Source organism: Thiomicrorhabdus cannonii (assembly GCF_013391695.1).
Lineage (GTDB): Bacteria > Pseudomonadota > Gammaproteobacteria > Thiomicrospirales > Thiomicrospiraceae > Thiomicrorhabdus > Thiomicrorhabdus cannonii.
On record NZ_JACBGH010000004.1, the window covers coordinates 56823 to 114493 of the forward strand.

Annotated in this window: 49 protein-coding genes (2 of these 49 cut by a window edge); 31 read left to right on the top strand and 18 right to left on the bottom strand. The window is 54.6% G+C overall.

What is annotated here, in order from left to right; genetic code table 11:
• Positions 1-952: the 5' portion of a 5-(carboxyamino)imidazole ribonucleotide synthase gene (locus tag HZ297_RS06045; protein WP_178862106.1), read on the bottom strand. Its footprint begins 161 nt before the window's first position; only the first 952 of its 1113 coding nucleotides appear in the window; its start codon is at positions 950-952; its stop codon lies beyond the left edge, outside the window.
• 149 nt (positions 953-1101) lie between these two features.
• The gene (gene purE / locus HZ297_RS06050) at positions 1102-1611 is read right to left on the bottom strand and encodes a 5-(carboxyamino)imidazole ribonucleotide mutase (RefSeq protein WP_178862107.1); all 510 of its coding nucleotides are present in this window, start codon (positions 1609-1611) and stop codon (positions 1102-1104) included.
• Between the two features lie 268 nt (positions 1612-1879).
• Between purE and HZ297_RS06055 the strand changes: the two genes are divergently transcribed.
• Both HZ297_RS06055 and HZ297_RS06060 read left to right on the top strand, forming a co-directional pair.
• The gene (locus tag HZ297_RS06055) at positions 1880-2824 is read left to right on the top strand and encodes a phosphate/phosphite/phosphonate ABC transporter substrate-binding protein (RefSeq protein WP_178862108.1); all 945 of its coding nucleotides are present in this window, start codon (positions 1880-1882) and stop codon (positions 2822-2824) included.
• A gap of 71 nt (positions 2825-2895) precedes the next feature.
• Positions 2896-5226 carry an EAL domain-containing protein gene (locus tag HZ297_RS06060; RefSeq protein ID WP_178862109.1) on the top strand — a complete coding sequence of 777 codons (2331 nt, stop codon included), beginning with the start codon at positions 2896-2898 and terminating at the stop codon, positions 5224-5226.
• 9 nt (positions 5227-5235) lie between these two features.
• Here HZ297_RS06060 and HZ297_RS06065 read toward each other — a convergent pair whose 3' ends face one another.
• Positions 5236-7041: a GGDEF domain-containing protein gene (locus HZ297_RS06065; protein WP_246261685.1), complete on the bottom strand. Its 1806-nt coding sequence runs from the start codon at positions 7039-7041 to the stop codon at positions 5236-5238.
• A 303-nt stretch (positions 7042-7344) separates the two neighbouring features.
• Here HZ297_RS06065 and metK point away from each other — a divergent pair, with 303 nt between their 5' ends.
• From metK to gshB, 6 genes are all read left to right on the top strand, one after another.
• Positions 7345-8505: a methionine adenosyltransferase gene (gene metK / locus HZ297_RS06070; RefSeq protein ID WP_178862110.1), complete on the top strand. Its 1161-nt coding sequence runs from the start codon at positions 7345-7347 to the stop codon at positions 8503-8505.
• Positions 8506-8699: 194 nt separating this feature from the next.
• Complete coding sequence (metF, locus tag HZ297_RS06075) at positions 8700-9557, top strand: methylenetetrahydrofolate reductase [NAD(P)H] (RefSeq protein WP_178862111.1); 858 nt, start codon at positions 8700-8702, stop codon at positions 9555-9557.
• Positions 9558-9584: 27 nt separating this feature from the next.
• The gene (locus tag HZ297_RS06080) at positions 9585-10325 is read left to right on the top strand and encodes a 16S rRNA (uracil(1498)-N(3))-methyltransferase (RefSeq protein ID WP_178862112.1); all 741 of its coding nucleotides are present in this window, start codon (positions 9585-9587) and stop codon (positions 10323-10325) included.
• A gap of 129 nt (positions 10326-10454) precedes the next feature.
• The gene (locus HZ297_RS06085) at positions 10455-12827 is read left to right on the top strand and encodes a transporter substrate-binding domain-containing diguanylate cyclase (RefSeq protein WP_178862113.1); all 2373 of its coding nucleotides are present in this window, start codon (positions 10455-10457) and stop codon (positions 12825-12827) included.
• Between the two features lie 131 nt (positions 12828-12958).
• Positions 12959-14263 carry a glutamate--cysteine ligase gene (gene gshA, locus HZ297_RS06090; protein ID WP_178862114.1) on the top strand — a complete coding sequence of 435 codons (1305 nt, stop codon included), beginning with the start codon at positions 12959-12961 and terminating at the stop codon, positions 14261-14263.
• A 65-nt stretch (positions 14264-14328) separates the two neighbouring features.
• On the top strand, positions 14329-15285 hold the full coding sequence (gshB, locus tag HZ297_RS06095) for a glutathione synthase (RefSeq protein WP_178862115.1): 957 nt from the start codon (positions 14329-14331) through the stop codon (positions 15283-15285).
• 60 nt (positions 15286-15345) lie between these two features.
• Here the strand turns inward: gshB and HZ297_RS06100 are convergent, their stop codons facing one another.
• Positions 15346-17967, bottom strand: a complete 2622-nt coding sequence (locus tag HZ297_RS06100; RefSeq protein WP_178862116.1) for a methyl-accepting chemotaxis protein — start codon at positions 17965-17967, stop codon at positions 15346-15348.
• Between the two features lie 288 nt (positions 17968-18255).
• Here HZ297_RS06100 and HZ297_RS06105 point away from each other — a divergent pair, with 288 nt between their 5' ends.
• Genes HZ297_RS06105 through HZ297_RS06135 form a run of 7 tightly spaced genes read left to right on the top strand, consistent with a single transcriptional unit; the run spans position 18256 to position 23880 of the window.
• Positions 18256-19299 carry an FAD:protein FMN transferase gene (locus HZ297_RS06105; protein ID WP_246261687.1) on the top strand — a complete coding sequence of 348 codons (1044 nt, stop codon included), beginning with the start codon at positions 18256-18258 and terminating at the stop codon, positions 19297-19299.
• A 9-nt stretch (positions 19300-19308) separates the two neighbouring features.
• Positions 19309-19875, top strand: coding sequence for a YqgE/AlgH family protein (locus HZ297_RS06110; protein ID WP_178862117.1), 567 nt, complete (start codon positions 19309-19311; stop codon positions 19873-19875).
• Entirely contained in the window at positions 19868-20314 is a 447-nt protein-coding gene (ruvX, locus tag HZ297_RS06115) for a Holliday junction resolvase RuvX (protein ID WP_178862118.1), read from the top strand. Before HZ297_RS06110 ends, ruvX begins: the two co-directional genes overlap by 8 nt.
• Complete coding sequence (gene pyrR, locus HZ297_RS06120) at positions 20311-20823, top strand: bifunctional pyr operon transcriptional regulator/uracil phosphoribosyltransferase PyrR (protein ID WP_178862119.1); 513 nt, start codon at positions 20311-20313, stop codon at positions 20821-20823. The genes ruvX and pyrR overlap by 4 nt, the downstream gene beginning before the upstream one ends.
• Positions 20820-21854, top strand: coding sequence for an aspartate carbamoyltransferase catalytic subunit (locus HZ297_RS06125; RefSeq protein WP_178862120.1), 1035 nt, complete (start codon positions 20820-20822; stop codon positions 21852-21854). Before pyrR ends, HZ297_RS06125 begins: the two co-directional genes overlap by 4 nt.
• Complete coding sequence (locus HZ297_RS06130) at positions 21851-23137, top strand: dihydroorotase (protein ID WP_178862121.1); 1287 nt, start codon at positions 21851-21853, stop codon at positions 23135-23137. Before HZ297_RS06125 ends, HZ297_RS06130 begins: the two co-directional genes overlap by 4 nt.
• A 32-nt stretch (positions 23138-23169) precedes the next feature.
• Positions 23170-23880: a hypothetical protein gene (locus tag HZ297_RS06135; protein WP_178862122.1), complete on the top strand. Its 711-nt coding sequence runs from the start codon at positions 23170-23172 to the stop codon at positions 23878-23880.
• A gap of 53 nt (positions 23881-23933) precedes the next feature.
• Here HZ297_RS06135 and HZ297_RS06140 read toward each other — a convergent pair whose 3' ends face one another.
• Positions 23934-24962, bottom strand: a complete 1029-nt coding sequence (locus HZ297_RS06140; RefSeq protein WP_178862123.1) for a YeiH family protein — start codon at positions 24960-24962, stop codon at positions 23934-23936.
• A 114-nt stretch (positions 24963-25076) separates the two neighbouring features.
• Here HZ297_RS06140 and HZ297_RS06145 point away from each other — a divergent pair, with 114 nt between their 5' ends.
• Positions 25077-25946 carry a LysR family transcriptional regulator gene (locus HZ297_RS06145; RefSeq protein WP_178862124.1) on the top strand — a complete coding sequence of 290 codons (870 nt, stop codon included), beginning with the start codon at positions 25077-25079 and terminating at the stop codon, positions 25944-25946.
• Between the two features lie 62 nt (positions 25947-26008).
• Here the strand turns inward: HZ297_RS06145 and HZ297_RS06150 are convergent, their stop codons facing one another.
• Complete coding sequence (locus HZ297_RS06150) at positions 26009-26245, bottom strand: hypothetical protein (protein WP_178862125.1); 237 nt, start codon at positions 26243-26245, stop codon at positions 26009-26011.
• 24 nt (positions 26246-26269) lie between these two features.
• A complete protein-coding gene (gene ppk2, locus HZ297_RS06155) occupies positions 26270-27064 on the bottom strand; it encodes a polyphosphate kinase 2 (protein ID WP_178862126.1) in 795 nt (264 codons plus the stop codon).
• Between the two features lie 222 nt (positions 27065-27286).
• Between ppk2 and HZ297_RS06160 the strand changes: the two genes are divergently transcribed.
• The 11 genes from HZ297_RS06160 (at position 27287) to HZ297_RS06210 (ending at position 38564) form a co-directional block, all read left to right on the top strand.
• Complete coding sequence (locus tag HZ297_RS06160) at positions 27287-28012, top strand: YggS family pyridoxal phosphate-dependent enzyme (protein WP_178862127.1); 726 nt, start codon at positions 27287-27289, stop codon at positions 28010-28012.
• Positions 28013-28138: 126 nt separating this feature from the next.
• On the top strand, positions 28139-30445 hold the full coding sequence (locus tag HZ297_RS06165; RefSeq protein WP_178862128.1) for a bifunctional diguanylate cyclase/phosphodiesterase: 2307 nt from the start codon (positions 28139-28141) through the stop codon (positions 30443-30445).
• A 312-nt stretch (positions 30446-30757) separates the two neighbouring features.
• Positions 30758-31585: a pyrroline-5-carboxylate reductase gene (gene proC, locus HZ297_RS06170; RefSeq protein ID WP_178862129.1), complete on the top strand. Its 828-nt coding sequence runs from the start codon at positions 30758-30760 to the stop codon at positions 31583-31585.
• The gene (locus HZ297_RS06175) at positions 31585-32163 is read left to right on the top strand and encodes a YggT family protein (RefSeq protein ID WP_246261689.1); all 579 of its coding nucleotides are present in this window, start codon (positions 31585-31587) and stop codon (positions 32161-32163) included. The genes proC and HZ297_RS06175 overlap by 1 nt, the downstream gene beginning before the upstream one ends.
• 28 nt (positions 32164-32191) lie before the next feature.
• A complete protein-coding gene (metX, locus tag HZ297_RS06180; protein ID WP_178862130.1) occupies positions 32192-33337 on the top strand; it encodes a homoserine O-succinyltransferase MetX in 1146 nt (381 codons plus the stop codon).
• Positions 33334-33963, top strand: a complete 630-nt coding sequence (metW, locus tag HZ297_RS06185; RefSeq protein ID WP_178862131.1) for a methionine biosynthesis protein MetW — start codon at positions 33334-33336, stop codon at positions 33961-33963. Before metX ends, metW begins: the two co-directional genes overlap by 4 nt.
• Positions 33964-34239: 276 nt before the next feature.
• On the top strand, positions 34240-34479 hold the full coding sequence (locus HZ297_RS06190) for a FeoA family protein (protein WP_178862132.1): 240 nt from the start codon (positions 34240-34242) through the stop codon (positions 34477-34479).
• The gene (gene feoB, locus HZ297_RS06195; RefSeq protein WP_178862133.1) at positions 34476-36809 is read left to right on the top strand and encodes a Fe(2+) transporter permease subunit FeoB; all 2334 of its coding nucleotides are present in this window, start codon (positions 34476-34478) and stop codon (positions 36807-36809) included. Before HZ297_RS06190 ends, feoB begins: the two co-directional genes overlap by 4 nt.
• A 12-nt stretch (positions 36810-36821) precedes the next feature.
• Positions 36822-37088 carry a FeoC-like transcriptional regulator gene (locus HZ297_RS06200; RefSeq protein WP_178862134.1) on the top strand — a complete coding sequence of 89 codons (267 nt, stop codon included), beginning with the start codon at positions 36822-36824 and terminating at the stop codon, positions 37086-37088.
• 51 nt (positions 37089-37139) lie between these two features.
• The gene (locus HZ297_RS06205; protein ID WP_178862135.1) at positions 37140-38081 is read left to right on the top strand and encodes a PilZ domain-containing protein; all 942 of its coding nucleotides are present in this window, start codon (positions 37140-37142) and stop codon (positions 38079-38081) included.
• A gap of 42 nt (positions 38082-38123) precedes the next feature.
• A complete protein-coding gene (locus tag HZ297_RS06210) occupies positions 38124-38564 on the top strand; it encodes a hypothetical protein (RefSeq protein ID WP_178862136.1) in 441 nt (146 codons plus the stop codon).
• Here the strand turns inward: HZ297_RS06210 and HZ297_RS06215 are convergent.
• Both HZ297_RS06215 and HZ297_RS06220 read right to left on the bottom strand, forming a co-directional pair.
• Positions 38561-39082, bottom strand: a complete 522-nt coding sequence (locus HZ297_RS06215) for a HugZ family pyridoxamine 5'-phosphate oxidase (protein WP_178862137.1) — start codon at positions 39080-39082, stop codon at positions 38561-38563. The genes HZ297_RS06210 and HZ297_RS06215 overlap by 4 nt on opposite strands.
• Complete coding sequence (locus tag HZ297_RS06220) at positions 39075-39758, bottom strand: alpha/beta hydrolase (protein WP_178862138.1); 684 nt, start codon at positions 39756-39758, stop codon at positions 39075-39077. Before HZ297_RS06220 ends, HZ297_RS06215 begins: the two co-directional genes overlap by 8 nt.
• A gap of 84 nt (positions 39759-39842) precedes the next feature.
• Here HZ297_RS06220 and lptM point away from each other — a divergent pair, with 84 nt between their 5' ends.
• Positions 39843-40043: an LPS translocon maturation chaperone LptM gene (gene lptM / locus HZ297_RS06225; RefSeq protein WP_178862139.1), complete on the top strand. Its 201-nt coding sequence runs from the start codon at positions 39843-39845 to the stop codon at positions 40041-40043.
• Positions 40044-40055: 12 nt separating this feature from the next.
• Complete coding sequence (lysA, locus tag HZ297_RS06230; protein ID WP_178862140.1) at positions 40056-41324, top strand: diaminopimelate decarboxylase; 1269 nt, start codon at positions 40056-40058, stop codon at positions 41322-41324.
• 342 nt (positions 41325-41666) lie between these two features.
• Here lysA and HZ297_RS06235 read toward each other — a convergent pair whose 3' ends face one another.
• The 7 genes from HZ297_RS06235 to HZ297_RS12235 all read right to left on the bottom strand — a co-directional run bounded on the left by HZ297_RS06235 (position 41667) and on the right by HZ297_RS12235 (position 50671).
• Positions 41667-42866 carry a hypothetical protein gene (locus tag HZ297_RS06235; RefSeq protein WP_246261691.1) on the bottom strand — a complete coding sequence of 400 codons (1200 nt, stop codon included), beginning with the start codon at positions 42864-42866 and terminating at the stop codon, positions 41667-41669.
• Positions 42856-43923, bottom strand: coding sequence for an HD domain-containing phosphohydrolase (locus HZ297_RS06240; protein WP_178862141.1), 1068 nt, complete (start codon positions 43921-43923; stop codon positions 42856-42858). Before HZ297_RS06240 ends, HZ297_RS06235 begins: the two co-directional genes overlap by 11 nt.
• A gap of 8 nt (positions 43924-43931) precedes the next feature.
• Complete coding sequence (locus tag HZ297_RS06245; protein ID WP_178862142.1) at positions 43932-46217, bottom strand: PAS domain-containing hybrid sensor histidine kinase/response regulator; 2286 nt, start codon at positions 46215-46217, stop codon at positions 43932-43934.
• A 6-nt stretch (positions 46218-46223) separates the two neighbouring features.
• Complete coding sequence (locus HZ297_RS06250) at positions 46224-47417, bottom strand: class I SAM-dependent rRNA methyltransferase (protein WP_178862143.1); 1194 nt, start codon at positions 47415-47417, stop codon at positions 46224-46226.
• A gap of 101 nt (positions 47418-47518) precedes the next feature.
• Positions 47519-47908 (bottom strand): glycine cleavage system protein GcvH, encoded by a 390-nt coding sequence (gcvH, locus tag HZ297_RS06255; RefSeq protein ID WP_178862144.1) that lies wholly within the window; start codon positions 47906-47908, stop codon positions 47519-47521.
• A gap of 102 nt (positions 47909-48010) precedes the next feature.
• Positions 48011-49861: a diguanylate cyclase gene (locus tag HZ297_RS06260; protein WP_178862145.1), complete on the bottom strand. Its 1851-nt coding sequence runs from the start codon at positions 49859-49861 to the stop codon at positions 48011-48013.
• 105 nt (positions 49862-49966) lie between these two features.
• Positions 49967-50671, bottom strand: coding sequence for a LexA family protein (locus tag HZ297_RS12235; protein WP_178862146.1), 705 nt, complete (start codon positions 50669-50671; stop codon positions 49967-49969).
• A gap of 100 nt (positions 50672-50771) precedes the next feature.
• On the opposite strand from HZ297_RS12235, the gene HZ297_RS06270 reads away from it, so the two are divergent.
• Together HZ297_RS06270 and hemH are read left to right on the top strand one after the other, a co-directional pair.
• Positions 50772-52118, top strand: a complete 1347-nt coding sequence (locus tag HZ297_RS06270) for a Y-family DNA polymerase (protein ID WP_178862147.1) — start codon at positions 50772-50774, stop codon at positions 52116-52118.
• A 122-nt stretch (positions 52119-52240) separates the two neighbouring features.
• The gene (gene hemH, locus HZ297_RS06275; RefSeq protein WP_178862148.1) at positions 52241-53359 is read left to right on the top strand and encodes a ferrochelatase; all 1119 of its coding nucleotides are present in this window, start codon (positions 52241-52243) and stop codon (positions 53357-53359) included.
• Between the two features lie 35 nt (positions 53360-53394).
• Here the strand turns inward: hemH and HZ297_RS06280 are convergent, their stop codons facing one another.
• Both HZ297_RS06280 and folM read right to left on the bottom strand, forming a co-directional pair.
• A complete protein-coding gene (locus tag HZ297_RS06280) occupies positions 53395-56955 on the bottom strand; it encodes a bifunctional diguanylate cyclase/phosphodiesterase (protein WP_178862149.1) in 3561 nt (1186 codons plus the stop codon).
• Positions 56956-57146: 191 nt separating this feature from the next.
• A protein-coding gene (gene folM / locus HZ297_RS06285; RefSeq protein WP_178862150.1) for a dihydromonapterin reductase crosses the window boundary here: on the bottom strand, positions 57147-57671 show its 3' portion. The gene runs 186 nt beyond the window's last position; 525 of the gene's 711 nt are visible here — the last part of the coding sequence; the start codon falls outside the window, past its right edge; the stop codon is at positions 57147-57149.

The window sequence follows — 57671 nt, forward strand, 5'->3', positions numbered from 1 at the left end:
GCCCGGTTTCGCCGATGATATTAATCATCGCCGCCAACGGCTGGCGTGGCGTGGTCGCACCGAGCGGCAAGCCGGTGATGGCGCGCACATGGTTTTCAAACTGGCTGGTCAGCGCCCCTTCGATCGTCCAGTGGCCGGAGTTGTGAACACGCGGCGCCATCTCGTTGGCCACCAGCCCGTCCAAGGTTTCAAACAATTCCAGCGTCAAAACCCCCACATGATCCAACTCGTCCAGCAAGGCCTGCATATAGGCTTCGGCCTGCTGCTGAATCTCCGGCTCGATTTCGCGTGCCGGGGCGATGGTATAACGCAAAATGCCTTCGTGATGGACGTTCTGCACCAATGGATAATAGACGTGCTCGTTATTGGCATTACGCACGGCGACAATCGACAGTTCGCGCTTGAAGTCGATAAACCCTTCCAGAATCAGTTCGCGGTTGCCGATTTCCGACCAGGCCTGCTCAATCTGCTCTTCGCTTCTAAGAACAAACTGCCCCTTGCCGTCATAGCCTTCGGTGGTGGTTTTGAGCACCGCCGGCAGACCGATTTCGGTGACCGCAACCCGCAGGCTATCCAACGAATCGACCAACTGATAAGGCGCACAAGGAATCCCCAGCTTGTCGAAAGTGCCTTTCTCACGGCCGCGGTGCTGGGAGACAAACAGCGATTTTTCGCCCGGATAAACCGGCGTGCCCTGCGCCACGATGCGACGCACCATCTCCACATCGGTGTTTTCGCTTTCGTAGGTGATAACATCGGCAAAGGTCACCAGTTTTTCCAGCGAATCGACATCGTCGCTCTGCTTGTACATGTGCCCGAGCATCGCCGACGGCTCTTCGTCACTCGAGCCGTAAAAGCCGAATTTCTGCCCCAACGGATAACCGGCCAACGCCAGCATACGCCCTAATTGACCTGCACCAAGAACACCAATACGTTTTGTAAACGGGGTCATGCCAACCATTCTCCAAAATAAAAAAACCGTAGCGCACTATTCTAACAAAAGCCTTGGAGTGTCGTCAGGCTTGTTAAAGGCACGCTACGGTCTATCATGCAACCGCGGCCACTCTTTGCGAGCGCCGTCCTAAATCACCGCTGCAATATTTAGTCGCGCGGGTCGGGGTTATCCAGCACCACTTGGGTCTGTTCGGTGCGGAATGCCTTGACCGCTTCACGCACCGCGGCATCCTGATTACCCACAATCATGGCCGCCAAAATACCGGCGTTTTTAGCCCCCGCCTCGCCAATCGCCAAAGTGCCGACCGGAATGCCGCCCGGCATCTGCACAATCGACAGCAAGGAGTCCTGACCGCGCAACGCGCGCGACTGCACCGGCACGCCCAGCACAGGCACCACAGTTTTCGCCGCGACCATACCGGGCAGATGCGCCGCGCCGCCGGCACCGGCAATAATCACCTGCAATCCGCGCGCTTCGGCCTGTTCGGCATATTCAAACATCAGATCGGGCGTGCGGTGCGCGGAAACCACTTTGGCTTCGTAAGGCACATTGAATTTTTCGAGCATTTCTACGGCGTGCTGCATGGTCGGCCAATCGGACTTGGACCCCATAATCACTCCCACCAACACCTTGTCTGACTGAACTGCTTGCGTCATTTTTCCGGTCTCTGATTTTTGAAAAGTGGTCAATTCTACACGCTTTTAAAATTTAATCAACCAACACATATTAATCAACGACTTAACGGCAAAAAGCCCTTCACATCCGCTCTAAAAACGCCGATTAGCGTGGCATAAAACCAAATCCGAAGCACTGAAAAAATTAGATGGCGACGCCTTAAAAACCTTCTGTTAAAATGGCTTTTGTCATACACCTTATGCAGGTTAGGTTTTGTTAGAAACACTTGAACATGGGATCCTACAGATAATGCGTACCCTCTTTGCCATGATCACTCTGTTTCTGCTGTTAGCGCTGAACGGCTGCGATTCACGCAACACAAACAGTTACGACCCGGTGTTTCACGGCAATCCCCATTCCGTTCAGGAATATGTTTTTGCGATCCATCCCCTGCATAATCCCACACGCCTTTACGAAAACTTCAATCCGCTGATGGAATATCTGAATCAGCATATTCCCCATGTCAGGTTCAAAGTCGAAGCCTCGCGCGACTACCAGAGCTTTGACGAAAAACTGAAAAACCGCAGCGTTCCGTTTGCCTTGCCCAACCCCTACCAGACCCTGATCGCCATCGACAACCGTTACCGTGTTATCGCCAAAATCGCCGACGACAACGACTTCAAAGGCATTATTCTGGTCAGAAAAGACAGCCAGATCCGCCAAGTCGCCGACCTGAAAGGCAAAGCCGTCAGCTATCCGGCTCCCAGCGCGCTGGCCGCCACCATGCTGCCGCAGGCCTATCTTCACAGCCACGGTCTGGACGTTAACCATGACATTGACAACCGCTACGTCGGCTCGCAGGAATCGGCCATCATGAATGTCTATCTCGGCAATACTGCGGCCGGCGCCACCTGGCCCTCCCCCTGGAGAGCACTTGGCAAAGAGCGCCCGGAGGTGCAGCAGGCACTCAAAGTCATGTGGGAAACCGAAACCCTCCCCAACAACAGCGTGGTGGTACGCGATGACGTTCCTGAAGCACTGGCTCGACAAGTGCAAACACTCCTCACCCATCTGCACGAATCGGACGAAGGCCGGGACGTTATCCAGAAAATGGGCCTGTCAGCCTTCTCCAGCGCCGACAACCGGACTTACGACAAGGTCAAGGAGTTCATTACCGCTTTTTCCCAAACGGTTCGTCCTTTAGAATCCGTTAGCAATGACAACAACCCCATCCAGCAGACGCCGACTAAATGAATCGTTTTTTCTCGCACCTTTCCATTAGATCGAAACTTATTTATGCCATTGCCGGCGTACATGCCGTGCTCATGAGCATCTTCATTCTGGATCTGACTCACCGCCAGCAAAGCTTTTTGATAAAGGAGTCTTATGATTCCACCCAAGGCATAGCCAAAACCCTCGCCACCAACAGCACTCCCTGGGTACTCTCCAATGATTTGGTCGGCCTGGAAGAGATCATTACGGCGCAGTCCCAACAGACCAACTTTATCTTTGCGATGATCACCGACGCTGACGGCAAGGTACTGTCCTATCATCACAAAGACCGGCCGGCAGACCGCCATGTCGGCGAATATATCGATTTCGGCGACAAGCCGTCCGGCCAAGCGCAACCCCTTGTCTTTTTTGACAATGTCGATGTGATTGATATTGCGGCACCGATTCTCATCGAGCAACAGGTCATCGGCTGGGCACGCGTGCAAATGAGCCGACACAACATCAGCAACAGTATTGAACTGGTCACCGCAGAAGGTGTTCTTTACACCTTGATGGCCATTTTGGTCGGCACGCTGTTTGCCTGGATAATGGGGACCAACCTAACCAAAGACATCTATAAGCTGATTGGCGCCACGCAAAAAGTCCAGCAGGGCGAACGCAATATCGCATTGGGTCTGAAACGCAAGGACGAGCTGAAAACACTTTCCGAAAACTTCCAGGCCATGCTCACCACCATCCAAGACAACGAACACGCCCTGTTCACCGAAAAGGAGCGTGCCGAAATCACCCTCAAATCGATCGGTGACGGCGTCATCACCACCGACCATCAAGGCCGCATCACCTACCTCAACCCGGTGGCCGAACACCTGACCGGCTGGAGCAGCCAATCCGCCGAGGGCCAGCCGGTCGAAGAGGTCTTCGCCATCTATAACGAAGAAACCCTTGAGCCGGTGGAAAACCCTGCACTGAAAAGCATGCAGTTGCAAAAAATTATCGCCTTGAGCAATCACACTATCCTCATCAACCGTGCCGGCGAGAAAATTTCCATTGAAGACTCCGGTGCGCCGATTATCGACAAGAGCGGGCAAACCATCGGTTCCGTGCTGGTATTCCATGACGCCACCGATGCCCGCGAGCTCAAACGCCGCCTGACCTGGCAGGCGCTGCATGACCCCCTTACCGGCCTGAAGAATCGCCAGGCATTTGAAAACCAGCTGGAAATTCTGATTAGCGACGCACAGCAGGACAGCAGCACGGAACACAGTCTTATCTACATCGACCTCGACCAATTCAAGATCGTTAACGACACCGTGGGCCATCAGGCCGGTGATGAACTGCTAAAACAGGTGGCCCTTGTGCTCAAGCAGCAAACCCGTGACAGCGACCTGCTGGCACGCATCGGCGGCGACGAGTTTGCGCTGCTGCTGGAGAACTGCTCGACCGAACACGCCGCCACCATTGCCGAGAAGCTGCGCAGCAGTCTGGCGGGGTATCAGTTCATCTGGGAGAACCGCGGTTTTGACATCGGTGCCAGCATCGGCATCACCGCCATCCATGCGGCCAGCAATAAAGCCGGCATTATGAGCCAGGCTGACGTGGCCTGTTATTTAGCCAAAGACCAGGGCCGAAACCGTGTGCACATATACCGTGAAGACGACCTGGTACTGGCGCAGCAGTTCAATCAACTCAACTGGGTCAGCCATATTAAAGAAGCCATTAAACAGGAACGTTTTGTCCTGTTTGCACAGGAAATCGTGCCGCTGCAGCACGCGAGCACGCAAAAACGGGTGGAAATCCTCACGCGCCTGATGAACGAGGAAGGGCGCATTATCACGCCGGACCAGTTCCTGCCGGCTGCGGAACGCTTCAACCTGATGGCCGAGCTCGACATCTACGTGACCAAGCAGGCGATTAACTGGCTGCAAAGTCATGCCGATGCGATTGAATTAATCAACATCAACATTTCGGGTCAGTCACTCGGCAACCCGCAGTTCAATGCCATGCTTTTACAGGTGCTAGAGAACAACCAGACGCTTAATCACAAAGTCTGTTTTGAAATCACCGAAACCGCCGCCATCACCCACATGTCGGCCAGCATCAGCTTCTTGAACAGCATTAAAAACTTCGGCTGCAAACTCGCGCTGGACGATTTCGGGTCGGGCTTCTCGTCGTTTAGCTGGTTGAAAAGCCTGCCGGTCGACTTTGTGAAAATCGACGGCAACTTCGTTCTCGATGTATTGACCGACAGCGTTGATGCCGCGATGGTCAAGGCTATTCACCAGATTACCGTGGAAATGCACATTCACTCGATAGCCGAATTTGTTGAAAACGAGGCGGTCAGCGACTGGCTGAGAACCGTGGGGATTGAGTACGCCCAAGGCTATCACTTCCACAAACCGTCACCGATCGACACCTTCTTTTAGAATGACCCATTAATTCAAATGCAGATTGGCGCTGTCTACCAGGGCGTAACTGTTGCCGCCCTGCATTTTGGCCTGCTTCTTGGCCTTCGTGGCATAGGAGGTCAGCATCTGTTGATGGCTGAACACCCCGGGCCTGACCAGCAAAACGCCAAGTGACAGACTCATCATCGGGAAGAACTGCTCCTCGCCATTACGCCCTTTGCCCGAAATCCCGCCGCGCTGACGGTCTTCCGGCTCATAAAACCCCATAATCACCTCGCGGAACTCCTGCAGGATCGCCTCACAGATTTCCTCGTACTTTTTAACGCGCGGCGAAATAATCACAAAATCATCCCCGCCGATATGCCCGATAAAATCTTTGGAGGGCCGGGTATGGTGATGCAGAATTTTCGCCATCATGCGAATAATCTCATCGCCCTTTTCAAAACTGTAAAAATCGTTAAAGGGCTTGAAGTGGTCCATATCGATATAGATGACCATAAACTCGCTGTTGCGGCCCATAAACTCGCGGATCGTCTTCTGAATCGGCACATTGCCGGGCAATCCCGATAACGGGTTGGCGTATTGCGCGCTCTTCACCTTCAAATCGGTGATGACACGCAGCAGATCAATAAAATTGCCGCAGCCGCGGTAACGGCCGTTATCGGTCAAGATAAACACCTCGCCACGGCGGCTGTCCTTCTGCTCGGTCACCAGTCGGCTCAACTCCACCAGAGAGGTTTTAACATCGACAATCAGCGGCGTTTTATCCATCACCTTATGCAACGGTTTGCGCTGATGCAGTTCACGCCCGAAACGGTGCGCCAGCATATCCATCAAATCGCGCCGCCACACCATGCCCTGCACCTGTTCGTCATTCACCACCGGCAGATAGTCCCACTGGGTTTCCTTGAGCAAAAACTCGGTCACCTCGCTCACCGAGGTATCGGGTAACACACTGGGAATCTCATGCACCAGACAGGCCGCCGTTTCCTCGGTATGACGCACCGGTTCCAGACGATTCGACCAGGTGTAATTCAGTTCGCAACTCGGCCTGACCTGCGGGCGTTTGAACAGGTAGCCCTGCACATAATCCACCCCCAGATTTTCCAATACCTTAAGGGTGTCGGCATCCTCCACCCCCTCGGCAATGATTTTGGTATTCAAGCCTTTCGCGAGGGCGCAGATGGTTTCGATAAAGCGTTGCTTATCCTTGTCCACCGCCAGATCCCCGACAAAATGTTTGTCGATTTTGACAAAATCGGGTTTCACCTCCGACCAGATGCGCAAGCCATTATAACCGCCGCCCAGATCGTCGATGGCCACCTTGAACCCCATCTCGCGGTAATGATTGATGGATTTCACAAACAGTTCAAAATCCTCGACCGGCTGCAGTTCGGTGATCTCAATCACCACTTGGGACACATCCAACCCCAAGCGATGCAAGCAGTCCAGCGTCATGCTGCGCTGATAGGAGGCCTGCATCAGCGAATTCACCGTAACATTCACGAACAGATATTCGCGGTTGCCGAAATCGTGATAAGCCTCTATGGCCGTCTGTCGCGCCAGCAAATCCATCTCGAACAGACAGTCATGCTCTTCGGCCACATGAAACAGATGCAAAGGACGATACAAGGGCGAATTTTCCGGCCCGCGGATCAGCGCCTCAAAGGCAAACACCTGGCGCGTCTGCAAATCCACAATCGGCTGATAAACCGGCGTAAGGTTCTTCAAGGTAAAAATCGACAGCAACTCCCGCCCCAAAAGGGTTTGCGCCAGCCTGTCATGCAGCCGCTCGTACAAAGGTAAATCATCGTGCTGATGGCAATCGACCATGGAAAACACCGCCTATCGGTAAAGCTCAAGAGCAGTATAGGCTACGAAAAACAGGTTGCCGACGCGTGACGCCTAAATGAATTTTTTATGACGCCGCGGGCAAGGCGGCTAGCGGCCCGTCTGACCATAACATTGACTTATCAACCCAAAAAAACGATAATTCACGCTTACAAAATGAAGCGCCGATTTGATTTTCAGCTTGCGGGCGCATTAAAAGTACGGCTAAAGCGAGGAGTCCTTTTATTCCCGCCGATTATTCCGTACCTCGCATTAACCTAATTAAGATTCTTTCGAGGACCCACTATGACCAAGACAACCGTATTTACTTCTGAGTCGGTTTCAGAAGGCCATCCTGACAAAATCGCCGATCAGATTTCCGATGCCATGCTGGATGCCATTCTGGCGCAAGACCCCAAGGCCCGCGTTGCCTGTGAAACCTTCGTTAAAACCGGTATGGTTTTAATTGGTGGCGAAATCACCACCGATGCCTGGGTTGATCAGGAAGAACTGGTGCGCCGCGTGGTGAAAGAGATCGGTTACGATCGACACGATTTAGGCTTTGACGGCGAAACCTGCGCGGTGCTGTCGTCCATCGGCAAACAGTCTCCGGAAATCGCCATGGGTGTCGACGAAACCAAAGACCATGAACAAGGTGCCGGCGACCAGGGCCTGATGTTCGGTTACGCCACCAATGAAACCGATGTATTGATGCCGGCCCCCATCTACTACGCGCACCGCTTGATGGAACGTCAGGCCTATGTGCGCAAATCCGGCCAACTGGGCTGGTTGCGTCCGGACGCCAAGAGCCAGATCACGCTGCGCTACGAAGACGGCCAGCCGGTGGCGATCGACGCGGTGGTATTGTCTACCCAGCACAATCCTGAAATCGCCCAGAAAGACCTGCAAGAAGCAGTCATGGAAGAGATCATCAAGCCGGTTCTGCCTGCCGAATGGCTGCATAAAGACACGCTGTATCACATCAACCCGACCGGCCGTTTCGTTATCGGCGGGCCGGTGGGCGATGCCGGCCTGACAGGCCGTAAGATCATTGTGGATACCTACGGCGGCATGGCACGTCACGGCGGCGGCGCCTTCTCCGGTAAAGACCCATCCAAAGTGGATCGTTCCGCCGCCTATGCCGGCCGCTATGTGGCCAAAAACATCGTGGCTGCCGGCCTGGCAGACAAGTGTGAAATCCAGGTTTCTTATGCGATCGGCGTGGCCGAACCGACCTCGATCAGCATCGAAACCTTCGGCACGGAAAAAGTCGCGGTTGAGCTGATTGAAAAACTGGTGCGCGAACACTTTGATCTGCGTCCGAAAGGCTTGATCACCATGCTGGATCTGTATCGTCCGATCTACCAAAAAACCGCTTCTTACGGCCACTTTGGCCGCGAATTGCCGGAGTTTACCTGGGAAAACACCGATAAAGCCGCCGCACTGCGCGCAGATGCCGGTTTGTAATCCCGTTTGGTCACACCGTTTGTCATCAATATGCGCTGCAACGCTTCAGGTAAAACCCTTTAGAGTGGCGGCGCATCTGATACAATCCCAGGAAACTTTCAAAAACCACCGCCCTCAAAAACTCAGCAGGCCAGGTGGTTTTTTTAAACCCTATTCGTGAACGCTTCATGAGTCAACACAAAAGGTTTAAGCCCATGAAATCGCAACAAAAATATCCGCAAAAACTCAGCCTGGAATTTTTTCCGCCGCGCACCGAGCAAGGCATGGAAAAACTGCATACGGTCATTCAAGGCTACAAAGCCATTAGTCCCGAATATATGTCGGTGACCTACGGTGCCGGCGGCACCACCCAGGAACGCACGCTGGATACCGTGCGTTATATTCAGGAACACACCCAGTTCGAGGCCGCACCGCACCTGACCTGCATTGGCGCGACCCATGAAAGTCTGACACAACTGCTCGACACCTACGAAGCGCTGGGCGTGAAGCGCATCGTCGCATTACGTGGCGACCTGCCTTCCGGCATGATGGATCCGGGCGAGTTCAAATACGCCAGCGATCTGGTCGCATTCATCCGCGAAGTCAAAGGCGACACCTTCCATCTGGAAGTGGCCGCCTATCCGGAAACCCATCCGCAGGCGCGCAACTGCGAAGTCGGCATCAAATGGTTCAAGCACAAGGTGGAGCAAGGCGCCGATTCGGCGATCACCCAGTATTTCTACAATGTCGACAGCTACCTCTACTTTATCGACAACTGTGAAAAACACGGTATCGACCTGCCGATCATTCCGGGCGTCATGCCGATCACCAATTACGAAAACCTGATCCGCTTCTCCGCCGGATGCGGTGCCGAAGTGCCGCGCTGGCTGAAATGCCGCCTGGAAAGCTTTGAGGATGACAAGGAAAGCCTGCTGGCATTCGGTCAGGAGGTGGTCACGGAACTGTCGCAGCGTCTGCTGGATGCCGGCGCGCCGGGGATTCACTTCTACAGCATGAACCAACTGGAACCGACCTTGAGCATTGCAACCGCATTGACCCTCAAAGGACGGTAATTCAACGACGAACAAGGTAGTAGCAGGATGCGTATTCCTCGACTGTATATTCCCGGCGAATATGCGCCGCAACAGGTGCTGAGTTTAGACAAAGACCAGGTGCACTATGCCCTGACGGTCTTGCGCCTGAAAAACCAGCACCCGATTGAAGTCTTCAACGGCCAAGGCCTGCAAGCTCGCGCCACCTTGATTGTCACCGGGCGGCGCAGCGCCGACCTGTGCATCGAAGAGACCAGCCACCCTCAGGTCGAATCCCCTTTGCAAACCATCCTGGTGCAGGGCATATCTCGTGGCGACCGCATGGATTACACCCTGCAAAAAGCGGTTGAACTGGGAGTCACCCATATCCAGCCGGTGTTTACCGAACGCTGTGAAGTCCGTCTGGATGATGACAAAGCCGAAAAACGCCGCGCCCAATGGCAAGCCATCGTTATTAGCGCGTGCGAACAGAGCGGCCGCACCCACCTGCCACAAATTCTGCCCTTTCTCACCTACCCGGCCTGGTTGGATTCGGTCGCCGCTGAAAAGGCGTTTGGCCTGGTACTCGATCCTTACGCCAAAGAAACTCTGCAAAGCGTTTCCAGACCGGCGAGCGACACGCCGATCCATCTGCTGGTCGGTCCCGAAGGCGGCTTGACCGAAGAAGAGGTTCAACAAGCTTGTGAAGCGGGACTGACCGCTATTCGCCTCGGCCCCAGAATCCTGAGAACCGAAACCGCAGGCCCCACGATTCTGGCGGGCTTGCAACTTCTATGGGGTGACTTTTAACTTACCAAGCTTCTGATTGCTAGGGCCTGTTGAAACACTTATGAGAAACAGCCGACTTATAGGTTACTTATCCCGAATTACGGGTATAATCAAAAACTGAATTTTGCGTTTTATTTAAGTCAAAACTATATGCTCACCAGCCCGATCCTCAAATATCTCCTCGGTGTCTTGCTGACACTCACGCTTTTGATGCAGAACGCGCTGGCCGCAGAATCACCCAATTCCTCCGGAACGCCGGCTAACAAGCCGCTTGAAAAAGTCACGCTGCAGCTTAAATGGCTGCACCAGTTCCAGTTTGCCGGCTACTACGCCGCCAAAATCAAAGGGTTCTACGCCGACGAAGGGCTGGATGTCGACATCCGCGAACGCGACATGTTCCAAAACAATATTCAACAGGTCATCGACGGCCAGGTCGAATACGGCGTTTCCGACAGCGTGTTACTGCTCTACCTGGCCCGTCAGGAACCGGTGGTGATTGTCGCGCCGATTTTTCAGCACTCTCCGCAAATCATCGTCACCTTAAAATCGAGCGGCATCGACAGCCCCTATGAACTGCAGAACCGCAACATCGCCTTTTATCAGAAGGACACCGACGGTTTCTCGCTACTGGCGATGCTGGAACAACTCAAGGTCAAACCGCGTTTCGAGCGGGTATTGATCAAAACCGATCCTAAAATGCTGATCCGCGGCGAGGTCGATGCCTACCCCTGCTATCTCACCAATGAACCCTATCTTTTCCGCGAATGGGGTGCTGACATCAACATTATCCACCCGATGAACTACGGCATCGACCTGTATGGCGACATGCTCTTCACCAGCAAAGCCGAAGCGACCAACCATCCGGAGCGCGTCGCGCGCTTCAAGCGGGCGACCATTCGCGGCTGGGAATATGCGTTAGCGCATAAAAAAGAGCTGGCGAACTACATTCATAACCATCTCAAAGCCAGCAAAAGTATCGAGCACCTGCTGTTTGAAGCGGATGCGCTCGAAGAGATGATCGGCGCCAAAGGCACGCCGATCGGCACGCTAAGCGAGGGCCGCCTGCGCTTTATCAGCGACCTGTTCCAGAAACACCAACTGATCGACAAACCCTTTTCCCTGGAGGAAGGCATTTATCGTCAAAGCGCGCAGTCAATCGAATTCAGCGCCTCCGAACTGGCCTGGATAAAACGCCACCCGGTGGTCAAGGTCGGCGTGGATGCCGCGTGGCCGCCCATTGAATATGCCGATGCCAATCAGAAACTGGCCGGCATCTCCGCCGGGTTTCTCGATTATATCAGTCAAAAAACCGGCATCAGATTCGAACCCGCCACCCATCTAAGCTGGTCGGAAACGGTCAGCCACATGCAGACCCAACAGCTCGACATGTATTCGGCGGTCGCCAATACGCCGGAAAAACGCGATTATACGTTGTTTACCCAGCCTTACCTGCGCTTTCCGATGGTCATCGCCACCTTCCGCGACGAACCCTTTATCAGCGATATGCGCTTTTTAAAAGGCCGTACCGTCGCGGTTGTCGCCGATTACGCCTCCCACGAAAACCTCAAAACCTACTATCCCGAAATCCCGCTGCTATTGGTCAGCACCCCGCAGGAAGGGCTAGAAGCGGTCTCCAAAGGCCAGGCCTATGCCTATGTGGACAACGTCGCCGTGATCAGCCATATTTTGAAAAAAGAGAATCTGACCAATCTGCAGATCTCCGGCGAAACGCCGTTCCGCTCGGATATCGCCATGGCGGTGCGCCAGGACTGGCCGGAATTGCAGAGCATTCTGCAAAAAGTGCTGCTCGCTATGCCGGAGGCCACTAAAAACCGCATCAGCAACAGTTGGCTGCAAATCGCCTATAAAAAAGAAGTGGAATGGCAGACACTCGCCTTCATTGTCGTTCCGGTCGTCGTGATCTTTATCATTATCCTGCTATATAACCGCCAGCTCAGCCGTTTGAACAGCAACCTGCTCTCTGCCCAGCAGCAGTTGACGGAGAGCAATGCCAAACTCTCTAAACTCTCCATTACCGACCACCTGACCGGCGTTTACAACCGCAATTTCATCGATCAGACCCTCAGCAAGGAGAGCAAACGCGCCAACCGCCAAGAAACCACCTTGAGCGTGATTTTGATCGATCTGGACAATTTCAAGCAGGTCAATGACATCTACGGCCACCTGGCCGGTGACGAAGTGCTGATCCGCACCGCCGACTGGGCTCACCATCATCTGCGGGAAACCGACACCTTCGGTCGCTGGGGCGGCGAGGAGTTTATTGCGATCTGTCCGGACACCGACTTGCAGCAGGCCATCGCTCTGGCGGAGAAACTGCGCGAAGGCATCGCGCAGACCGCCATGCCGCATGGCATTCAGCAGACCGTCAGTATCGGTGTGGCGCAATACCGCGAGGGAGAGTCTATCGACCAGCTCATATCCCGCACCGATCAGGCGCTCTATCTGGCCAAACACCAGGGCAAAAACAAGGTTATTAACTGCCAGCAGCTGCAAGCGTCTTGAGGCGTTAGCTGAAATCGCCGGAAGCCAATAACTTCTGCTTAAAGCAGGCCGGAAGAGCGTTATAATGTTTCCATTTCACAGGGCTGCGGGCACGCCGCAAGCAGCACAGCCAATACAGAAAAGAGAAGATCATGCTGTCAACCAATCAGGTTCCTCATCTGCAAACCGCTTTATCCGGTCCGCTACTCGAACTCGAAGCCCACCTGCTGGCAAACCGTACTGAAATCGAATCCTGGTTACGCAAGCAGTTTATGCAGACGCCGGCCCCTTTTTACGCCTCCGTCGACCTGCGTAATGCCGGCTATAAACTGGCGCCGGTCGACACCAATCTGTTTCCGGCCGGGTTCAACAACCTGCATCCCGACCTGCGTTCGCTGGCGGTGCATGCGGCGCAAAACGCCGTGACGCAGATTTGTCCGATTGCCGACGGCATTCTGCTGATTCCGGAAAACCATACGCGCAATATGTTCTATATGGAAAACGTTTTCGCGCTCAAAACCATTCTGGAAAACGCCGGTTATGAAGTGCAGATCGGCTCGCTGTTGCCCGATTTGGATGCGCCTCTGCTGATGGAACTGCCTTCCGGCAATGTCTTGACGCTAAAACCGGTGCAACGTAAAGACAACAAAGTGGGCGTGGACGACTTCTTCCCCTGCGCCGTGCTGCTGAACAACGACCTGTCCGCCGGCCGGCCGGCGATTCTGGAAGACATCGACCAGACCTTGCTGCCGCCTCTGGAGCTGGGCTGGGCCAACCGTTACAAGACCCATCACTTCCAGCACTATGCCGACGTGACGCGTGAATTTGCCGCCTTGATCGGCATCGATCCCTGGCTGATCACGCCGACCTCGGTGCCCTGCGGCCCGATCAACTTCAAGGAGCGCACCGGACTCGAAGCGCTGGCGGAAACCGTCAATCAGATGCTGGAAAACACCCAGGAGTATTACCGCACCCATGACATCGCCTGCAAGCCGTTTGTGATCGTCAAATCCGACAGCGGCACTTACGGCATGGCGATCATGTCGGTCAGCACGCCGGAAGACGTCCTCAATCTTAACCGCAAACAGCGCAACAAGATGGCCTCCGTCAAAGAGGGGCTGCAGGTGGAACAGATGCTGGTGCAGGAAGGGGTTTACACCTACGAAACCATTGATGGCGCCGTGGCCGAACCGGTGGTCTATATGATCGGCAGCCACGTGGTGGGCGGCTTCTACCGGGTGCATACCGGCAAAACGGCCACCGACAACCTCAACTCACCGGGGATGCATTTCCAACCGCTGTCGTTTGAAACGCCGGGCGTGGTGCCAGACGAGCAGCAGTCGCCCGACGCCTCGCCCAATCGTTTCTACGCTTACGGCGTGATTGCCCGTTTGGCGCTGCTGGCAGCGGCACGCGAGATCGCCGAAGCAAAAGCCAAAAAACAAGCTGCCAAATAACGCTTTTCAAAACTCAACAGGCCGGCCTGTTGAGTTTCCATCCACTGCATTTTGAGGAATCCGCCATGAGCCTGAAAGTCGGCATCGTCATGGACCCGATCGACACCATCAAGCCCTATAAAGACAGCTCTTTTGCGATGCTGCTCGAAGCGCAGCGCCGCGGCCACAGCCTGTATTACATGCAGCCGGAAGATGTCTATCTCAAAAACGGCCAGGCCTGGGGCGAGGTCAGCGAACTCAAAGTATGGGATCGCCGTCAAGAGGAGCAGTATTACGGTTTTGGGCAAACGCTGGAAATGCCGCTGAAAGAGCTGGATATTATCCTGATCCGTCAGGACCCGCCGTTCAACAACGACTACCTCTACAGCACCCACATGCTGGAACTGGCCGAAGCCGAAGGCGTGCTGGTGGTCAACAAACCGCAAAGCCTGCGCGACGCCAACGAAAAGCTGTTTGCCAGCTGGTTTCCGCAGTGCACGCCGCCCACCTTGGTGGCAGCCGACCGCGATCGCCTAAAAGCGTTTGTGCAAGAGCATCGCGATACCATCCTCAAACCGCTCGACGCGATGGGCGGCAGCTCCATTTTCCGCGTGCGCCATGACGACCCGAATATCAACGTGATTCTGGAAACCATGACCGGTTTCGGCAAGCACCACATTATGGCGCAGGTTTACCTGCCGGAGATCAAGGACGGCGACAAACGTATTCTGCTGATCAACGGCGAACCGATCGATTATGTGCTGGCGCGTATTCCCGCCGAGGGCGAAACCCGCGGCAATATCGCCGCCGGCGGCACCGGCGTGGGCATGCCCATCAGCGAACGCGAGCGCTGGCTGTGTCAGCAGATTGCACCGGTATTGCGAGCCAAGGGGTTGTTTTTTGTGGGTCTGGATGTCATCGGTGATTACATCACCGAAATCAACGTCACCAGCCCGACCTGCATCCGCGAACTCGATGCCCAGTTCGGCCTGAATATTGCCGGCACCCTGTTCGATTGCCTGGAAAACCACCTGAAAAAATAAGGCCGCAGCCCCAAAGGGTGCGGCCCTATAAAATCGAAAGTTCGTATGCCCGCTGCCTGTCTAGGCAAACTGCATCATATCGTTTTCCAGCACGCCCAAGGCCTCATCAAGATCGGCGGTGACCTTAATAAACGCATGCATCAACTCATCCAGTTTTTCATGCAGTGCCCCGGAAACATCCCCGTCCTGCTTAAGCTGATTGCGCAACTGCAGCGCCTCGTCGACCATGGCATGTTGACGGTGATGCAGGCGTTCAATCTCCTGCCACACCGGCCAGCCGTTAATTTCGGGCTTGGCCTGCGCCAGCTTGCTTAACGCCTTGCCGACGGCACACAGGCTGGGCTGCACCGCCACGGTTTCATCAAACTCGACATTGATGCCGTTCAGATAAGCCTCGGTGGTGGTACGCCAGATACGCATATTGCGGCGAATATCGGTTAAACGCACGCCTTGAATGGAAACGGCTTCATTTCTGGTCTGCTGTTCGACCAAACGCTCGTTCAACTTGAACTTGTCGATTTCGCCGTGCAGGTTGTCGGCCTGCTGACGCAACGAAATCGCCGCCGCCGAGGTCTCTTCCACCAGCGCGGCATTCTGCTGGATATTGGCGTCCAATGAATTGATCGCGGAACTGATGTCGCGCACACTCTGCTGCTGCTCGCCAATCGACTCCATGACGTCACCCAGCGTTCCGCTGATTTTGATGACGCTCTGATCGACTTCGCCGAACATGGTATGCGTCGCATGCACCCGTTCTGCCCCTTGATTGACCTTGCTGCCAGCTTCTTCAATCAACAGTTTGATTTCGCGCGCCGCTTCGGCCGATTTCTGCGCCAGATTGCGCACCTCACCCGCCACCACGGCAAAACCGCGGCCGTGCTCGCCGGCGCGCGCCGCTTCCACCGCGGCATTCAATGCCAGCAAATTGGTCTGGAAAGCGATTCCGTCGATCAAACCGATAATATCGCCGATCTTGGCGGAGGTTTCGCGGATACCCTCCATCGCTTCAATCGAGGCATCCATCGACTCTCTGGCCTGATGGTTCAGCTCCATCGCCTCTTGACTGAGCTGCGTGACCCCTTGCAACGCCTGCGTGTTTTGCTGTTGCAGCTTGTTGATCACCTGCATACTGGAGTTCACGTCTTCCAACGTGGCCGCCGCCTGCTGCGTGCGGTTGGACAGGTCGTCCGAGGCCTGGGCCGACTCTGCCGCCGCCAATCTGACCATATGCGCGACCTTGCGGATCTGCATGATAATCGCACTTAAATTATCCAGGGAAACGTTGGTGGCGCCCTTCATGGCCGCCAGAGCGCCGCTCAACTCTTTTTCGACGCGGAACTGGATATCCCCTTGCGCCAGACCGGCCATGACCTTCACCATATCCTCTATGGCGCCGTTTAGACTGCGCAACAGCACATTGACATTGCTGGCGGTATAAAGATAGAAACCATCCAATCCTTCGGTCGCCAGACTCAAATCGGTATGTCCCTTGGCCGCCAGTTTCAGTGTGGTATCCAGACGCTGTTCGATATTGCGTTGCTGCGTCATATCACGCCACTCCGTCACCGTACCGATACGCTGCCCTTTCTCGTTCATCACCGGCTGGGCGACCAGACGCCATATCAGCTCCTTCAAGTGCAACTCCTCGGAAGACAGCGAGCTTAAACCGCGCAAACGCGCTTTGAATGCCGCCGCATCCGGGTGTAGCGCCGCAAGATCGCTGCCGAGCAGATGTGCCCGCGAAAAGGAGGGATTCATGGCCTGCAATGTGGTTTCGTGCTGACGCAGCAACGTCTCGAACGCCTGATTCAGATAGATGATTTTATCGTCATTGTCGGCCACCAGCATGCAGGTGGAAGCGCTATCCAGTGCGGTCTTGAGACGGGTATTTTGAATCAGCTGCAAACGGTTATCCTCGTAACTGGCCCCCATCTGAATCTGCATGCGCTTCAAGTCCGAAGCCAATTTGCCCACCCAGGTATTGCCGTAAGTATCCACCTGGCGGGTAAAATCGCCCTGCGAGGCGGCTTTCAGCAACTCATCAAATGTCCTGACCTGATTCTTCACGAAGGCGTTGACACGCACCGCATATAACAGCGAAATGGAGAGTACGACCGCTTGAATCAGCCAGGGAACGGTAATGATATTGAGTGCATCCAGTATCCCGAACACACTCATCTGCACGATCAGGAACATCAGGATAAACAGCGGATTGATTTTGTTGGCCAAACAAAGACGTCGCTTCCAGTCGACCACAAAACCGTTTTTAACCTCCGCCTTGCCGGCATTCACCTGTTTGTAGAGCGCCTCGGCGGCGGCTTTTTGCGCATCGCTGATACGGCGGCGTACCGAGATATAACCCACCACTTCGCCGTTTTCCACCACCGGACTGACGTTCGCCTCAACCCAATAATGATCGCCGTTCTTGCAACGGTTTTTGACTAAATTGACCCACGGCTTGCCTTGCTTCAAGGTCGCCCACAAGTCGGCAAAAACGGCCTTCGGCACGTCGGGATGGCGCAAAATATTATGCGGATGACCAATGAGTTCCTCACAGGTATAGCCGCTGATGCGCATAAATTCTTCGTTGACTTCAGTTATGGTTCCGTACAGATCCGTCTTTGAAACAATCGTAATACCGGGCGCTACTTCGCGTTCTTTACCCGTTAAAATCACACCCATAACTCACTTTCCCACTACTTCCATTCGGTAAAAAAGGCGCAAAGTCCCACCGATACCGTCACAAGATTAAAGAAGCCTCTGGTTAAACAATTCCGGCCAGAGACCATGCATTTCCACTAAAATAATCCTACCCTATCCAACCGGATAGCAGCGTTTTCTTTGGCGCCTAAATTTAGCTATTGTATGTCACCTGGCTTATGCGCACCATAAGTTAGAATAAGCAGGTGTCGGGCCATGAAGCTTTAGGACGCCATTTTTGCACAGTTTCACCCCAACAAAACAGATATGATGATGTTCCGAACGCCACTTAACAAGTTAAAAAACCTCTCGATTCCGAGTATTTTGGTATGGTTCACACTTGCCTTGACGCAGAGCGCCTGCACCGCGCAGCCTGTCGAAACCAAAGCACAAATGCTGGTGTTTGGAACACTGGTGCAAATCACCACCTACACACACAACAAGACCCAAGCGGAAAAAGCGATTCATGCGGTCGAAACCCGCTTCCAGCAGTTCCACCATGAATGGCATGCCTGGGAAAAGGGGGGCATTGTCAGCAAGATGAATCAAGCGATTCAGCAGCAGCAACCCATTCAGATCGCCGACTCCGTCAAAGAGTTTATCCTCAAATCGCAGCAGCTCGCGAAGCAGAGTGACTACCTGTTCGACCCGGGGATTGGCACCTTGATCGCATTATGGGGGTTTCACAGCGAACACTGGCAAGGCCCGCCGCCCTCAGCAACACAAATTGCACACTGGCTAAAATCGCGCCCTTCCATTGCCGACCTCTATTTCAAGGACAACCTGCTCTACAGCCGCAATAGCGATGTCAGCCTCGATTTCGGCGGCAATGCCAAGGGGCTGGCACTGGACATCGCCATCCAGGAGCTGCGTGCCGAGGGCATTGAAAATGCGGTCGTCAATATCGGTGGCGATATGCGTGCCATCGGCCACAAAAACGGCCGGGACGTCTGGGCTATCGGCATACAGGATCCGTCCGACCCGCAACGCGCTTTGGCAGAGGTCGACCTGTCGGGTGATTTAAGCATTGTCACCTCCGGCACCTATCAACGCTATTTCGAGTGGCAGGGGCAACGCTTCAGCCATATCCTCAACCCCAACAGCGGATATCCGGCAACCGGACTGGTCTCCGTGACCGTCATCCATCCTGATGCCACCACGGCAGACGCGGCCGCCACCGCGCTGCTGATTGCAGGTCCGCAACACTGGCGGGAGATTGCCCGAAAAATGGGCATTCAGGAGGTTTTGGTGATTGACGAAAACGGCCAAATCCAGCAAACAAAAGCCATGGAAAAACGCACCAAACTGCTATAATTTACCGCTATGAAAGAAATCCAATCCCTTGAACACCATTTCCTCATCGCCATGCCCAGTCTGGACGACAGCTGGTTCGAGAAAACCGTGATTTACATGGTTGAAGACAACGAATATGGATCCATGGGGCTTGTCCTTAATTTACCCCACGAACTCACCCTATCCCAACTTTTAGAACACTTCGAACTTCATGTGGAACAAGGGTTGCACTATCTGGAAAACACGGTGTTGATGGGCGGGCCGGTTGATATGGAGCGCGGTTTTATTCTGCACACTCCGCCCGGGCAGTGGAAGAGCAGCATGCCGCTTCAGGACAATCTCGCCATGACGGTTTCCGAAGACCTTCTCAAAGCGTTTGCAGAGGGAACCGGCCCCGAAAAATTCAAGGTATGTTTGGGCTTTGCCGGCTGGAAACCCGGTCAACTCGCACAGGAAATCCAGGATAACAGCTGGCTGACCATCCCGTACAATCAAAGCCTGCTATTCGATACCCCTATCGAAACCACCTGGGAGGTGGCACTCGGCACTTTGGGCATTTCACCCGAATTTTTAACCGCAGAGGCCGGTCATGCCTAACAGCGCCCAATCTGTTCACGGAGTGGTTCTGGGGTTCGATTTCGGCTTAAAACGCATCGGCGTCGCCGTCGGCCAGACCATCACCCAAACTGCTGCGCCGGAGGCTATCGTCAACAGCAAAGACGGCAAGCCCGACTGGGAACATATCACCCGCCTGTTTGAAAAATGGCAACCGGTGGCGATTGTCGTCGGCCTCCCCTTCCGGCTGGATGGCAGCGAACAGCCGCTGACGCAACCGGCGCGCAAGTTCGGGCAGCGTCTGAGCGGACGTTACCACTGTCCGGTGTATTATATTGAAGAGCAACTCAGCTCGATTGAGGCCGAGAGCCGCCAGCTCAAGCGTCAGCATATTGATGACCATGCTGCCCAGATTATTTTACAGAACTGGCTGGAGCGCCTAACCGTGTCGCCAGCCACCAACCCGGAAACGACTGAATGAGCCAACTGAATATCGATGTCAACGCCCTGATAGAACAGATGGGCGGCACCCTGCGCACGATGCCGATTATGGACAAATCGCCCAAGATGATCGGCATCCGCACCGCCGGCGTCTGGGTGGCGCAACAGCTGCATGACCAACTGCAACTGCCCGACGCGCTCGGTGTCATCGACATCAATTTCTACCGTGACGACTTTTCCAAGGTAGGCATCAACCCCACCGTGATGCCCTCGGACATTCCTTGGGAAGTTGAAGACCAACACATCATTCTGGTGGATGACGTGCTCTACACCGGGCGCACCATCCGTGCGGCACTCAACGAGATTTTCGATTACGGCCGCCCCGCTTCCGTCACCTTGGTAACACTGCTGGACCGCAAAGGCTGCCGCGAGCTGCCATTCCAGGCGGATGTCATCGGCATGAGCATCGAATGCAATAAAACCTTGAAAGTATCCGGCCCAGACCCGCTGACCGTTTCTTTGACCGACCCCGAAGAGGACTCCGTATGAGCGCACGTTTAACCGCCCCCAACCTGCAACTCAACGAACTTGGCAAGATCAAGCACTTTCTGACGATTGAAGGTTTGAAGCAGCACCATCTGCTGGAGATTCTCGACACCGCCGAATCCTTTATCAATCCGAAAACCAACGAGATTAAAAAGGTACCGATTCTGCGCGGCAAGACCATTATGAACCTGTTCTTCGAGCCGAGCACACGTACCCGCACCACCTTTGAAATCGCCGAAAAACGCCTCTCCGCCGATGTGGCGAGTCTGGATATCGCCACATCGGCCACCAAAAAGGGTGAATCGCTGCTCGATACCCTGTGGAACCTGCAGGCCATGCAGGCCGATATGTTTGTGATCCGCCATGCGGAAAGCGGCGCGGCGCACTTCTTCGCCGAGCATGTTGCGCCGCACGTGCACGTGATGAACGCCGGTGACGGTCAACATGCTCACCCGACCCAGGCGATGCTCGACATGTTCACCATCCGCAAGCACAAGGGGGATATTTTCGATCTGAAGGTGGCGATTGTCGGCGACGTGCTGCACTCGCGCGTCGTGCGCTCCCAGATTCAGGCGCTGAGCATTCTGGAGGCGCGCGAAATCCGCGTCATCGGCCCCAAAACGCTGATGCCGACCCATCCGGAAGCGATGGGAGTGCACTACTACGACGACATTGAAGAGGGCTTACGTGATGTTGACGTGATTATCATGGTGCGCCTGCAAAACGAACGCATGAAAAGCGCTCTGATTCCGAGCGAAAAAGAGTTTTTCAAACTTTACGGCCTGACCACCAAGCGCCTGGCGCTGGCCAAACCCGATGCCATCGTCATGCACCCCGGCCCCATCAACCGCGGCGTGGAAATCGACTCCGAGGTCGCCGACGGCCCGCAATCGGTTATTCTGCAACAGGTCACTTACGGCATCGCGGTGCGCATGGCGATTATGTCCATCATGATGAGCAATGCCGCCCAACTGGCACAACACCAATCCGAACAGGCCTCCCTAGAGCTGGAGAACGAGGAGGAACAAGCATGAGACTTGCTATTAACAACGGCCGCGTCATCGACCCAAGCCAAAATCTCGATGAAATTGCCAATATCTACATCTCCCGCGGTCGCATCGTCGCCATCAGCACGACACCGCCGGAAGGTTTCAGTGCCGACCAGGAGATTGATGCCACCGCTAAATGGGTGCTACCCGGCCTGGTGGATTTGCAGGCGCGTTTGGGAGATCCCGGCTCCAACTATGCGGGCAATATCGCCTCCGAAACCAAAGCGGCCGTTTCCGGCGGCATTACCAGTTTATGCTGCCCGCCGGACACCTCTCCGGTCAACGACACCCAGGCGGTCACCGAGCTGATTCAACGCCGCGCGCGCCAGGCCGCCACGGCGTTTGTCATGCCGATCGGCGCCTTGACGCAAGGACTGCAAGGTGAACTGCTCAGCGGCATGTACTCGCTGCAGCAAGCCGGTTGCGTGGCGCTCAGTCAGGCGGACCAGCCGATTCAAAACGCCCTGACCATGAAAAACGCCTTGGAATACGCGGTGTCACACGACCTGGTGGTCATGCTGCGCTGCGAAGACCAAAAACTCAAAAACAAAGGCGTCGCCCACAGCGGCCCGGTCAGTTCGCGTTTGGGGCTGGCCGCCATTCCGCCGTCTGCCGAAACCACCGCCTTGGCACGCGACCTGATTCTGGTCGAAGAGGCTGGCATCCGCGCGCACTTCTCGCAACTCTCCTGCGCCCGCTCGGTGGAGATGATTCGTGACGCCAAAAAACGCGGCTTGCCGGTCACCTGCGATGTCGCCATCCACCAGCTGCACCTGTCGGAGATGGATCTGCTGGGTTTCAACAGCCTCTTTCATGTCTCGCCGCCGCTGCGCAGCCAGCAGGATAAAGACGCCCTGCTGCAAGGTCTGAAGGACGGCATTATCGACGCGGTGGTCAGTGACCATACTCCACTGGAAAAAGACGACAAAGCCCTGCCGTTCGGCGAAAGCCGTCCCGGCATCAGCGGACTGGAAACCTTATTGCCGTTGCTGTTGAAACTGGTGTTTGAAAACGGCCTGGATTTAACCACTGCAGTGCGTGCCGTGACCCAAAATCCGGCGGCGATTCTGCAACGCAATATCGGCAGTCTGGAAAGCGGCAACTCCGCCGACCTGTGTATTGTCGACCCCGAAGCGATCTGGACATTGGAGAAGGAACGCATGCTGTCCGAAGGCAAAAACTCGCCGTTTGTCGGCTGGGAATTTGTCGGCAAGGTGGAGCAGACCTACTTCCAGGGGCGTCCGGTCTACCGCGACAATCCGGTTTAAAATCGCTTAACGCGCTATTCGCAATGCCGCAGATGGAAACTCTCAAAATCAAACACATCAGCCAGTCGCCGCAGGCCGGCGGCTTCTATGTGTTGAACCTTGAGCTGGAGCAGGCCCCTACCAGTTTGGCTTACCGCTATACCCTGCCCGAAGCCGCCTTGCAGGCAACCCTGTTTCATGCACAGCAAACGCAACTGCAACTGCTTAGCCAAGCGGCATTGGAACCTGCTTTTCTTGAAAACTCAGCTCTAACCACACTTAGCGCACTAACGGACACTATGCCGGAAAAGACGCTTGCAGAAACTCAACAGGCCACCCTCCTGCTCGGTGCGGATTTAGGCATCGGCCCTTTGCTGTATGAAGCACGCCGCCTGTCGCAAACCCATCGAGCGCCGCTTTTCGCCTTGTTGCATGCCAGCGAAGGTTTTCCATTTGCGGTCAAACCGGCCAAATTCATGGCAAGCGGCCTGCCGGTGCAAGCGATTGGCGCCTGCCCCTTGCTGGAGGACTGGAAAATCCCCAACCGCTTGAGCAGCGCCTGGGGATTGCCGGGGTGCTACGACGGCAACTTACCCGAACTGTTTGCGCGCTGGCTCGAAAGCGAACAACAACTTCGCACTACAAATAAAAATCCTGAACCTTGGCGGGTTCGCGCCTTTTTGCCCGAGTCGCTCAACCAAGCTTGCGCTCAGCTTGCTCACACGTATTCATGGTTGCAATTTGAAGCGATTGACGTCCCCTGAAACAGCCATCAAAAATAGCCGTTAAAAATATCCTCAAGCAACAGACTGACTCTTTAAGCCGTCAGCAGACTCACCGCAAAATAACCGCCCACCATCAGCATTAAAAACAAGATACCCGCCAGAATAAAAGCGCTTGAACCCACCTGCTTCATTTTGCTCACTTGCGTTTCCATTCCCAGTGCAACCATTGCCATGGTCAACAAAAAGGCGTCAAATTCGTGAATGGATCGTACCATTTCGAGCGGCAGCAGATTGAACGAGTTAAATGCGGTTACTGCCATGAAACCCACCGCAAACCATGGAATCGAATCGCTCCAGGAGGGTTTTACGGAAGATTCACCACGCTGTTTACGCCCTAAAAACCACCCCACCACCAAAATCGCCGGTACTATCATTAAAACGCGCGTCATTTTCTCAATAACCGCTACATCCTGTGCCGAAGCCGGCAACACGCTGGCCGCACCCACCACCTGCGCCACCTCATGCAGGGTGCTGCCAAAATACAGCCCCTTGGCTTCCGCGCTCAGCTTAATAAGATGCAAACTATCCAAGAGCGGGTACAAAAACATGGCCACAGTACCGAAAACCACCACCGTTGCAACCGCCACGGCAGTTTGGTGGCCTTGCGCTTTGGTCGCGGGCTCCATCGCCACAACCGCCGCGCCGCAAATGGCGCTGCCGGCCGCAGTCAAAAGAGCGGTCTCCGGCTCCATTTTTAGGAGTTTTGTCCCCAATAGATAACCCGCCCACAAAATGCTTACCACCACCGTGGCTGCCAGCACAATACCTTGCCAACCAATGGAAGCGACTTCCTGCAAGGTAATGGAAAAGCCATAGAGAATGATGGCCAAGCGCAGAATTTTTCTGGCCGAAAACTGAATACCGGCATGCCAGGCCTGCGGTATGTGATGCTGCAAGGTATTACCATAGAGTGCGCCCAGAACCATCCCGACAATCAGCGGGCTTAAGCCCAAATGCGTGAACAGACCGGTTTGAGAAATGGTGTGTGCAGTGACCGCAAACAAAGCAACCAGCAGAATCCCGTTTAGAGTATGGCCTCTGTCGGCCGTGGTCATAAACATAATAGCCCCTCCCAAGTGTTTAAAAGTCCACCCATAATTGGATTTAGAAACTATTTTAGGGAAGGAAAACTATTATAAAATCCTATTTAGTTATACAAACTATCGGAAAATATGATGATTAAGCCCAGCCATCTACTAACCTTTGCCAAAGTGGCCGAACTCAAAAACATCTCCTTGGCTGCAGAAGCATTACATCGCTCGCAACCTGCAATTTCCGGCCAATTAAAAGCCCTGCAGGAATGTTTCAGCCAGCCTTTGTATGAGCGCAAGGGTATGGGAATTGAACTGACCGAACTGGGAGAGTCGCTTCTACCCTACGCTCAACGCCAGGCAAAACTGTTGATTGATGCGGAAACGTTCCGCCTACAAATGGAATATGACCAAGTCGTTACCCTTAACGTGGGCGCATCCACCACCCTTGCCAACTATGCCTTACCCAAGCTGATAGCTCGCTTTCATAGAGATTATCCAATGATCAAGGTCAATGTCATGGTGGGCAACACGCAACGGATCTTACAGAACCTGACTGCGCTGGACGGCGCCTTTGTAGAAGGCCGCGTCTATGGCATTAAAAACACAGGCTACTTTCCAACCGTCTGGAAACAGGATGAACTGATTGTAATCATGCCCGAACATCACCCTTTGGCTGAGCGCGATGAAATCACGCTGTCCGCCCTCTACGAGTATCCTTTGATACTTCGGGAGGCGGGGTCTGGCACCCGCGAAATGATTGAGCTGGCGTTTAAACAACGTCTGGATCTGGAGATCCAACCGGTCATCGAACTCTACAGTACCGAATCCATCAAGGAAGCGGTACGCGTGGGGCTGGGAATTGCACTAATTTCCAAAATGGCGGTTGAAACGCTCCCGCCAAGCATACGCTGGCGCAGCCTGAAAGAAGAGGAACGCATTATCCGCCCTCTCTCTCTGCTGCTACCCGACCTAGGGCATAACACCCACTGGATTCGCGCGCTCATCCGTTAACTGCGCAAAACGGCACAGCACTGTTTAAGGAAAGGACTCTCCATGCCCGTTTCACGCCTGTCTTAGAAATTCATGTTTTCAATGGTCGCCACATGCTTGGCAAGCCTTTTTGAAAGTTCCTCCACCTGATGTACCGCCTGCAGCAAAGCCTTAGCCTCGCTGGAGCCGATCGCCGCTTCGATGAGCATTTCCAGTTCCTCAAAATGCTCCTCGCCAATCATGGCCACCTGCTCGTCACTCAACATCTCTTTAAAGCGCACCACCACTTTGGCTGCATGGTCTTCAATCGTTAACGTCATAGCTTCACCTCTTTACCGCTGCTCTTAGTCTTCTAAAAATATGTCTTCACCGGAACTGACAATCAACGGATCGGCTTGCCCGATCACCGCCTCATCCTTGCCGGCATAGGGAATCTGATTCAGCACGTAGCGCATCGCCTCGATCCGCGCACGTTTTTTGTCGTTGGATTTCACAACAGTCCAGGGGGCATGCGCCGTATTGGTGTAGAAAAACATATCTTCCTTCGCCCGGGTATACTCCTCCCAGCGGTCCAGCGAAGCCAAATCCATCGGGCTCAACTTCCACTGCTTCAACGGATCGTGTTTGCGCTCGTTAAAACGGCGCAACTGCTCCTTACGTCCCACCGAAAACCAGAACTTCATCAGGCGGATGCCGTCGTTGGTGATCATCCGTTCAAACTCCGGCGCCTGATGCATAAACTGATTAAACTCGGTAGGCGAACAGAATCCCATGACCCGCTCCACACCGGCACGGTTATACCAGGAGCGGTCAAACAGCACGATCTCCCCTGCCGTCGGCATCTGCTCGATATAACGCTGGAAGTACCACTGCCCTTTTTCCTTTTCAGAGGGTTTATCCAGCGCCACCACGCGGGCGCCACGCGGGTTCAAATGTTCCATAAAACGCTTGATGGTGCCACCCTTGCCGGCGGCATCGCGCCCTTCGAACACCAGCACAATGCGCTCGTGGCTCTCCTTGACCCATTTCTGCAATTTCAACAGCTCAATCTGCAACAGGCGCTTGGTCTCTTCGTATTCGTCGCGCGCCATCTTCTCTTTATAGGGATAATTACTCTCGCTCGATGTAACCTTCTTCATGCCTCTTCCCTTACTACCCTTGCTAAAAAGTACCGTTTTTCAGTATACCTCTCTCAAACGCCCGCAGACGCGTGTTTGCCCTAAAACGTCACAAAAATTGATGCCGGACAAATTCGCTCGTGTCCCTACCGCAGGCAGGCGCCAAAGACATGCAGACCACAAACACGCTATAATGATTGCCGGCAGGATTGCCAACAGAACGTCTTAATTGGAGAGCGCGAAATGAGCGAAGAGACTGCTTTATTAGAACGTTATCACAGCGTACAAAACCGCATCGCCAAGGCCGTTGAACAAGCCGGCAGAAAACAGGGCAGCGTCGCTTTGCTGGCGGTCAGCAAAACCAAACCGGTAGAGATGATCGCCGCCTTGGCCAAAGCGGGGCAAAGCTCTTTTGGTGAGAACTATCTGCAGGAAGCGCTCCCTAAAATCGCCCAGCATCCTGAACTGGAATGGCACTTTATCGGCCCGATTCAATCCAATAAAACCAAACCGATTGCAGAAAATTTCGCCTGGGTGCACAGCGTTGACAGACTCAAAATTGCCGAACGGTTAAGCCACCAGCGCCCCGCTGCACTGGGCAATCTGCAGATTCTGCTGGAGGTCAATATCAGCCATGAGGCGAGCAAAGCCGGCTTTTCTCCCGACGAACTCATAGACGCCGCAAAACAGGTCGCCCAACTGCCGAATCTGACCTTACGGGGTCTGATGGCCATTCCTGAAATTTCCGATGACCCTCAGCAGCAGCGCGCCGTGTTTGCGCAAATGAAAGCACTGTTGCAGCAACTGCAAAACGCTCTGCCGGATCTGCCGCTGGATACCCTTTCAATGGGGATGTCGGGCGACCTGGAAGCCGCCATTCTGGAAGGCGCCACCATCGTGCGCATCGGCACCGATATCTTCGGCGCACGCAGTTATCCGCAAACCGCCACGCAATCAACCGGGGAATAATACTCATGAATTAACTGCGTTTATTGAAGGAGAGAATTTTTTATCTTTTGGGCAGCAAACGCCGCCTTTAAAATACGCGGGATAAACGGCCGGGGTCTTCCCTCTCTCTTTAAGGATGAAAAGCAGATGTTGTTTAAGAAAAATATTTGGTCGCTTTTCTATTTGATTCTGGCCATCAGCTCCCTGACCCTGCTCTCGCTGTTTTTCAGTAAATACCAGACGCTGGAACACGCCATTTTCAAAGAGCTGTCGTCCCTCAACCGTCTTATCAGCAACAACTTTCATTCAACCCTGGTCGAAAACGAACTGCTGCTCGACATTCTCGGCAACAATCTGCTGGAGAATCAGACCTATCTGGATCAGACCAAATCCCAGCAACTGCTCAAGAAAATGCTCGATGCCAAACCGGAGCTCGCCGGGTTCGGGCTGGTAGATCCACAAGGCCGTTTCTTAAGCCTAAGCGGTAGCGCGGCTATCGACAAGCTGCCCAATCTGCTGGAAATGAATGCTAGCAAAGAGAGTTTTGAGCGTGCTTTGAAGAGCGAACGCATGGTGCTCGGCTCCACCTACTTTTTTGCCCCCTTAGACGCCTGGGTCGTCCCGCTGCGCAAAGCGCTCCGAGACGAATTCGGCCAGGTCGTGGCGGTCATGACAACCGGCATCCGCATCGACGACCGGGGATTTCTTGGCAAAACCGACCTGGGCCAGAACCGCGGCATTTTATTTGCCAACGCTTACAACCAATCGAGAATCTATATCAGCGGCATCCGCCCGGAGCAATATCCACAATACTATTCCGAAAACATCCCGCCGGCCGTCATCGACGACATCAACAGCCAGCTCATCCGCAATTACGGGGTAAGCATCACCCAAGCCCAGTCCGGCGCCCATGAGGGGCCTTATTTTTTCGAACACTACTCCAACACCTTTGAACACGCCGCTTTGCAAAGCGCCGCGTATGATCCCGACTACGGGGTATGGGCGATCGTCGCCGAATCCGCCTCGCGCCTGAACCACACCCTGATCAAAACCTTTGTGGACTATCTGCTGATTTTTATCGTTTTCAACGCCATTATTTTCTGGCTGATCAAAACCATCCACCGAAATGAAAGTCGTACGCGCCAGACTCTGCAGTTTCACGCCAATCACGATCCGTTGACCGGGCTCTACAACCGCTACCATCTGCAACAGATTTTCAAACAGCGCGGCCTGCAGAAAACCCACGCGTATAGCGTGCTGTTTATTGACCTGGATAACTTCAAAAACATCAATGACGCCTTCGGCCACGGCATCGGCGACAAAATTCTGGTGCAGGTTTCCAAACGCCTGCAGAGCTTTGTCTCCCAGTCCGAACAGATTTTCCGCTTTGGCGGAGATGAATTTGTGGTCATCCTGTTTGACAGCGACAAAGACATCCCGATCGCCCGGGAGATTATCCAGACACTCTCCCAGAGTTATGAAGTGGATGGCATGAGCTTCAATATCGGCGCCAGCATCGGCATTGCCAGAAGCACTGAAGAAAACTTCTTTATCGACACCCTGCTGAGCCAGGCCGATATGGCGATGTATGAAGCCAAAAAGCGCAAGAATTCGGTCGAAGTTTTTTCCGACGAAATCAAGCAGCTCTCCGACCGCAAGATGTTCATCGAACACCACCTAAGACGCGCAATGGAACACGGCGAAATCTATGTGGTCTATCAACCGCAATTCAACCGTCAGGGTGAACTCTACGGCGTGGAGTGTCTGGCGCGCTGGGAAAACCCGGAATTGGGATTTGTGTCGCCGGATGAATTCATCCATATCGCCGAGGAGATCGGCATTATGCCGGGCCTGGGACTGTTCATCACCCAGACGGCACTGAACGCGATGGCCGCTTTACAATTGCGCAGCGGCCACTATTTCCGCGTATCGGTCAATGTTTCCGTCAAACAGTTTCTCGACCCGCATTTTTACCGGAAGTTTATGGCGGCTATCCGCGACAGCGGCTTGCAGAGCAGTGATGTGACGCTTGAGGTGACCGAATCGCTGTTTATCGAAGAACTCGACAGGGTATTGCCGGTTCTGCAACAGCTGCACGCGCAGCATGTCAGCATCGCTCTCGACGACTTCGGTACCGGCTACTCCTCCTTGTGCATGTTGCGCAAACTGCCGATCAACGAGCTTAAAATCGACCGGAGTTTTGTCGAACACATGCTGCAGGACTTAAAAGACCAGGGATTGGTCAAAAGTATTATCGAAATCGCCCAGAAGGTGGGAATGCATACCCTGGCCGAAGGAGTCGAGGTTCAACAGCAGGCGGAATTACTCGCCAAATTCGGCTGTGATGTGTATCAGGGCTATCTCTATTCCAAACCCCTCAAACTGAACGAATTCGAGGCGTTTCTGGAATCATACGAAGCAGAAAAGAAAAAGCCGCTAAACGCTAACGTTTAACGGCTCGGCTCTCCTTTTTGTTCCATGACCCGTCTAAAGGGCCGATGGATAAAGGGCAGTTTTAATTTTGTTATGCGACCGCCTCTCTAATTCACTTAACGGCTGCCTCGACGATAACTTGAACCTCCAAAGCGTTTTTTAATCCATTTTGTCAGCCGCCTTCATGCGGCCGCCACTTTTCGCCCCGCTACCCGGCCTGCTGAGTTTTTAGCGCGCGTTAAACACCGAATTGTAAGGCTATGCTTTAGCCATTTATCCTTTATAATGTTTCACCTTAACTCTTTTCATTTATGGCAAACGGAACTTTCAGTTATGCAAGCAACCCTGTGTTTTATTGGTGGCGGCAATATGGCCAAAAGCCTGATCGGCGGCCTGATTGCCAGCGGTTATCCGCAAGCGAAAATCATTGCGTCCGATCCAACCGAACTGCAACGCCATAGCCTGACGCAGACCTTCGGCATTCACTGCTATGCCGACAACAATGAAGCCGTGCAGCTGGCGGATATTGTCATTCTGGCGGTCAAACCGCAGGTATTGCAAACCGTCTGCAAAAACATTGCCGCCACCGTACAGCAAACCGAAGCGCTCATCGTTTCCGTCGCGGCCGGCATCCGCACCACCGATATCGACCGCTGGCTGGGTGGCGACATGGCGATTGTGCGCACCATGCCCAACACCCCGTCGCTGATCCAAAGCGGTGCGGCCGGCCTGTTTGCCAACCCCAAGGTCAGCCGCGCCCAGCGCGACGAGGCGGAGCACATTATGCGCGCCGCCGGCCTGACTATCTGGGTGGATGAAGAAACCCAGCTTGATGCGGTGACCGCGCTGTCGGGCAGCGGCCCGGCCTATTATTTCCTGTTTATGGAAGCGATGGAAAACGCCGCCCAGCAGATGGGACTGGACGCCAAGACGGCCCATCTGTTGACCATGCAAACCGCGCTGGGTGCGGCCAAAATGGTCATGGAAAGCTCGGATGACTGCCAGACGCTGCGCAAAAACGTGACCTCGCCCAACGGCACCACCGAACAGGCGATCAAAACTTTTGAACAGGCCGGATTACAGGGCATCGTCGCCCAGGCCATGCAGGCCGCGCGCAACCGTGCGGAAGAACTGGCCAATGAACTGGGAGGCGAAATCTGATGGAAACCATGAGCTCTCCGGCAGGCCAAGGCGGCTTGTTCCTGCTGCAGTTTGCAGTCGGCCTGGTCATTTTTGCGCTGATGCTGCGTTTTCTGATGCGTGCCGCGCATGTGGACTGGCGCCACCCGATCGTGCATTTCATCGCCAAAGTCACCAACCCGCTGTGCGCGCCGGCCAATAAAATACTGTCCACGCGCGGCCGCTGGGACTGGGCGGCAATACTCACCGCCGTGGTGATTCAGGCCATCTTTGTCTGGGTGATCGGCCTGCTGACCGACCGCGATTTCGGCGCCGTGGCCATCGCCTTGGCCTCCATCACCGAAATCATGAACCAGCTGCTCGACATGATGTTCTGGCTGATTATCATCCAGGCGATTCTAAGCTGGGTGTCGCCGGGCTATAACCCCAATACCGAGATTTTCAATCAGATTACCCGCCCGATCCTGGCGCCCTTTCAGCGCATGATCCCGCCGATGGGTGGTCTTGATCTGTCGCCGCTTGCGGCGATTGTCGCCATTAAACTATTCCAAATCGTCGTCGTGGGTTCGATTGTCCAGCTCGCCCAGGGCATGCTGTAATCACCCGCTTTTTGATAGGTTAGACTTGATGATTCCAACCCCGACTACTCCTCAGATTTTACAGGTCGACAAACCGCTGCACATGGTCAGCGGTGCGACTCTGCCGCATTATGAGTTGATTTACGAAACCTATGGCGAGCTTAATGCCGACGCCTCCAACGCCATTCTGATCTGCCACGCACTCAGCGGCGACCACCACGTTGCCGGTGTCGATGCCGACGGCAAGCCCGGCTGGTGGGACGGCTATATCGGCCCCGGCAAACCGATCGATACCGACAAATTCTTTGTGGTCTGCTCCAACAATCTCGGCGGCTGCCGCGGCAGTACCGGCCCGACCAGCATCAATCCAGAAACTGGCCGCGTCTACGGCCCGGATTTTCCGATTGTGACCTGTCGCGACTGGGTCAACAGCCAGAACGAACTGCGTCAGCACCTCGGCATCGAGCAGTGGGCGGCTTTGGTCGGCGGTTCGATGGGCGGCATGCAGGTCTTGCAGTGGGCTATCGACTATCCGGAAAAGGTGCGCCATGCGGTCGTCATCGCCGCCGCGCCGAAACTGTCGGCGCAAAACATCGCCTTCAACGAAGTGGCGCGCCGCGCCATTATGTCCGATCCGGACTTCCACGACGGCCGTTTTATCGAAGCCGGCACCACGCCCAAACAAGGCTTGGCGCTGGCGCGTATGCTCGGCCATCTGACCTATCTGTCGGACGACATGATGGGCAACAAATTCGGCCGCGAACTGCGCGAAGGCAAATTGCAGTACAACTATGAAGTGGAGTTCCAGGTAGAGAGCTACCTGCGCTATCAGGGCGAAAAATTCGCCACCAAGCAGAATTTTGACGCCAACACCTACCTGTTGATGACCAAGGCGTTGGACTATTTCGATCCGGCGGCGGAATACGATCACGACCTGTCGGCAGCGCTGGCCAAGGCCACGGCAAAATTCCTGGTGGTGTCATTCACCTCCGACTGGCGTTTCTCGCCGCAGCGCTCGCACGAAATCGTCAAAGCCCTGCTCGACAACGACGCCGACGTGAGTTACGCCGAAGTGACCTCGGAACACGGCCACGACGCCTTCCTGCTGCCGAATGCGCACTACGAGGGGGTTTTCAGAGCCTATATGCAACGCGTTGCCGATGAACTCTCAACGGGGAGCCCGACCACATTATGAGCCAGAAATCTTTGACCCCAATCTCGCCTGAATTCACTCTGATCTCCGACTGGATCACACCCAACAGCCGCGTGCTCGATCTGGGCTGCGGCGACGGCAAGCTGCTGACGCACCTGATGCAGAGCAAACAGGTCAGCGGCTACGGCATGGAAATCGATGCGCAAAAAAACATCGCGGCGATTCAGGCCGGCATCAACGTGATTCACAGCAATTTGGACAACCACGATCTGCCGCACTATTTCGACGCCGATTCGTTTGATTTCGTCATCATGACGCAGGCCTTGCAAGTGGTGAAACGTCCGGATGAACTGTTGGATGACATGCTCGCCATCGGCAAACAGAGCATTATCACCTTCCCGAACTTCGGCCACTGGCGCATGCGCGCCCAGCTTGTGCTCAAAGGGCGCATGCCGGAAACCGAAACCCTGCCGTACCACTGGTACGACACGCCGAACATTCACCTGTGTACCTTCAACGACTTTGAAGACCTGTGTGAATCCAAAGGCATTGAGGTGGTCGAGCGCGCGGTGGTCAATTCCGAACACCGCAGCACCTTGGGAATGCGCCTGCTGCCCAATCTACTGGGTGAAATCGCGCTCTACAAAGTGCAGAAAAAACGCGCCTGAAAACTCAACAGGCCGGGTGTTAGAGATTAACCACAGAGGCACAGAGACACTGAGGTTTTAGGATTAAAAGAGCTATTTTCGCTTCTCTCATTTCAGTATTGCTCTGTGCCTCTGTGGTTCAAACGCTTTTAACCCGGCCCGTTAAATTTTGAATCTGCTTCTCCGCCCCCCTTTTTTCGCTCACCCTCAAATGTAAATAAATATCATTTAACTTGAGAAAATAGCCGTTTTTTGCTAACATCTTCAACCAAATGTCAATAATTATCATTTAAAAACATGACACACAGATTACACACTACGCTGGACCAATGTCATAGCGGCCAAACCAGCCAAATCACCGCCCTCAAAGGCAATTTGGAAACCAAAATGCGTTTGGTTAACCTCGGTTTTCACACCCACAGTCTGGTCAAACTGATTTTGGTGCGCGGCCAGAATCTGGTGATCTGTGTCGACGGCAGCCGTTTTGCGATCGATAAAACCATTGCCTCCAATATTCAGGTAGAAGTACTCTCATGACCGTCAAACCCAAAATTAAATTCAAAAAGCACGGCGCACGCGGTAACGCCTATCAAATCGCGCTGATCGGCAATCCCAACTGCGGCAAAACCACGCTGTTCAACCGTCTGACCGGGGCCCAGCAGACCACCGGCAACTGGCCGGGCGTCACCGTGGAGAAAAAAACCGGGTTTATGGACATCGGCGACGACCACTATCATCTGATGGACTTGCCCGGCGTTTACAGTCTGGAACAATCGAGCCATAGCGGTCTGGATGAAAAGGTCGCGCTCGATTACCTGCAATGCCAGCCGACCGACCTGATTCTGAACGTGGTGGATGCCACCAGTCTGGAGCGCCAGCTGTTTCTGACCGCACAACTGCTGCACATGGGGCTGCCCGTGGTGGTGGTGCTCAACCGCATGGATCTGCTCAACCAACGTCATCTGCAGATCGATACCGATACGCTTTCCAAGTCGCTCGGCTGCCCGGTGATTCCGGTATCGGCCTATTTCAATCAAGGTATCGACGAGCTCAAACAGCAGCTACCCGGCCTGCTGAACCGCAAATCCAATCTGCATTTCGATCTGCCTGAGACGCTGCATGCCTCGGTGCATGCCGTGCGCGACCAACAGGCCAGCCCGGACTCCGACTCCTGCTGGAAAACCCTGCAGATGCTGATTAAACCGGAATCGGCGCCGCTTGAACTGCGCAGTTTCTGTCAGGCCGAGAAAACCAAACTCGAAGCGCACTATCAGGAAGACCTGGCGCTGATTTCCGCCGATCTCTATTTTCAATACGCGCACGACGCCAGCCATGCCAGTGTGATCCACACCGACCGCTTTACCCGCAACACCACCGATACCTTAGACCGCTGGGCCCTGCATCCGGTGTGGGGCATGCCGATCTTTCTGGGCATCATGTATCTGGTGTTTGCGCTGTCTATCACGGTGGGCAACACCTTTATCGACTTTTTCGACCTGGGCGCGCAGGCGCTGTTTGTGGACGGCCCCAGCGCCTTGCTGCAATCCGTCGGCGCGCCCGACTGGCTGGTGGCCATTCTGGCACAAGGCATCGGCGGCGGCGTGCAGGTGGTGGCGACCTTCATTCCGGTCATCGGCGCCTTGTTTCTGCTGCTCTCCATTTTGGAAGAGACTGGTTATATGCAGCGCGCCGCCTTTATTATGGATAGCCTGATGCGCCGTCTGGGGCTTTCCGGTCAGGCCTTTATCCCGTTGGTCGTCGGCTTCGGCTGCAATATTCCGGCGGTACTGGCGTCGCGCACCCTGCCCGATTCCCGCGACCGCATTATGACCATTATGATGACGCCGTTTATGTCGTGCAGCGCGCGCCTGACGGTCTATGTGATGTTTGCCACGGCATTTTTTGCCGACTATGCCGCCCTTTTTGTGTTTTCGCTGTATGCCGCCGGTATTTTGGCAGCGGTGCTGACGGCGCTGCTGCTCAAACACACCCTTTTGCCCGGCAAAGCGCCGGCGATGCTGATGGAGCTGCCCATTTACCATAAGCCTGCCGTGATCAACGTCCTGCTCAACACCCGCAACAAGCTCAAAAGCTTCATTATGGATGCCGGTAAAATCATTGTGATGGTGGTACTCGCCCTGCATCTGTTGAGCAGTCTGGGAACCGACGGCAGCTTCGGCCACGAAAACCAGCCGAGTTCTGTGCTCAGTGAAGTGGCCAAAGCCGCCACGCCGATAGTGGAACCGCTCGGCATTACCGAAGAAAACTGGCCGGCCACGGTCGGCCTGATTACCGGCCTGCTCGCCAAGGAGGTCGTGGTGGGCTCCCTGGATGCGCTCTATCAAAACATGGATACGCCCGCCGAACCCGACACCGTGGAAGACTATGATTTCCTCGGCGCGCTCAAAGAGGCGCTGATGACGATTCCGGCCAATCTTCCGGGCATTGTGACCGACGTCAACGACCCGTTGGGCCTGCAGTCGATTGAAAACATCGTCGATAAAAAAGCCATTGCCGAGGAACAGGGCTTCACCCCCTCCACTCTCGACAAGATGGTCTATTACTTTGATGGCAAAGTCGGCGCCTACGCCTACCTGCTGCTGGTATTGCTGTATTTCCCCTGCGTGGCCACCTTCGGTGCCATCAAACAGGAGCTGGGATGGCGCTGGGCGCTCTACAGCGGCAGTTGGAGTCTGTTCTTGGGCTACAGCACCGCTGTCGGCTTCTATCAATTGGCGACCTTTAACCAGCATCCGCAAAGTAGTACACTGTGGTTAAGCGCCATTGCACTTGGCTTTATCGGCATCGCACTGGCATTGCGCAGAGCCGGCAAACCCTACCGTATGAGAGCCGGCCTTCACTCCTAAACAGGCCATAGTATGATTCTGCTGGATATTAAACGTTACATCAAACAGCATCACGAAGTAACCTTGAACGATATCCGTCACCATTTTGACTTGGAAGAAGACGCAGCGCGCGCCCTGCTCGAGCCGCTGATTCGCCAGGGGCATATTCAAGTCATTCCCGCCGACAGCTGCGCCAGCGGCCATTGCTCGACCGGCTGCACACAAGCCCAACAGGGCGACACCTATCTTTGGCGCGATAAATGCTTTAAAACCGTATCAATTCCAATTCAAGTTCTATAGAATCACAAACTATGACTTGTTATTTTTTTGTGATGGGATACAGTCCGAGCGATGAACAAGTGGTTTAGAAAAGGCAACTCCAGACGTTTTTACCGCATTGATATGCCGGTGCGCTATTTTATTGTCCCCAGCTCGCCCATCAAAGACCGCGAGATCTATGCAACCGGCGTCAACTACTTTCCGCAGACCTTTCTGAACAAGGTTGAAGAGCAGAAATTCCAGGTTCGCCATTGGGCCAGACGCGTCCAGGAACATACCGTCACCATTACCCAGATCGTCGAAGAGATGCTCCATTACATCGACTTTTTCGGTGACTGTTCGCGCGCCATTTCCGAAGGACGCAACCCGCGCAACAATCTCGATTACTGGATGCGTATCAACGATCATCTGCAGGGTTTCAAAAGCCTCAAGAAACTGGAACAGTCCTCCCCCAAGACCTTCCAATATCTGCAAATGATCGAGGAGAAATACCTGGTCTATTTGCAGAAAATGGCCACCAGTCTGGAAAAATCGACCCCGCAGCATTTTTATGTGGAAGGTCGCCTGCCGGAAGGCTTTAAGCTGGATGAAACCATCAAGGTACTGCAGCAGCCCAAATTTGAAAAAATCCCGTTGGTGCAGACCATTCTGTATATCGCCTCTTATCTGAACAGCTACCTCGGAGCCTATCGTCAGATTCACGACGATAACTTCCTGAAGCAGTTTCCCAAACTCTGGCCGGTCAAAATGGCCAATCTGAGCGCCAGCGGTGTGGCGATACATGTAGAAAAACAGTTTCCGCAATATTCGCAGGTGGATGTGCTGTTCTATTTTCCGGAGGACGACAAGGTCATCCAATTTGACGGCAGCATTGTCGATATCCGTGTCGATGAAAAGACCCACACCGAACGCGTTGCCATCAATTTCGAATTTCCCGACGGCAAGCATCAGGACTATTTGCAAATCCAAATCCAGAAGCAGGAGGTCAAACAATGCATGGATTTGGTTATCTGAAGCGCGGCGCATTAACAACAGCCAACGATTTAAGAGGTGCCTATGCCCGGTAGCAGTCACGAAGTCGATGCCACCTTTATGGACGAATTGCCCTTTTCGGTGCGCGAGCCGGCGCTTGATCTGGTGCGCTATGCCACCCTGAAAGAGATGTTGGAAATGCGTCTGCACGGCCCTAGTTTGCACTATCGCAACAAATACAACCTGACGCCGGATCAGTGGAATCTGCTGCTAAACGCGGTGATTCTGACCAAAATCAGCTATTTTCAGATCAATACCTATTTCCCCAACGCCTATATCGACAAACTGATCGAGATTGCCGCCTTCGCGGCCGGCAAAAAAGGCGCCTCGGCGCTCGACCTGTACCAGGAGATGCTGCTTGACCACCCGGTTTTTGCCGACTGGCTCAAAACCTGCCTGCTCGTCAAACAGCAAAAAATCCGCACCGCCAACACCAGCCAGGCGGCACAAAAATCGACAACTTAAGCGTTGTTAATGCCTTTTAGCGCTTCGCAAGGGCTGTTTTCGAAAGCATAAGCCGCTCCAAAACCGCGCACATAACGTCCGCCGACCACCCGCAATTTAAAGGCGTGGAAATCCGGCAAGCCGGCGAGCACATCCATCACTTCGCCAAAGGCTTCGCGCAGTCGCGTTATCGCCTCAGCCCGTGCTTCCGACTGCAACGACTCCACTGCCAGTTGCAAACTGATGCGCTCGCGTGCAAACAGTTGGGGCGTAGCCTGTTCGTCGGCCACCAACAGCCCGCTGACCCGGCCTGTTGAGTTTTTTGAGGCGGCATTTTCAGCCTCGGCCGAGCGGGTCATCGCCAATAAATTTCGGGTATGCGGCGCCAGTTCGCTGACCCAGATCACCAATTCCTGAGGATTCAGCCAGACGCACGGCAGCGCGCTGGTCTCCAATTCGCCATCCGGCGAAACGGTGCTGAGCATGATACTGCGGCGCGAACTTAAGAATTGGCGGCAAGCGTCTTCGACCTTAGGCATGCGGCAATTCCAGCGTGCGGCGCAGCCAGTTGCCGATGTCTTCGATTTCTTGCTGGCACACGCTATGCACCATCGGATAGGTATGCCACTCCACCGCATAACCTTTTTGCACCAGGGCGTTTTTGGAGTGTTCCGCCACGCCCAGCGGAATCACCGGATCGAGCGAGCCATGCACCATCATAATCGGGATTTCGCGGTGCAGATAAAACTGCTCGTACATCGGGCAGTAGGTCGATAACGCCAGCACCCCGCCCAACGCCTTTTCATAACTCAAGGCGGCGTGCAGCGCAATCAGCCCGCCTTGCGAAAACCCGGCGATAATGATTTTGTCGGCAGCAATGCCGGCATCCAGCTGCTGTTTGATCAACCCATACACCTGATAGCAGGAAACGCGGATACCGGCAGCGTCGACATCGTTCATCAGATCGAACGAGCGGATATCGTACCAGGCGCGCATACGCATGCCAGCGTTGATGGTGACCTCCTGCTCGGGCGCGTGCGGAAACACAAAACGCACCGCGTGATTCGTCGGCAGGTCGAGCTGCTCGACAATATCCACAAAATCATAACCGTCCGCCCCCAGCCCGTGCAGCCAGATGACCGCCGCACTGGCTTCTCCGTTAGGTTCTAACACCACCGGTAACGCCTTGTCCTGTTCATCGTTTGCTTGTTGCATTGTCACTCCAGCTCTCAAACCAATTCTGCTAAAATAGTCCACATTTTACGATTTCATTCGACCAATTCACAGGGATTACTCAAAATGACGCGCTTAACGCTCTCTTTGCACACACCGTTTAGACTGCTCCGCATTTTGGGCATTACCCTCTGCCTTGGACTGGCGCTTGGCGGCTGCGGCAAAAAAGGCCCCTTAACCCTGCCGGAAGCCACGCAAGACGTTCAGAGCGAACCACCCTCGAATTCAAACACGCCAGCCGCCTCGCAGACCGAGTCGGGACACTAAACAGGATAGACCATGAGCCACACCTTTCACGCTTTTCCGTATCAAAACAATGTGCTGCACGCCGAAGACGTCAGTCTGGCGCAGCTTGCCCAGGACTTCGGCACGCCGCTGTATGTCTACTCGCGCAGCGAACTGGAAAACCGCTGGCAGGCGTTTGACCGCGCCTTCGGCAAGCAGCCGCATCTGGTCTGCTATGCGGTTAAAACCAATTCCAATATCGCCGTTCTGAACGTGCTCGCCAAGCTTGGCGCCGGTTTTGATATTGTGTCGCAAGGTGAACTGGAGCGTGTATTGCGTGCCGGCGGCGATCCGGCCAAGGTGGTGTTTTCGGGTGTGGCCAAACAGCCTAAAGAGATCGAACGTGCGCTGGAAGTCGGCATCCGCTGTTTCAATATCGAATCGCATGCCGAACTGGAACGTATTCAGCAAGTGGCTGAACGCATGGGCAAAATGGCCAATGTTTCCATCCGCGTCAATCCGGATGTGGACGCCAAAACCCACCCGTATATCTCCACCGGCCTCAAAGACAACAAGTTCGGCGTGGACATCAACACCGCGCCTGAGCTGTATGCGGACGCCTGCGCCTGCGCTAACGTCAATCCTATCGGCATCGACTGCCACATCGGTTCACAGCTCACCGACATCCAGCCGTTCACCGACGCGCTGGAACGCGTGCTGGCGCTCAAAGCCAAACTGCACGAGATGGGCATCGACATCCACCATCTGGATCTGGGCGGCGGCCTCGGCATTCAGTACACTGACCAGACCCCGCCGGCGATTGCCGACTACGTGCAGGCGCTGATCGGCAAGCTCAACGATCCGTCGATTGAAGTGATTATCGAACCGGGCCGCGCCATTGCCGGCAATGCCGGGGTACTGGTCACGCAGGTGGAGTTTTTGAAACCAACCGAGCACAAGAACTTTGCGATTATCGACGCCGGCATGAACGACCTGATCCGTCCGGCGCTTTATCAGGCGTACCAGCAGATTGTGCCGGTCGCGCCGCGCATTGATGGTCTAACCGGCAAATGGGACATCGTCGGCCCGGTGTGCGAAACCGGCGACTTCCTTGGCAAGGAGCGTGAACTGAACCTCAAGGCCGGCGATTTGCTGGCGGTGATGTCTTCCGGCGCTTACGGTTTCACCATGAGCTCCAACTACAACACCCGTCCGCGCGCCGCCGAAGTCATGGTGCAGGGCGATCAAGCCTGGCTGATCCGCCCGCGCGAAACCTATGACGACCTGATGGGCAGCGAGCGCATTATTGGCGCTTCCGAGTAAAATCCTCAAAAACGCTTTTAAAAAAACTGAACAGGCCGGGTAGCGATGTCGTTACCCGGCCTGTTCAGTTTTGGGAATCGATTTTTTCGGTAACCGCATTTTATGATTGATTTATTGAACCACAGAGCACACGAAGAGCACGAAGAGTTTGAACGTTAATCAGTCGTTGGTGTTATTTTTGTGTTTTAAAGCGGTTTTAAAAACATTTAAAATCAACAAGATTGGTTGAGAAGATATATATCAATTACTTAGAAAAACTTCGTGCTCTTCGTGCTCTTCGTGCTCTTCGTGGTTTAAATCTTCATCAACTTATCAATCACAAAATATGGATACCCGATTTTTTCAACCCTCAAACAACGCCTGCAGTCGCCCTTTGGCTTGCCACAGATGCAAGTTAGCGAGTTCTTTGGCGCTCGGCAGGCTGTTTTCGGGGCCGCGCACGCGGACAATCTCAACCGTTTTGTTGGCCGCTTGTTTGATTAACGCCGCCCAAACAGCGTCTTCTTGCTGCCAGGCAATCAATTTGGAATCACTCTCGCCATCCAACTCCGTTATCCAGGCGTGCTGTTGCAGCAAACTCAGCTGCAACCATTGCTGCGGCGGGGTCAAGACCATAAACTCATGCGCTGACGGCGCAAGCGTGTCGCTTAACGCAGGCAGGGCCTCTTCGTCACCTTGCAGTGCGCTTTCGGCCGCACTATTCAACCACTGCTGATAAAGCTGGCTGACCTCCACCAGATAACGGCTCTCGCCGATCCGCGCCACTTCCGCCTCATCCAATCCAAGATAGTCGGCCAAACGGTAAGCGTCTTCCAGCAACGCCACCATGCTCTGACACTGCATCGGACGGCACGGCAGCTGCGCCAGCGCGCGGTGCAGCCGGCAACCGATCAATTCGGGAAAGCGCGCCGCCAATGACAGCGCCATGGAGTTGATGCGCGGCAGGCTCTGCAAGGCATGCAGACGGCGCTCGTCGAGCAGACAGACTTCGATCTGCTCAGAAATCTCCTGGTTGACCCAGCGCAGCCGCAGATTACGCAGAAACTTGACGGTCTCCTCCTTGCCCGGCCAACCGACCTGCGCGGCCATCTCCACCCGCTTGCCGGACAAGAGCGCGACCACTTCCGGCTCTTCCAGCCCGGAAGTCACCAAGCGCCACGCCAGCAAGGGCGCGTGGTCCAACAGCTCCAGAATTTGCGGATACTTGCCGCAATAATGCAGCAACGTCAGTTGATGGGACGGGAAAAGAGCGCAGCTGTCCTGAATCCACTTGGGAATCTGTTTGCGCCAATAGGCGAGTTGCGAAAAATTGGACCAGGCAAACACGCGCCAATCCTGCGGGTAGGCCGGAATCGGCTCGGATTCGAACATCATGCGCTCCCAGCCAATAACGCTAACCACACCAACCTGCGGTTCGATTTTGCGGGCGTCGATCCACAGAGTCTGCTCCACCTCATCCCAGAAGCACTGTTTGGCCAGCTGCTGTTGACGAAACCGGTCGCGGCTGTCGGGTAAAACGGCCGCCAGCGCCTTAGGCTTCAAGGTAGGTTTCCTTGATTTTACGGATGGCCGGCAAGACCGCCAAAAAGCAGTCGACCAGATAAGGGTCGAAGTGCTTGCCCTTCTCTTTCTGCAGCAGCTCCACCGCCCTGTCAATCGGCCAGGCTTCTTTGTAAGGTCGTTCGGAAGTCAGCGCATCAAACACGTCGGCAATCGCAACAATGCGCCCTTCAATCGGAATCTCATCGCCGGCCAGCCCATGCGGGTAACCTTTGCCGTCATACTTCTCGTGATGCGTCAGCGCAATTTTGTAGGCGATTTTGAGAATCTCCGAGGTGGAGCCTTTGAGAATGCTGGCACCGATCAGCACGTGATTCTGCATGGTCTTAAACTCGTCATCGCTGAGCTTGCCGGGCTTCATCAAAATGGTGTCGGAAATACCGATTTTGCCGATGTCGTGCATCGGTGAAGCCTGCTGGATGAGGCACGCACGCTCCTCCCCCAGCCCGGCCTGTTTGGCGATTTCGTAAGTGTAGAGGCTGACGCGTTTGACATGGTTGCCGGTTTCATTGTCGCGGTATTCACCGGCACGCCCCAGACGCTCCACAATCTCAATCTTGGCACGATTGAGTTGTTCGGTGCGCTCATTCACCATCTGCTCCAAGGTTTCATTCTGTTCCTGGAGCGCCTTGCGCAAAAACCAGTTCTCCAGCTGCAGCTCGACCCGTCTTAAGAGTTCGAGCCGGTCGAAGGGTTTGCTCACATAATCATTGGCGCCGGCTTGCAGGGCTTTGTTGCGGTTCTGCTGGTCATTCTGTGCGGTCAGCATGATAATCGGCGGCTTCTGCAACTGTTTGTAGTGCTGGTTCAGTAAAGACAGAACGCCGAAGCCGTCGAGAATCGGCATATTGATGTCCAGCAGAATCAGGTCGACAGGCTGGCGTTGCACAATGCTCGCCACCTGCAGCGGATTGCTGCAGGTTTCGATCTGCTCAAAGCCCTCCTGCTCAAACGAGTCGCGCACCAGCTCCAGGTTGACGGCCTGGTCATCCACCACCAGAATACGGGCCTGTTTGATGGGTTGCATGCTTCCAAACATAAAACGTCTCACTCTGCGAGTAATTGTAGTAACGTGCGGATATCGATCGGCTTGGTCAGATAGGCGTCAAAGCCCAGTTGCAAGCCGTATTCGATATCCGCTTGCATCGCTTTGGCGGTCACGGCAATAATGCGCGGCATCGTTGTCTGCAGTTCCGGGTGGGTGCGCAGAATCACCAACGCCTGTTCGCCGCTCATGGCGGGCAGATCCAAATCCATCAGAATCAGCTCCGGCTTGAGTTCCAGCGCCTTTTCAATCCCCATCTCGGCGGTCGGCGTAATCGACAGTTCATAGCCTTCCAGGCTCCCGAAGATTTCCGACATCAGTTGCATATTCAGCGGATTGTCTTCGATGTATAGCACCTGCTTGGGACGCGGCGCCGGCGTGGCGTTGCGCAACAGCGAGGGCTCTAGGCTCTGTTCTCTCTCTTGCGGTTCGCTGATGGAACCATCTCCATGCAAAGGCAGCGCAAACCAGAAAACCGAGCCCTCCTGTTCGACACTCTCAAAGCCGATTTCACCGGACAGCAACTCGATAATGCGTTTGGTAATGCTCAAGCCGATACCGGTTCCCTCGATCGACTTGCCCTCGTATCCCAAACGGTTGAAGGGTTCAAATACCTGGGATTGATAAGCTTCGGGAATCCCCACGCCGGTATCGCGCACACTGACGCGCAGCATAGTGACGCCCGAAACCGACAGGTACGCTTCACACCCCACATCGACCAAACCGTGTTCACGGTTATACTTAATGGCATTGGATAGAAAATTCAACAGCACCTGTTTAATGCGCGTGAAATCGCCGAGTACGCTGGCGTGACAGGCTTCCGGTTGCAAATAACGCACATTCACGCCTTTGCGGTCGGCCAAAGGCTGGATGGTCGACAGACAGCTTTTGATCACATCGGGCATGGCCACAGCCGTCAAAGACACCTCCAAAGCGCTGCTTTCAATCTTGGAAAGCTCCAGCACTTGATTGATCAACTCCAGCAGGTGATGGCCCGCATAGCGGATGTTATTGACCTGTCGCGCCTGTTTTGCCGAAAGATCGCCGCTGGCCAGCAGATCGGAGAAACCGATAATCGAATTCAGCGGCGTGCGCAGTTCGTGGCTCATACTGGAAAGGAACTCGGACTTCGCCTGGTTGGCCCTTTCCGCCTGCTGTTTGGCCTCATGCAGTTCATCGGCCACCCGTTTGCGCTGGGTGATATCCTGCACCACCCCGAGCATGCGCAGCGGCTTGCCTTCAGCATCCCGGATCACGTCCCCTTTTTCCGACACCCAACGCACACTGCCATCCTTCCAGATCACGCGGTGTTCAATATCGTATTCGTTGCCCTCTTCCAAACAGGCCGCCACCGCGCCGGTGACCAATCCCACATCGTCGGGATGGATTGCACCGATAAAGTTTTCATAACTGGTCATTAACGTCTGGTTCGGCCCGCCGAAAATCGGCGACACCATCTCCGACCACCACAGTTCATCGGTTTGAATATTCCAGTCCCAGGTGCCGATATTGGCAAAATTCTGACTTTGATGCAGGCGCTTTTCCGTCTCTTCCAGCTGATTGAGCTTCTGTACCAGTTGCTGTTCGGTCTTCTTCAGCGCGGTGACGTCCGTGCGGATGGAGATAAAATGATCCACTTCACGCTGACGGTTCAGTACCGGCTGAATGGTCGAGTCAACCCAGTAGAGTTCGCCGTTTTTATTGCGGTTGCAGATCGTGCCATGCCAGTTGCGACCCGCCAATAAGGTCTGCCACACCGCTTTGAAAAAGCCCTTGGGCTGTTCGCCCGAATTAAGAATGGCGTGATCTTCACCAATCAGCTCTTCCAACGGGTAACCCGAGACCTCAACAAACTTGGGGTTGGCGGAAATAATCGTGCCGTAACGGTCGGCGCGGGAGATGATGGCGTGATTATTCACCGCATACAAATCCCCCCAGGAAGTTGACAGAAAATCCTCCACATACACTTCCAGCAGGCCGCCCGGCTGGGTCAATACATCCACTTCAAAACGCAGTTGCTGCTGAAAATCCGCCAAATACACACGGTTGACATCCGGCGCAAACACCCCCGGCAAAACCTCATCCAGCAAGGCGATGAATCCGCAGAAATGGCTCAACCCATCGGTTTGCGGAATCACATCAAAAATTTTGCGGACACTGCGGCTTTGCACCTCCAGCGCCTGTAACAGACGCTTGACCGGACGCTCGCCGCGCAACGCCTTGTCGGCGAGGATGCGGAAGGCGTGGACTTCATTGGCTACAAATTGAACGGCGCTGGAATTGGGCATCGCTTATTACCAACTGGCAGAGACTTTAAAGAAGAAGGTCTTGAGATATTCGGTTTCCGGGATTGCCGGATGCACCGGGTGGTCAGGTGCCTGATGCGCCTGATCGAACAGCTGTACGCTGCGGTCGATATGGCGCGCCGCCGACTGCACCTGCTCCAGCAGATGATCGCGGCTCATGTGATGCGAGCAGGAGGCGGACACCAAAATGCCGTCCTGCTCCAACAGACGCATCGCGATCTCGTTGATACGGCGGTAGCCCTCCGCACCCTGTTTCAAATCCTTTTTGCGTTTGACAAACGCCGGTGGGTCGACAATCACCACGTCAAAACGCTCGGCTTCCAGACGCAAAGCGTTCAACACCTCAAAGGCATTGCCCTGAATCATGGTCATCTTATCGATAACGCCATTGAGTTCGGCGTTACGCTCCACCCCGTCCAGCGCCGCCTCTGAGGCATCCACACAGGTCACGGCTTCGGCACCCGCCATCGCGGCCGCAATCCCCCAGCCGCCCAGATAACTGAATACGTCGAGAACACGCTTGCCCTTAACCAGCCCCTGCAGACGCGCCCGCGCCATACGGTGATCGTAAAACCAGCCGGTTTTCTGGCCGCCGCTCACCGGCACGACAAACTGCGCGCCGTTCTCGCGAATAATCACCTCTTCGGGCAAACTTCCCAGAGCAACTTCTTCGTACAGCGCCAAGCCTTCCAACTCGCGGCTCTTGCTGTCGTTACGCAACACGACGGCCTGCGGATGGTAGAGGTTTTCCAAGACCTGCACGATCTGTTCTTTAACCGCTTCCATCCCGGCCGTGGTAATCTGCACGGCAAAAACGTCGCCGAAACGGTCGATGACCAAACCGGGCAGGCCGTCACTCTCGCCAAACACCAGACGATAGTAGGGTTCGTCAAAGTTCAGTTCACGCAGTTCCTGTGCCGCCTGAATACGGCGTTTAAGGAACTTTTCGTTCAACTCCACTTTCGGATTGCGGCTCAACAGACGCGCGCAGATCAGGGTATTCGGGTTCACATAGCCCATCCCCAACGGCTTGCCGTTGGCACCCTCAATAACCACCTGCTGACCGGCTTCAAACTGTTTGAGCGGCGTCGCCTCGGTGTCCACCTCATTGCTGAAAATCCATAAATGCCCTTGCTTCAGGCGGCGTTCTTCGTTTTTCTTGAGTCTTAGGGTTGCTAACATAGATCGATTCTTTTTTAAAAAGGAGGGGGCTTTAAAAAGTCAACATGCACCGCGAGGGTGCATGCTTAGTAAAACGGATGAGACATTCTCTGTCAGAAAAATCAGGCCTGATCAATCAAATCCTGATACTCGCTGTCCGACATCAACTCTTCCAATTCGGTGACGTCATGTGGGGCGATTTTAAACAGCCAGCCGGCATCGTAAGGTTCCTCATTGATCAGTTCCGGTTCGTCTTCCAACGCTTCGTTAATGGCCACGATTTCGCCGCTCAAAGGCGCGTAGATTTCGGAGGCGGCCTTGACCGACTCCAATGACATGACTTCGTCGCCTGCGGTCACATCCGCACCCAGCTCCGGAAAGGTCACACTCATCAGATCGCCGAGCGATTCCTGCGCAAAATCGGTGATGCCCACCACGGCATTGCCCTGCTCATCAATATAAACCCATTCATGCGTTTCCGCATATTTGAGGTGACTCGGTAAAACACTCATTCTTTCTCTCCCAACAAGAACTTTACATAGCGCGCATCATAACATTAAACCCGCGGCTTACAATGGCTAAAAACGCGAAGTAAGGAGCAGTTCCTCCCCCCGTCAATTTTCCTGTGGTCCCAAGACCTCTTCGGCCATTTCTACGCGGTTACGCCCCTGTTCCTTCGCTTGATACAACGCCCGGTCAACGCGTTTCAGCAAGGTAAAACCGGTATCCCAGCGGGTGAGTTCCGCCACCCCGAAACTGGAGGTTAAAGGCACCGGCACCTGCTCCCTGCTTAAGGACTCCACCGCACTGCGTAAACGCTCCGCCGTCTGCAAGGCTTCGGCAATCGGTGTCTGCGGCAGAATCACTAAAAATTCTTCGCCGCCATAACGGCATAACACATCCGTATCGCGCAGCGCAGCGCGTACCGCAGCCGTCACCTCCACCAACACAGTATCACCGACATCATGACCGAAGGTGTCATTGATCTTTTTAAAGAAATCCAGATCGTACAAAATCACCGAGAACGTCGACAAATAACGGCGCGAGCGGTTAATCTCTTTTTCCATCGCCTGATTGCAGGCCAACCGGTTGCCCGCCCCGGTCAACTCATCGGTGACACTGAGCTTCTTCAACTCTTGCTCATAATGTTCGATCTGGGTGATATCCTGCATCAACACGTTGTAGAGCCGCTCCGACAAGCCCATCATGGTTTTCACTTTAATCAGAAAAATCTGGGGGACGCCGTTATGCACAATTTTGGCCTTGTGCCGTTCGTTAGGATGCATCAACACATAATCCAGCCAGAACATACCGTTCATGGTGGGCTGCAAAAACCCCTCCTCACGCTCAAACACTTCGCAGACGCACTGATAACGCTTCAAGAACGTCTCCAGATTCTCGAACTCGTCAAACAGCTCAAAGAAATGGGCGTTGGCATCGACCACCTGCTTGCCGTTGGAGATATAAATCACATCGGACACCGAGTTGATGATCTGCCGGTAGTAACGTTTTTTGGCTTCCGCATGGGAACGGCTCATAATGATGACCGCCAACAGCAGAACCAACAAAATCACACCGATACTGATGACCACATATTTCTGCAAGACCCAGTTCACCTGCGAAAAATCGATGGCATCGTAAGGTTTAAAGGCCAGCCAGTACGCCAGCACCCCATCCTCGGACTTAATCGGAAAAACCGACACCACATAGCCGTCGATCCGCGTATAGTCCGGCGTTTCCAGAAATGCCTGCAAACGCCCTTGATAGAGCTGTTCCAGCAGCGCTTTGCTGGCATTTTCATTAGCCACGTAATAGCCGTCGATAAACTTGCCGGTCAACGCCCGCGTCAACACGCTCTGAAAACGCTTGTCCACCAACAGCACCGTTTCCACGCCGGCATCGTTCAAAAGTTTCTGCGTCAGCGGCGTAAACTGGGTGACAATATCCACCATCCCCAGCACGGTACCGTCATCGCTGATGACCGGTGTCATTGTTTTAAAGGAGATGGTAAAGCGCCCCACGCTGATATTCTGCAAACTCCGACGCGTTTCGAAGACGGTACCGATTTCGGGACGAAACGGCAAAAGATTGTCGCCCACCTTTTCCGTCCAGCTGCGGTAGACGCTACGGCCGTCAATATCCACCAGCTGTACCCAGATGTCCTTGAAAGACGTGGCGTTATTCAGGTTGGCCGTTAGTTGACTGAGTTTTTGCCGCAAAAGCGGCTGCGGGCGTTGCAGCAACTCTTCAATAATCGGATTTTCGGCCAGACTTTGCGCCAACAATAAATTGGTCTGCTGCTGCGCCTGAACAAGGGTGCCGATGGTGTTTTTCGTTTCTTGCTTATCCTGCAGCACCGCCTCGTGGCGCAGCTTGATTTCGGCCTGACTGTAAAGCACATAGGCCAACAACAGCGCCAGCAACAACAACCCCAACAGCCAACTAAACGACTTGTAACTTTTCACGCTCAGAACGCCCCGCATTGAATACATCGGTTTCCATTCTGCGCCTAAAACAAGGTAGATTCAAGTCAAATCACGTAGCCTTGGCGCACTGGCGCACCGCCCTAATCAGAATTGCGAAATGGTGGCCGTGACCACACCCCAGATCACAATATCGGCCTCCTCGCGCACCGCAATCGGCGGATAATCGTCGTTTTCCGGCACCAGCCAGGTGCCGGTGGACTTCATCGACAGACGCTTCACCGTCAACTCGCCGTCGAGTGCAGCAATCACAATCTTGCCGTCACTGGGCGGAATGCTGCGGTCCACCACCAGAATATCGCCGTCCTTAATGCCGGCCTTTTTCATCGAATCGCCTTCCACCACCAGCAAAAAGGTGGCCGCCTTGTTGCGGATCAGCTTGTCGTTCAAATCCAGCGTGGTTTCGATATAGTCATCCGCCGGACTCGGAAAACCGGCCACCACTTTATGCGCGTACAGCGGCAGCTCCACCCAGCTTTCGTTGGCCGGCGCAAACAGCTTCACCGGCGCTTTGTGCAAAGCACGTTGCCAACGCGCCGCGCGCTCGGCGTTCACATCCACCACCCGGCCTGTTGAGTTTTCCGCAGACGTTTTTGTCTCGCCTCCCACAGACGGCTTCTGCTGCGCCAGCCGCTGATCAAGCCATTGTTTAACCGGCTCCACCTGCGATTCTGGCACACGGATGACTTTGGTGGGCTCGCCAAACGCACCGCTGCCCTTTTTACGCCCGGCCCCAATACGCGCGCCGCCGCGCCCGGCTGGTTTATCGACTGGTTCGTTCTGTTGATTCATCGACCGCTTGCACCTTTTTGAATTATGTTACACAATTCATTTTATATCAAAGCCGGCATTTCACTCACGCTTTTTTTACCCGGCCTGCCAGGAATTGTTTATGCCCATTTTTGCCCTCATCGATGCCAACAGCTTCTACGCCTCCTGCGAAATGGCGTTTAACCCCGGCCTTAAGAACCGGCCGGTGGTCGTGCTCTCCAATAACGACGGTTGCATTGTCGCCGCCAATGCGCAGGCCAAGGCGTTGGATGCGCGCATACATCACCTCGGCGACGGCGGTTACCGCGCCGCGACCTCGCAAAGCATGATGTTTCAGCCCTATTTCAAGGTGGCCAAGCTGCTGCAACAGCATCGTACGGCGGTGTTCAGCTCCAACTACGAACTCTATGCCGATATGAGCCGTCGCCTGCACAGCGTCATCGGCGAGTTCTCGCCGCATCAGGAAATCTACTCGATTGACGAGAGTTTTCTGGAACTCTCGGGGTTGCCGATAGAGCACCTCGGCGACTACGCCGCACAGATCAAACAGCGCGTCTGGCAATGGCTGGGGCTGCCGGTTGCGGTGGGCATCGGCCCCACCAAGACGCTCGCCAAACTCGCCAACCACCTCGCCAAAAAACGCACCGATTTAAACGGGATTCTCGATCTGACGGCGCTTTCAAGCACAACCCTGGAAACCCTGTTGCAACAGGTCAAGGTCGGTCAGGTGTGGGGAGTCGGCAAACGCTTGAGCCAGCAACTCGAAGCCCAGGGCATTCTCACCGCCCGCGACCTGCAGCAGGCCTGCCCTCGGCAGATTCGGCGGCGCTTTTCGGTCAGCGTGGAACGCATCGTCGCCGAACTCAACGGCCAGTCCTGTCTGGCGCTGCACGAACACCACCCCAATAAACAGCACATCGTCTCCTCGCGCTCCTTTGGCCAGCTGGTGCAGGATCAAGAGGCGATGAAACAGGCCGTCGCCAGCTACACCGCCATTGCCGCCCAGAAACTGCGCCAGCAGGGCAGCGTCTGCCGAAGTGTCGGGGTCAGCATTGTCACGCCGCGTTTTCAAAACCACTTGCCGCAGTACCATAACAGCATTCAGATTCCGCTGATCTACCCGAGCGACAATACCGTGCTGCTCAGCAAAATCGCCATCAAGGCGCTGCAACATATCTGGCGCGACGGCTATCTCTACCAGAAAGCCGCCGTCACCCTGGGCGGCATCCAGCCGAAAGGCGCCTTGCAGACCGACCTGTTCGCCGCCAATCCGCGTTATTCGGCCAATCCCAAAGCGGATGCGCTGATGCAGGTCATGGACGGATTAAACCGCCAGTTCGGCAAACACTGCGTGCAGCTCGCCAACAGCGGGCTCAACGCCGCTAATTGGCAGATGAAACGCAACCACACTTCGCCGCGTTACACCACCCGCTGGGAGGAATTGCCCAAAGCCAAAGCGGTTCACTAATGGCGGGATTGTTGTTATTCTTAGCGAACTTTGCCTAATTTTCGTTTAAAAAAGAGAAGTGTTGCTTTTGTACAATTTATGTATAATTTCAAGCACGCTCATTCACTACAAGGAACGACCCCTTGAAATACCAGAATACCACCCACTACCATCACGGTGACGACAGCGCAACCGGCATTCTCATTACCAATCTGGGCACGCCCGACGCCCCGACCAAAGAGGCACTCAAACCCTACCTCAAACAATTTCTGGAAGACCCGCGCGTGGTGGAACCGCCGCCGGCGCGCTGGCTGTGGAAACTGATTCTGAACGGCATTATTCTGCGCACGCGTCCGGCCAAATCGGCCGAAGCCTATGCCAGCGTATGGGATTCGGAAGGCCCCGGCGCACCGCTGTTGAATATCAGCCAACGTCAGGTGGAGGCGATCGCCGCCAAGGTGCGTCCGCATTTTCAGGGGCGGGTGGAGTTTGCGCTGGGAATGCGTTACGGCAACCCGTCAATTGCCAGCGGCTTGCAGGAACTCAAGGAAAAAGGCTGCCAGCGCATTCTGGTACTGCCGCTTTATCCGCAGTATGCCGCGGCGACCACCGCCTCAACCTTTGACGCCGTGAGCGCCGAGCTGCAAACCTGGCGCTGGATTCCGGAACTGCGTTTTGTCACCAAATACCACCGCCATCCGGGCTACATCAAAGCATTGGCCAGTTCCATCCGTGAATACCAGTCGCACCACGGCGAACCGCAACTGCTGGTCATGTCCTACCACGGCGTGCCGCAGCGTTATCTGGACAACGGCGACCCGTATCACTGCGAATGCCATGTGACCTCGCGCCTGGTGGCCGAGGAGCTGGGACTGAGCAAGGAACAGTACAAGGTCACCTTCCAGTCGCGCTTCGGCAAGGAAGAGTGGATCAAACCTTACACCGACGAAACCATGATGAACCTGCCGAAACACGGCATCAAAAACATTCAGGTCATCTGCCCGGGCTTTTCGGCGGACTGTCTGGAAACCATTGAAGAGATTGGTGAAGAGAACCGCGAATATTTTGAAGAGGCCGGTGGTGAGCAGTACGGTTACATCCCCTGCCTGAACGACCGCGAAGACCATGCGCAGGCGCTGGCCGAAGTGGTTTTGCAACATACCCAGGGCTGGTACGAACGCGACGCTTTTGACGCCGCCGCCGACCAGCAGGAGCGCAACACCGTTAAAACCAACGCCCAAGCAATGGGCTGTCCGTTTTAAGGGCAATCCACCTCACGCCAAACCGCCTTTGCCGTTTAATGCGGCTTGGCGTGACGGGGCGGCTTGGCTGATTTCCCTGCGGGCTTTAGAAAAAGCCTTTCAAAATCCTCGGCACTGACCGGCGGACTCATCAGATAGCCTTGATAAAAATCGCAACCGCGCAACGCCAAAAAATCGCGCTGGACCTCCGTTTCGACCCCTTCGGCCAACACTTTCAATTGCAGCTGGTGCGCCATGGCGATAATGGTATTAACAATCTGCATACCGGCTTCGTTATGCGGAATATCATCCACAAACTGTTTATCGATTTTCAGCACATCCAGCGGCAGATTTTTCAGATAGGCCAGCGAAGAATAACCGGTGCCGAAATCGTCAATCGCGATGCGCACTCCCAGGCCCCGCAGCTGCTCGAACTGGCTGGTCGCATGTTCGCTGACGGTCATCAAAGCACTTTCGGTAATTTCGATCTCCAGACACTCCGGCGACATCCCGCTTTCCGACAACGCCCGCATCACCGAATCGAACAGGTCGTTATAAACCATCTGCTTGGGGGATACATTCACCGCAAAGATGAGCTTTTCATACCCCTTCTCCAACCACTCCTTGACTTGCCGGCAGGTTTCCTTCAACACCCACTCCCCGACCTCGGCGATCAGGCCGGTCTCTTCGGCCACGCCGATAAAATAAGCCGGCGAAACCAGTCCCAAACGCGGATGCTGCCATCTCACCAGGGCCTCCGCGCCTTTCATGGTGCGATCCACAAGCGAAATCTGCGGCTGATAGAAGACGCGCAATTCCCCGTTTTGCAATGCCGCCTTCAGTTCGGTTTCTATCAGCAGGCGCATCTGCACGCGCTCGGTCATCTCGGCGCTAAAATACTCATAGCCATTGCTGCGCAGACGTCTGGAAATATGCATTGCCGTATCGGCGCACTGAATCAGCTCTTCGGCAAGCACGCTGTGGTTCGGATATAAGCCGATACCGACGCTACACATGATATTTACAACCTGCTGATTGGAGAGCCGCATCGCCTGTCCGATTGTGCCTATCAGGTTCGCGGCAATGCGCCCGGCATCGTCTTCATGGTGAATCCCTTCCAGCAGCAGCGCAAACACATCGTCCCCGAAACGCGCCACCCGATCGGTCGTTCTCACCTGCTTCAACAACAGCGAGGCGACATAACACAGCACCTCGTCGCCCATTTCATGGCCGTAACTGTCATTGATGTCTTTGAAGCGGTTCAAGCCGATCATAATCACCGCCAACTTTTTGGTATCGCGCTTGGCCTGTTTGATGGACGCTTCCAGTTTTTCCTTGAAGCTTCTGCGGTTGGGCAGCGAGGTCAAATCATCGTGGAAGGCCATATAGGCGACCCGTTCCTCGGATGCCTTGAGCGACGAAATATCCGAAAAAACGCCTATGTAGTTTTCGACCTCGCCTTTTTCATTTTTCAGCGCGCTGATGGAGAGCCACTCCGGAATCACTTCACCGGAACGGGTACGGTTCCAGATTTCCCCTTTCCACTCGCCCTTGTTATGCAAGGCGGTATGCAAACGCTGATAAAATTCGGCATCGTGCTTGCCCGAGTGAAGCAGCGCGGGGGTCTGGCCGACCGCCTCCTCCGCCGAGTAGCCCAGAATGCGGGTAAATGCGCGGTTCACCGACAAAATGCGTCTTTGCGCATCGGTAATCATAATGCCCTCGCCGGCATTTTCAAACACGCTGCCCGCCAAGCGCAAAGACCTCTCCTGCTGCAGACGCTGGGTTACGTCCACCAGCATACAGTGGGTGCGCAGCCGCCCTTTATCGTCCACTAGAATTCTGCCGGTGATCTCGATACTCAGCACCCCGCCATCCGGACGACGGATTTGCATAATGTGCTGCCGGAGCCGGCCGGTTTGCAGAAAGTGCTTAAACGTTTCGTCAAATTCAACGCACCAGGCATCGTCAATGAATTCACGTATATTTCTGCCGATAACCGTTTCCGCGCTCCCCTCTTGCAGCCCCATCAATAGCAGCCACGCATCGTTGACATCCAGTATTTGCCCCTGCTCGTCCAATGACTGGTAAGCCACCGGCGCCTTGGAGAACAGCAGGTGAAAGCGTTGCTCGCTCTCCTCCAGCTCCGTATAAAGACGTTTCAACAGTACAATACGGTACAGCTCCGAACCGAACAGCTCTATCGACTCCACATCGTAAACGTCGTACTCCCGGGCAGCGTTCCCGACACCGACAATCATGCGTACCAGACCGTCGTACAAGATCGGCACGCTCACAAAACGCTGCAAGTCGGAATGCCCTTCCGGCAAGCCCTTTTTATTGTCCGCCGTCGCATAATCGTTGACCACAACCGGCTTGCCCGTGCGCACGCAATCCGCCCAAATCCCGGCCTTGTCCACCGGATAATGCGAGTCGTAATTGGCGGTGCAATAGTGCTCTAGCGTATTGGAACTCCAGGTGACGATTTCAATTTCGTTCTGGTCTTTGCTGACAAAATGCACAAAACCGATCTTGCTGTCGGTCAGCGCCTCAATCTTGTTCATGGCCGATTCCAACAGCTCGGACTCCTGCATTTGCGGCGACGCCATCGTCAAATCCAGCAGTGAGCGGGTGCGCTTCAAGGCACGGTGATCATCCTTGGCGCGCGCCTTCAGCAGGGTGTCTTCGATGTGCAGACGACGGTTTTCCAGACCGCGCCGCAGCGCATACCCGAATGCCAGCATCACCAGCAGGCCGGCCAAAGCAAACACGCCAATAAAACGGTGCAGCGGCGCCAACACCTCGGCCTTGTCCATTTTGGCGACCAGCACCCAGTCGCTTTGCGGAATGCGCTGAAACACCATCAAAGACGGCTTTCCGTTGTGATCCGCCCCCCACAATACCCCTTTGTTTTCACCGCGTTGCAGAGCATTCAAAAAGCGCGGATAGACCCAGGTTGAGTCGGTCATTTTCATTGAAGCCGCCGCCAACTCGCCTTGACGTTCACGCGGAACTAAAGGTTGCAACTGTCCGTCTTTAAAAACAAACAGCGCGTTTTCTTCGCTCGAATTAGCCGCCGGCCAGTCGCGGATAAAGGGGATCAGGAAGCCCTGAGGATTGATATGAAAAACCAGCTTGCCGACGAGGCGGTTGGCCTGGCGCGGGTCAAAAAGCGGCACCACCACATCGACATGAAAGCTGGTTTCATTAAAAAACACGGTAAATTTGTTCGCATCGGGGGTTTCGGCAAGGGAATGCAGCAGTTCATGCAGATGCTTGATATCCACATCGGTTGACCGGCTGCCGGCTTCCAACAGAATCCGGTTACGGGCGTTGACTAGCGTGATCTTTTCGTAAGAAGCCGCCTCGGTAAAGGCCTGCAGCCGCGAGGCAATTTTTTCTTTAGTTGCGCCGTCAGACAACTGTCTGACGGCATCGATAAACTCCTGGTGATGGCTCAAGGTAGCGGCATCTTTAAAGCGCTCTTCAATCCACGCCTCAATCTGCCCGACTTTAAAACCGACATTTTGCTGCAGCGACACGACCGCAGCACTGCGATAGAGCTCCACCTGAAAGAAATAGACTGCGCCCAGGGCAGCAATCAATATCAGCCACATGCCGAGCCAAATATTCCGCCAATTTCCCTTTCTGTTGTTGAACACGGTCTTGTCCACCCTTACCCGGCAACCCTGCATGGCCGCTTTAACGCATCAGCCATAGCAACGTTCAAATAGACTTCAGCATAATTGCTTAAAAAGCATCTTATCATGCCCAAAACTATTCGCTGCTTTTTTTATAACCTGCTGCTCTACAACGCTTTTCCACCTTCCAAAGGCAAACTGATGCCGGTGGTGTAGGGGCTTTGCAACAGATACTGCACCGCCTGCCACACCACCGCCTCGCCCGGCTCGATTCCCAGTGCCGACTGTTGCAGGCGTTGCTGTTTGTAGGCTTCGCTGTCGCCCTCGTTAAACAGAATCAACCCCGGCGCAATGTCGTTCACCTTAATGTGAGGCGCATATTTCTTGGCGAAATTGCGGCTCATATTCTGCATCGCCGCCTTGCTGGCAAGATAGGCCATATAGCGGTCATTGGCCTGCGCGGTGCTTGCATCGCTCAAGGTGACAATATCCTTCAAGGCGCTGTTTGAGGCCAACAGCAGCGGCTGCAAGGCGTCATTCAGCCGGTAGGGCACCTCCACATGCAGACGCATCAGCTCGGCAAACGCCGTCGGCTGGGCCGCCACCTGCTCGTCCGTCAACCAGATCGAGGCGTTATGAATCACCGCACGCAAACTGCCGGCCTGCTCATATAGGCGCTGCACACAGCGCTC

Bases quoted from the DNA above. Each gene is read 5' to 3' on its own strand.
- metW (WP_178862131.1), top strand. From the start codon at position 33,334: ATGAGCCAGAAATCTTTGACCCCAATCTCGCCTGAATTCACTCTGATC.
- HZ297_RS06145 (WP_178862124.1), top strand. From the start codon at position 25,077: ATGATTAAGCCCAGCCATCTACTAACCTTTGCCAAAGTGGCCGAACTC.
- lysA (WP_178862140.1), top strand. From the start codon at position 40,056: ATGAGCCACACCTTTCACGCTTTTCCGTATCAAAACAATGTGCTGCAC.
- HZ297_RS06135 (WP_178862122.1), top strand. From the start codon at position 23,170: ATGGAAACTCTCAAAATCAAACACATCAGCCAGTCGCCGCAGGCCGGC.
- feoB (WP_178862133.1), top strand. From the start codon at position 34,476: ATGACCGTCAAACCCAAAATTAAATTCAAAAAGCACGGCGCACGCGGT.
- purE (WP_178862107.1), bottom strand. From the start codon at position 1,611: ATGACGCAAGCAGTTCAGTCAGACAAGGTGTTGGTGGGAGTGATTATG.
- HZ297_RS06110 (WP_178862117.1), top strand. From the start codon at position 19,309: ATGAAAGAAATCCAATCCCTTGAACACCATTTCCTCATCGCCATGCCC.
- HZ297_RS06130 (WP_178862121.1), top strand. From the start codon at position 21,851: ATGAGACTTGCTATTAACAACGGCCGCGTCATCGACCCAAGCCAAAAT.
- HZ297_RS06270 (WP_178862147.1), top strand. From the start codon at position 50,772: ATGCCCATTTTTGCCCTCATCGATGCCAACAGCTTCTACGCCTCCTGC.
- HZ297_RS06125 (WP_178862120.1), top strand. From the start codon at position 20,820: ATGAGCGCACGTTTAACCGCCCCCAACCTGCAACTCAACGAACTTGGC.
- metF (WP_178862111.1), top strand. From the start codon at position 8,700: ATGAAATCGCAACAAAAATATCCGCAAAAACTCAGCCTGGAATTTTTT.
- gshA (WP_178862114.1), top strand. From the start codon at position 12,959: ATGCTGTCAACCAATCAGGTTCCTCATCTGCAAACCGCTTTATCCGGT.
- ruvX (WP_178862118.1), top strand. From the start codon at position 19,868: ATGCCTAACAGCGCCCAATCTGTTCACGGAGTGGTTCTGGGGTTCGAT.
- HZ297_RS06165 (WP_178862128.1), top strand. From the start codon at position 28,139: ATGTTGTTTAAGAAAAATATTTGGTCGCTTTTCTATTTGATTCTGGCC.
- lptM (WP_178862139.1), top strand. From the start codon at position 39,843: ATGACGCGCTTAACGCTCTCTTTGCACACACCGTTTAGACTGCTCCGC.
- gcvH (WP_178862144.1), bottom strand. From the start codon at position 47,908: ATGAGTGTTTTACCGAGTCACCTCAAATATGCGGAAACGCATGAATGG.
- HZ297_RS06055 (WP_178862108.1), top strand. From the start codon at position 1,880: ATGCGTACCCTCTTTGCCATGATCACTCTGTTTCTGCTGTTAGCGCTG.
- HZ297_RS06280 (WP_178862149.1), bottom strand. From the start codon at position 56,955: ATGTGGCTGATATTGATTGCTGCCCTGGGCGCAGTCTATTTCTTTCAG.
- pyrR (WP_178862119.1), top strand. From the start codon at position 20,311: ATGAGCCAACTGAATATCGATGTCAACGCCCTGATAGAACAGATGGGC.
- metX (WP_178862130.1), top strand. From the start codon at position 32,192: ATGATTCCAACCCCGACTACTCCTCAGATTTTACAGGTCGACAAACCG.
- HZ297_RS06220 (WP_178862138.1), bottom strand. From the start codon at position 39,758: ATGCAACAAGCAAACGATGAACAGGACAAGGCGTTACCGGTGGTGTTA.
- HZ297_RS06085 (WP_178862113.1), top strand. From the start codon at position 10,455: ATGCTCACCAGCCCGATCCTCAAATATCTCCTCGGTGTCTTGCTGACA.
- HZ297_RS12235 (WP_178862146.1), bottom strand. From the start codon at position 50,671: ATGAATCAACAGAACGAACCAGTCGATAAACCAGCCGGGCGCGGCGGC.
- HZ297_RS06140 (WP_178862123.1), bottom strand. From the start codon at position 24,962: ATGTTTATGACCACGGCCGACAGAGGCCATACTCTAAACGGGATTCTG.
- HZ297_RS06100 (WP_178862116.1), bottom strand. From the start codon at position 17,967: ATGGGTGTGATTTTAACGGGTAAAGAACGCGAAGTAGCGCCCGGTATT.
- HZ297_RS06240 (WP_178862141.1), bottom strand. From the start codon at position 43,923: ATGTTTGGAAGCATGCAACCCATCAAACAGGCCCGTATTCTGGTGGTG.
- metK (WP_178862110.1), top strand. From the start codon at position 7,345: ATGACCAAGACAACCGTATTTACTTCTGAGTCGGTTTCAGAAGGCCAT.
- HZ297_RS06190 (WP_178862132.1), top strand. From the start codon at position 34,240: ATGACACACAGATTACACACTACGCTGGACCAATGTCATAGCGGCCAA.
- HZ297_RS06215 (WP_178862137.1), bottom strand. From the start codon at position 39,082: ATGCCTAAGGTCGAAGACGCTTGCCGCCAATTCTTAAGTTCGCGCCGC.
- HZ297_RS06065 (WP_246261685.1), bottom strand. From the start codon at position 7,041: ATGGTCGATTGCCATCAGCACGATGATTTACCTTTGTACGAGCGGCTG.
- HZ297_RS06210 (WP_178862136.1), top strand. From the start codon at position 38,124: ATGCCCGGTAGCAGTCACGAAGTCGATGCCACCTTTATGGACGAATTG.
- HZ297_RS06060 (WP_178862109.1), top strand. From the start codon at position 2,896: ATGAGCATCTTCATTCTGGATCTGACTCACCGCCAGCAAAGCTTTTTG.
- ppk2 (WP_178862126.1), bottom strand. From the start codon at position 27,064: ATGAAGAAGGTTACATCGAGCGAGAGTAATTATCCCTATAAAGAGAAG.
- HZ297_RS06250 (WP_178862143.1), bottom strand. From the start codon at position 47,417: ATGTTAGCAACCCTAAGACTCAAGAAAAACGAAGAACGCCGCCTGAAG.
- HZ297_RS06080 (WP_178862112.1), top strand. From the start codon at position 9,585: ATGCGTATTCCTCGACTGTATATTCCCGGCGAATATGCGCCGCAACAG.
- HZ297_RS06150 (WP_178862125.1), bottom strand. From the start codon at position 26,245: ATGACGTTAACGATTGAAGACCATGCAGCCAAAGTGGTGGTGCGCTTT.
- proC (WP_178862129.1), top strand. From the start codon at position 30,758: ATGCAAGCAACCCTGTGTTTTATTGGTGGCGGCAATATGGCCAAAAGC.
- HZ297_RS06245 (WP_178862142.1), bottom strand. From the start codon at position 46,217: ATGCCCAATTCCAGCGCCGTTCAATTTGTAGCCAATGAAGTCCACGCC.
- HZ297_RS06105 (WP_246261687.1), top strand. From the start codon at position 18,256: ATGATGTTCCGAACGCCACTTAACAAGTTAAAAAACCTCTCGATTCCG.
- HZ297_RS06160 (WP_178862127.1), top strand. From the start codon at position 27,287: ATGAGCGAAGAGACTGCTTTATTAGAACGTTATCACAGCGTACAAAAC.
- HZ297_RS06200 (WP_178862134.1), top strand. From the start codon at position 36,822: ATGATTCTGCTGGATATTAAACGTTACATCAAACAGCATCACGAAGTA.
- HZ297_RS06205 (WP_178862135.1), top strand. From the start codon at position 37,140: ATGAACAAGTGGTTTAGAAAAGGCAACTCCAGACGTTTTTACCGCATT.
- gshB (WP_178862115.1), top strand. From the start codon at position 14,329: ATGAGCCTGAAAGTCGGCATCGTCATGGACCCGATCGACACCATCAAG.
- HZ297_RS06175 (WP_246261689.1), top strand. From the start codon at position 31,585: ATGGAAACCATGAGCTCTCCGGCAGGCCAAGGCGGCTTGTTCCTGCTG.